A 56,934-nucleotide genomic window follows, 5' to 3' on the forward strand; every position below is an offset into this window, starting at 1 on the left:
AAGCAAGCCAAAGATCAAAATCGCGCCGATCAGGACGATAAGGGGCACGAAAGACGGATTGACATGGAGAAGATGCTGCAGTTTTCCCAGCGCGCCATGTCTGTTGTGCTCGAACTCTGCCACGGTCTCGGGACGCGTTGCGGCAGTCCCAGGTTCCTGGGCACTTTGGTTTGCGTCAGACATATCTCTCCCTTTTTTGTGGCCGGATGCAAAACCACAATGTCAGTTTACAGCAAGTTCAGATGTCCAGGCGAAAGGAATAGTGAGGCGTTTATAACGCCTCACGCCTTGGGTCAGTATCTAACCCCAGCAGAGCTTCAGGCCTTCGGCAACCGAGATAGATTCAACACCATCCACAGGTTGATCGGTGATAAGCGCGACGCCGGTGTCGTAGAAGTCTTTTCCCGGTGTGTTTTCAGGCTTCACGCCTTCCTCGGCCCATTTCTTGACAGCCTCTACGCCCAACGACGCCATCAAAAGAGGGTATTGCTGGCTTGTGGCTCCGATTACTCCGGCATCGACATTTTGGACACCGGGGCACCCGCCATCGACCGAAACGATCAGAACATCGTTTTCGCGGCCGATTGATTTCAGGGCTTCGTAAGCGCCAGCGGCCGCTGGCTCATTGATGGTGTGCACCACGTTGATCGTCGAATCCTTGGCCAGCAGGTTTTCCATCGCGCGGCGCCCGCCTTCTTCGTTGCCGTCCGTTACATCGCTGCCGACCAGACGCGCATCCGTTTCGTCACCGATGACATTGGGGTCGGCAAGCTCCACTCCGAAGCCATCCAGAAAGCCTTGGTTACGCAGAACATCCACTGTCGGCTGGCTGACGTTCAGATCAAGCGTCGCGATTTTCGCATCCGCTGCCGCATCGCCCATTGTGGCTTTGGCCCATTGTCCGATCAACAGACCGGCCCTGTAGTTGTCAGTCGCGAATGTCGCGTCCGCAGAATCGATCGGGCTCAGCGGTGTGTCCAATGCGATGACGAGAACACCAGCGTCACGCGCCTGCTGAACGGCAGGAACAATCGAACTTGTGTCAGACGCCGTCAGAAGAATTCCCTTTGCGCCGTCGAGAATGCAGGTTTCGATGGCCTGAACCTGGGTTTCGTGGTCGCCGTCGATTTTACCCGCGAAGGCCTTCAAGGTCATGCCAAGCTCTTCCGCTTTGGCGGTCGCGCCCTCTTTCATCTTAACAAAGAAGGGATTGGTATCTGTTTTTGTGATCAGGCAGACAGTTTCGCCAGCTGCCTGGACAGAGGCCGCCGCCATCGTCAGCGCGGTCGCGGATGCGGCAATCTTGAATAGATTTTTCATATTGTCCTCCCAGAAAATTATGTTGCCTCGCGCGGCGTACCAGCGGGGCTGTCCTTCATCCTCCAATGAAGGTCCTATTCAGGAAACTGTGATTCTGGTCTTGCTGTCAATAAATAAATAAAGTTTATTTATTAATTTGACCGAGCGTCTTTTCATAGGAAAATAAGGGGTTTATGTTCAGGTTTATGGAGAAGGACGCGCTCAAAATACTAACTGGCGGAGTAAGTCAAAGCGGCGTTCGCGATCACAATGAACGTCTGATTTTGACGGTTTTACAACGGCATGGACCTGCGGCCGGCGCCGAGGTTGCGCGATTGACAGGGCTCTCTCCTCAGACGGTATCGATCATTCTGCGCAAGCTGGAAAGGGATGAGATTCTCAAACGCGGAACGCCTTTGCGCGGTAAGGTCGGCAAGCCGTCGGTACCCATGGAGCTGAACCCGGAAGGTATCCTGTCGGTCGGAATGAAGATCGGACGACGCAGTGCCGACTTGCTTTTGATCGATTTCACGGGCAAGCCGCGCCGTCAGTTGTCCACGACCTATGACTATCCGTTGCCGGAGTCGGTTTTCGGTTTTCTGGAATCGGGTTTGGAAACGCTTCTTTCTCACGAACCACAGCGGCTTCGTGACCGCGTATGTGGCATAGGAATTGGCACCCCGTTCGAGCTTTGGAAATGGCATGACCTGTCCGGCATTGCCGCCAAGAAATTCAGGTCTTGGAAGAATGTAAACTTCTTCTCCGAGGTTGCCAGATTCAGCGATCTGCCGGTTTTTGTCGTCAACGACGCGACGGCGGCCTGCCACGCAGAGCACTTATATGGTCGTGGAGCAGAGTATCGAGACTATTTCTATTTTTTCATAGGCTCGATGATTGGCGGCGGCGTCGCGTTGAACGGCACGGTATTCGAAGGCAACCAGGGCAATGCCGGAGCCTTGGGCGCGATGCGTACAACAGGTCCTTTGGGGGAAAGCCAGCAACTGATCGATACCGCCTCGCTGTTTTTGCTGGAGGATCGGTTGATCGAAGCCGGAGTTGATCCGGGGCTTTTGTGGAAGAAGCCTCAAGATTGGAGCAGCATTGCACGATATGTCGAACCATGGCTTGGAGCGACCGCGCAGGAACTGGCCAAGGCGTCGCTTTCAATCTGTGCTGTCATCGACTTCGAGGCCATTTTCATCGACGGGGCGTTTCCGCCGGAGGTTCGGGAAGAACTGGTCTCAAGGGTGCGCCGTTACTTAGTCAACCAGGACAAGCGCGGTCTAATCCCTCCGGTCGTTGAGGCTGCGGCGGTCGGAGGAAACGCCCGCGGTATCGGCGCGGCAAGCAGCCCGATTTTCCGCCAGTTCCTGTTAGACACGAATGCGGGACTGTCCGGCATGTAGCGAGAGCACCTCGCTAGGCAACTTTCCGAGTAGGGAAGGCTGGAACGTGTATGCCTTGGAGCGGCTGTATGTCGGCGACATTAGAGTAAATCCCATGCAAGCGGCTCGACTGTGCGTTCGAGGCCCGCGATCGCAGCACTGCAAATCTAACGGTCTACGTGGCCGTGGTGCTCCCCCAACAAACTTGTCTTACAGTGTTTCCTTCTACTCCCCCGAATGAATCGCATTGTCAAACACCAGGACCAAAGCAAGCGTTGCAACTGACACACCAATGGTCGAACGCGCGGCAAAAAAGCAACCTATGCAAGATACACATGCACCATTCCCCGCAAGGGCAGGACTAAGGTCCGGATTTTATTGAGCTTCAGATTTCTGAAAGAGCAATGACACCAGCCCGAGTATGGCCGACACAACAATCAGCAGCAGGGACACAGCGTTAAGAACGGGTGTTGAACCCTGTTTAAGCTTGTCGAACATTGTAATCGTTAGCGGCGATTCCGAGCCAACCAGCATCAGTGTGGTATTAAAGTTCTCGAAGCTCATCAGCATGGCGACCACTGCGGAGGCCACAATTGCGGGCAGCAGGAAAGGAAGGGTGATCTGCCGGATCGCACCCCACTTGCTGGCCCCCAGATTCAATGCGGCCTCTTCCAGACTGGGGTCAAACTTTTGCAAGCGGGCCGAGATCACAAGGGTCGCAAATGTGGTGATGAACGAAAACTGCCCAAGGATCACCAGGATCAGGCCGGGTCTGAGGCCGTCGAACCAAAGGCCTGTTGCATCTTCCAGCGTGTTTGCCACCGAACTGGAGAAGACGAGGATCGAAATACCAAGGATCACGCCGGGAATGATCAGCGGTAGCAACATAAGCATGTAGAGGAGCGCTTTGCCCTTGAAGTGATGACGCACAAACAAGAACGCGTTGCAGGTGCCGACGAAAACGGAAAAACCGGCGACCCAAACCGCCACAAAGGCCGATGTCCCGATGGATCGCATGATTGATCGTTCGTTAAAAACACCGATGAACGGGGCTTCGTTGCCAAAGAACCATGCCAGCGTGAACCCCTCCCATGGCAACGATGGGAAAACGCTGTTGTTGAATGCAAAGGCGCAAACAACCGCCAGCGGCAGGGCAAGATAGATAAAGAAAACCGCGACATAGGCGCGATAACACAGCTTGGTGAATGTGGGTTGAGGAATGCTGGGTATCATGAGCGCCCCATCGTTTCAGAGAGCGACTGGCCCGACAGTTTCAGACCCAAGAAGACCACAAGTGACGACAGCCCCAACAGCAGAAAGCCGAATGCTGACCCCAACTCCCAATTAAATCGGGTGATGAACTGGGTGTAGATCATGCCGGTGAACCAAAGACTGTCTTTCCCACCCAGCAGGATCGGAGTCAGATAGTTGCCCAAGGACAGCATGAAGACGACGATGCAACCCGAAACGATGCCGGGCATGGCATGAGGGATCACGATCTCTCGCATGATCGAGATGCTTGTTCCGCCCAGATCGTAGCCTGCTTCGATCAGGCTGTCATCCAGACTGTCGAGCGTGGTGACGAGCGGAACAACCATGAACAGGATCGAGGTGTAAACAAGGCCCACCATGATGGCGGCATCGTTATACAGCATTTCAACCGGTCCGCTCGCCAGCCCCAGATATTGCAGGACGTTTGAAAACACGCCCGTTTCGCGCAGCAGGATCATCCAACCAAAGGTGCGCACCAGTTCCGAGACCCAAAACGGGATCATGCACATCAAAAACAGCGTTGTTTTGGTGCGTCCCTTGGTGAGCTTGGCGATGTAGTAAGCAATCGGAAATCCAAAGATCAGTGTCAAAGCCGTGGCCAGAACAGACATGATCGCGGTTCGCGCAAAAGTGCGCCAATAGAGCGGTTCGGTGAAGAACGCAGCGTAGTTGTCAAAACCTGTCTCGTACTCACGCGGGCCGATTTTTTCGCTGATGGATACGAAGAACAGCCCGACATGCGGCAGGATGATCAACACGGTCAACCACAGCAGGATCGGTGCCAACAGCAGATAGAACCCCAATCGGGAGGTATCGGATACCATGGGTTAATCCTCCGCCGCCGGATAACACCGTGCTTGCGCTGGCTGCCAGCGCGTACGCACCGCGTCGCCCTTTTGCAAAGAGGTGAAATCACCGGTTTGCGGCAGCGCGGCTTTCCAACTGACGCCGTCCGCTCCTTTCACAGTCACCATACTGTTGGCGCCGTTGAACAGAACATTCTCTACCGTGCCGGGGCTGATATTCGACGCTTCGTCGGCATCAGCACCGTTCGGCAGCAACTCAATGGCCTCGGGCCTTAAGAAGACCTGTACTTTCTGCCCGGCCCGCAGCTGTTCTTGCCCGGAAGCGACACGAATGTCTGAGCCGCCATCCGCCCTGAGCGTGAGCATCCTTTCATCGGTCGCAACAACCTGCGCAGATATCTTGTTGGCGTCTCCGACAAATCCAGCAACAAAGGCCGTGTCCGGCGCGTGATAAACGTCATAAGGTGTGCCAATTTGCTCGAACCGTCCATTGTTCATCACCGCGATGTTGTCGCTCATCACCAATGCCTCGGATTGGTCATGCGTGATATATACAAAAGTTGTGTTGAAGGCCGATTGCAGCGCCTTAAGCTCGACCTTCATATGCTCGCGCAGCTTCAAATCCAGCGCGCCCAGCGGTTCGTCCAGCAACAACACGTCCGGTTCCAGAACCATGCACCGGGCAATCGCAACGCGCTGTTTTTGCCCGCCGGACAGTTGATCGACCCGGCGCTCTGCCACATTCGGCAGCCCGACACGTTCAAGCACCTTTTCCACACGCGTTTTGATTTCAGATTTTGAGATGCCGCGCTGGCGCAACCCAAACCCTACATTGTCGCCGATATTCATCGTCGGAAAGAGCGCGAGGTGCTGAAAGACCATCGATACCGGGCGCTTGTTCGGAGGCACTCCGATCATGGACTGGCCCTTAATCAGCAGATCCCCAGCCGATGGGGTTTGAAAGCCTGCAATCATGCGCAACAAGGTCGTCTTGCCACATCCCGACGGGCCAAGGATGGAAAAGAATGAGCCTTGCGGCACGTCAAAGCTGACATGGTCGACGGCGCGGAATGTGTCGAAATCCTTGATCAGATCACGGCATTCAAGGTCAGGGGCGGTGCTTGTCAAAATGCAACCTCGCAAGATGCAAAAGGGCACCCGAAGGCGCCCCTTTTATCTGGTGTTTCAGCCCTAGTTGGCTGCGTTGATGCGGTCCAGCGTCGCGCCTTCAAGCGCCTCCAGGCCAGCGGGTACAGGTGGGTACCATTTGATGTTGTCAATCGCGGCCTGATCAAAGCTGCCCTGATAACGTGCTTTGAGGTCTGCATTTACGCCTGCATCGCCATCTACGGCTGCGGTGAAGTTACCAGCTGAGTTGGTAATCATCGCCGCGATATCGGGGCGCATCACAAAGTTGATCCAGTCATAAGCGGCATCATCGGCCCGACCACGCGCCGGCAGAACGAAGGTGTCGATCCAGCCCAATGCTCCCGCTTCTGGCGCGACAAATGTGATATCCGGATTGTCGGCATTCAGCTGCCAACCGCCGGTATCCCACGCCATCGATGCGATGACTTCGCCCGAGCGCAGGAGGTTTTTGATCTCGTCCCCGCCGCCCCAATAGGCTTTTACATTCGGTTTGCATTCCGTCAGCTTCGCTTCGACCTGATCCAGAATGCCCTGATACGCTTCGGTGTCACCATAAGCGGCAAAAGGATCGAGCCCCATGGAGTATGCAAAACCGATCAGCGTCGGGCGTTTGAGGCGGTAAGAGACCTTGCCGGCAACAGAGGCGTCACAGAGATCGGTATAATCGGTCACATTCCCGGCTTCCGCTGTGTTCACAACAAGACCACTGGTTCCCCAGACGTGCGGCAGGCCATAAACCTCACCATCAAAGGTGGTGTTTCCAGCCGTCGCGCTCAGCATCGATGGAATGAACAGCTCCGCATTTACACGTGACATATCGATGGGTTTGTAGATCCCAAATTCTTCCTGCGCGCTGGTAATCCTATCTTGGCTGGGCTGAGCCAAGTCAAACCCGCCACCGTTGGTCGCACGCAGTTTTGCGATCATTTCTTCATTGTTCGAGGTCGTCACTTCGACCGTGTGGCCCGTCTCAGCCTCGAACTTCGCAATGACATCTTCTGGCGCGTATCCACCCCAGGTCAACAATCTCAGCGTATCCGCCTGTGCCGTCGCCGCGGCGAGCGCGGACACTGCTACAAGTGACGTAAGTAATGAATATTTCATAGTTTTCTCCCTTGGTTGATCTGGCGATGCGAAGGTAGATATGCCTCTTTTTGTAACAACATTAAGTCAAACTGACCAATGGTGCTTGTCAATCGATTTAGACAGCATGGCGTGCAGACTTTCCGATTGCACAGGCGACTACAGAACCTCGCTGAATAACATACGCAGGTTTTCTTGCGTCAGCGGAACCGGATTGCCGCCACAGCTGGGGTCGCTCAGGGCTCCGGCCACCAGTCGGTCGATGTCGGGATCGGTTACCCCGAGTTCAGCGAGGCGTTTGGGAATGCCAAGGTCGGCGTTAAAGCGATCCACGAAAGAACAGAATCCGTCGAACCCGCCAGTGATACCAAGATAGCTTGCGCATGCATCAAACCTGTCACGAATGGCCGGGGCGTTGAGTTTCAGCACCGCGGGCATGCAAATGGCGTTGGTTGTGCCGTGGTGGGTATGGTGCATGGCGCCCACCGGGTGGCTTAGCGCGTGTATCGCTCCAAGCCCTTTCTGAAATGCGGTCGCCCCCATCATCGCCGCCGACATCATATGGGCACGAGCCTCCAGGTTGTCGGGTATTTCGTAGGCAATAGGCAGGTTTTCGATGACCAGACGCATACCCTCCAGCGCAATGCCCTGGCTCATCGGATGATAATGCGGAGACGAAAACGCCTCGACACAATGGGCAAAGGCATCAAGGCCAGTCCCGGTTGTGATCGCGGGCGGCATCCCAACCGTCAGCTCCGGGTCGCAGATGACAACTGAGGGAAGAACCTTGGGGTGGAAGATGATCTTCTTCTCGGCGGTTTCGGAGTTGGTGATGACGCTGGCGCGCCCCACCTCGGACCCCGTTCCGGCCGTTGTCGGTACGGCAATGTTGGGAAAGATCGCGTCGCTATCGGCACGGGTCCACCAATCGTCGATGTCTTCAAAATCCCAAACGGGACGGGTTTGCCCCGCCATAAAGGCAACCATCTTGCCCAGATCCAGCCCCGAGCCGCCGCCGAATGCGATGACCCCATCGTGGTTGCCCGATTTGAAGGCCTCGACACCGGCTGCGAGGTTTTTCTCGTTTGGATTCGGGTCCACCTCAGCGAAAAGGGCACAATCCAGGCCTTTCGCTTTTAGGATGCCCAGTGCTTGCGACGTAATGGGCAGATTTGCGAGGCCACGATCGGTAACCAGCAATGGCCTAGAGATTCCGGCAGATGCACAGGCATCCGCCAGTTCTTGGATGCGCCCGGCTCCAAAGCGGATGGCGGTGGGATAAGACCAGTTGGCAGTTGGGCTCATGATGTGACTTTCTTCAGGTGGTAGGACTTTGGGCGAGTTAGGTTGTGATAGCCGATGACGGACAGGCCGCCGCCGCGTCCAGTGTCTTTGCAACCGGTCCAGCACAAACCGGGATCCAGATAATCGGCCCGGTTCAAAAAGACGGTACCGGTTTCGATCTGGTCGCCGACGCGCGCTGCGCGTTCCGCGTCGCGAGTCCAGAGGCTGGCGGTCAGACCAAACGCGCTGTCATTCATCAGGCGGATGGCCTCTGCGTCATCCCTGACGGGCATGATGCCGACCACGGGACCAAAGCTTTCGTCGCGCATAACACGCATGTCGTGGGTGACATTGGTCAAGATTTGCGGGCTCAGATACGCGCCGCCATCATCCTCGGCAAACATGTCGATATGGGCTGTTGCCCCATCGGCGATGGCCTCAGCGATTTGCGCCCGAACTTCATCGGCAAATCGCTTATGCGCCATCGGGCCAAGCGTTGTGTCCGGGTCCAGCGGGTTGCCCAGTTTGTATCCTTTAACGATCGCCACGGCCTTGTCGACAAAGGTCTCGAACATGGTTTCATGCACATAAATCCGCTCGATCCCGCAACAGCACTGGCCCGCGTTGAACATCGCACCGTCGATCAGGGTATCAACCGCTGCGTCAAGATCGGCATCCTCCATGACATAGCCCGGGTCTTTGCCCCCAAGCTCAAGCCCGATGCCGGTAAAGGTGCCAGCGGCGGCACGCTCCATGGCCTTGCCACCCCCGACCGAGCCGGTGAAATTCACAAAGTCAAAAGCACGATCCGCAATTAGCGCCGAGGTGGTATCGTGATCCAGAAAGACATTCTGAAAAACATCCTTAGGCACGCCTGCATCGTGGAACGCCTGCGCCATCCGCTCGCCAACCAGCAGGGTTTGGGTTGCGTGTTTCAGCACCACGGTGTTTCCCGCGATCAGGGCGGGCGCGATGGTGTTGATTGCCGTCATATATGGATAATTCCATGGCGCGACGACAAAGACGACGCCATGCGGGATTCGTTTTATATAACGCTTAAAGGTATCGTCCTCGCCAACCTGGATATCCTCAAGGCTGTCTTGCGCAATGGCGGCCATGTGGCTGGCGCGTTCGTTAAAGCCGCCGAATTCACCGCCATAGCGGACCGGGCGGCCCATCATCTTTGCAAGCTCTGGCACAATGACGTCGTTCATCGCACCAACCGCAGCCACGCCCGCCATTACCAGATCAATGCGATCCTGCAAAGGGCGCGCGGCCCAATCCGCCTGTGCAGCCCGCGACCGTGCGACCGCATCTTTGGCGGCGTCGACAGACAGTGTGTCGCGGGCGGCGAAGACCGAGCCATCAATGGGGGAGATACAGGTCAGCATGCTCATGCTTTTTCAAAGCCTCTGGCAATTTCATAGTCGGTGACGACGCGGTTGAATTCTTCGATCTCCCATTCTGCGGCACGGGCGTAATGGGTCACGGTTTCTTCGCCAAAGGCTTCGCGCAACATCTGTGATCCCAAAAGCACCTCGCGCGCGTCACGCAGTGTGCGGGGAATATGGGCCGCAGCGTCATCGACATAGGCGTCGCCTTTGAACGGCTCAGGCAACGGCAGCTGCTCTTCGATCCCTTTCAGCCCCGCCGCCAACAGGGCAGCCTGTGCAAGATAGGGGTTCATGTCAGAGCCGGGTGTGCGGCATTCGATACGCACCGCTTTGGTTCCATCGCCGCAAAGGCGGAAGGCTGCGGTCCGATTGTCTACCGACCACACTGCCTGCGTCGGGGCGAAGGTACCCTTGGCAAAGCGCTTGTAGCTGTTGATATAGGGGGCGAGGAAGACTGTGATGTCGGACGCATATTTCAGCAACCCCGCCATGTAGTGATCCATCAATTTGGATTTTCCGAGCGGCGCGCCCGCGTCATAGAATGCATTGGTGCCATTCTTCCAAAGCGATTGATGCACATGCGCGGCCGAACCAACGCGATCATGGTGCCACTTCGGCAGGAACGACGCAGCAAAACCGGCTTGATGCGCGATCTCCTTGATCCCGTGCTTGGCAATTGTGTGGTGATCTGCGGTCGCCAAAGCATCCGAGTATTTGATGTTCAGCTCTTCCTGCCCGGCTTCCGCCTCGCCTTTTGAGCCTTCGACCGGAATGCCCATTGCGCGCAGATGGTTACGGATGGGCCGCATCACCGGCTCTTCTTTGGAGGTCTGGAAGATATGGTAGTCTTCGTTGTACCGGCTGATCGGTTTCAGATCGAAGCCGTTTTGCGCGATTTCATCATGGGTTCCCTGAAACAGGAAGAACTCCAGTTCGGTCGCCATCACTGGATCAAAGCCGAGCGCTTTTGCGCGGGCGATCTGCGCTTTGAGAACCTCGCGCGGCGCAAAGGGCACAGGCATATGGGTGTGGTGGTCAAGCACATCACAAAGGCACATTGCGGTTCCGTCCAGCCACGGCACGGGGCGCAAGGTCGACAGGTCGGGTTTCATGACATAGTCGCCATACCCCGCCTCCCACGAGGTTGAGGCATATCCATCCGGCGTGGCCATTTCGAGATCTGTGGCCAGCAGGTAGTTGCAGCAATGGGTTTCGTCCTCGGCAATGTCCAGGAAGGCCTCGGCGTGAAACCGCTTTCCCATCAGCCGTCCCTGCATGTCGACGATGCAGGTCAGGACCGTGTCGATCTCACCTGATGCGATCCGCGATTTGAGTTCTTCGAAGGTCAACATACGAAACCATTCCTTTTCGAAACGTACGCGCCCCGGGCACTGATCCGGGACGCGCTTGTTTGTTTACCCGTAGCGATAAGGCCGACCGGCTTTTTGCATGTCAGCATTATACTTGCGGAAAATTTCAACCACCTTGGCCTGCACCTCGCCTTCTGCTGCGATCTCATCCCAGAAGGCCACGGCGGCATTTTCGACCTGCGCCCATTCTTCGTCCGGGATTGATGTCAGCTCCATCTTGGTGCCGTTGACTCGCAGGTTGGCCTCGCCGCCCCAATACCACCACTGCCGATAGTAGTGTGACTGATCACAGCAGACGCGGAACAAGGTCTGCAGGTCCTCGGGCAGTTCGTTCCAGCGATCCATATTGGCAAAGAATGAGCCTGCCCATGCGCCCGAGATGTTATTGGTCAGGAAGTAGTTGGTCACATCGGCCCAACCCACTGTGTAGTCTTCGGTGATCCCAGACCAGGCAATGCCGTCAAGCTCGCCCGTCTGAACGGCAACCTCGATGTCTTCCCAGGGCAGCGTGACCGGCACAACGCCGAACTGGCTGAGGAAGCGCCCGGCGGTTGGGAAGGTAAAGACGCGCTTACCCTTGAGGTCATCTAGGCTGCGGATCGGGTCTTTGGTGGCAAAGTGGCAGGGGTCCCACGATCCTGCACTGATGTGCTTCACCCCAACGGCAGAGTACTGTTCGTCCCAGATTTCATTCAGACCGTACTGGTTGAACAGCACCGGAACATCCAGCGAATAGCGCGACGCGAATGGGAAATAACCCCCGAAAACAGTTACATCCGTTGGGGATGCCATTGAATCATCGTCAGACTGTACCGCATCGATCGTGCCTTGCTGCATGGCACGGAACAACTCGCCCGTAGGGACAAGCTGATCTGCATAGAACAGCTCGATCTGCATCCGGTCACCGGCGATCTTGTTGAACATCTCAATCGCGGGATCGATCACATGCGCCGCCAGCGCCGGGCCGGCATAGGTCTGCATCCGCCATTTAATTGTGGATTGGGCCAGCGCCGGTGTTGCCAGCGGGGCTGCCGCTGTGCCAACTGCGGTCGTTGTTAGGAACTTACGTCTTGTCGTCATGACTTCTCTCCTTGTTGATGAGCCTCGTGGACGAGGTCTTGATCTTAATTTCCGTAGACATACTCCGGCAGCCACAGGGCGATCTGCGGGAACACCATGATGATGGCGAGCGCGGTCACCATCACGCCGACAAAAGGGATGATCGAGCGGTAGATGTCCCGCAGCGTGATCTCAGGCGGGGCCATTGCACGCATCAAAAACAGATTATAGCCGAAAGGCGGGGTCATGTAGGCGATCTGCGTCGTGATGGTGTAAAGGACGCCATACCAAATCAGATCAAAGCCAAGAACGCCGACCAGCGGAACATAAAGCGGCGCGACGATAACCAGCATTGCTGTGTCATCCAGAAACGTGCCCATCAGAATAAAGCTGAGTTGCATCAGGATCAGAATAACCCAAGGAGACAAGCCCAACTGCTCGGTGAACAGGTTGTCTATGGCTTTCACCGCACCCAACCCGTCGAACACGGCGCCAAAGCCCAGTGCCGCAAGGATGATCCACATGAACATGCAGGAAATGACCAGAGTTTGCTTGGTGCAAGTATGAAAGACCGCCCATGTCATGCGCCGTTTCAGAATGGATGCCGCCAGTGCCGCCAGCGCGCCCAAAGCGGAGCTTTCGACAAGCGAGGTCCATCCGTTCACGAAAGGCACCATCATCGAGGCGAAGATCACCAAAGGCAGCACGCCCGCCCACAAAAGCCTGCGCTTTTCCTGTGGTGTGACATCGTCCAGATCGGTTGCCACTGGACCCAGCTCCGGATTCATTCGACAGCGCAGCCAGATATAGAGGACGAACATCGCCGCCATCATCAGCCCCGGGACAATCCCCGCAAGCCACAATTGGCCGACCGGCTGGCGCGCGATCATTGCATAAAGTACCAGCACGACCGAGGGTGGTACAAGGATGCCAAGCGAAGACCCCGCTTGAATGACCCCGGTCACCATCATCTTGTCATAGCCACGCCGCAACAGTTCTGGCAGGGCAATCGTCGCCCCGATCGCCATCCCGGCAACCGATAACCCATTCATAGCCGAAATCAGGACCATCAGCCCGATGGTCCCCATCGCCAACCCGCCATTCACATTTCCAAACCAGACATGGAACATGCGATACAGATCATCGGCGAGCCTGCTTTCGCTCAGCACATAGCCCATGAAGATGAACATCGGCAGGGTCAGAAGCGGGTACCACTTCATCAGCTTCATTGCGGCTGAGAACGGAATGTCCTGCCCGCCAGTTCCCCAAAGCGCCAGTGCCGCAATCGCCGCGATCGCACCGATCGCACCAAACACCCGTTGCCCGGCAAACAGCATCAGCATCATGGATGCGAACATGAAAAGCGCGATATGCTCCTGGCTCATGTCTTGGCCTCTTCGATGTCTCGGCCAAGCGCGCGTGCAATATCTTTGATCATTTCCGACAGCGCCTGCAGAAGCATCAGCGAAAGACCGGCGATCATGATGGCTTTGACCGGCCAGATGTAAGGACGCCAAGCGGTGGAGGAACGCTCCATTCGCCCAATGTCTTCACTGCCGGCCACCAGCCCTGAGAAGAACTCCAACGGTGCCGTGCCCCAGTAGCCCAGAGAATAGGCGGTCGAGCCCAGGGCGCCGTAGAGCAATACCCCAAGGTAGAAGATCAGAAACATCACCGTGATGGTATCGATGGTGGCTTTGCGGCGCAGCGACCAGTTCCCATAGAACAAGTCCATCCGCACATGCCCCCCGGAAAGCAAGGCATACGGCCCACCAAGCATATAGTAAGCAACCATCGCAAACTGCGCCATTTCGAGTGTCCAAAGAGACGGAAGGAAGAAAGTCTTCGAGATAGACGACCAGAGCAGAATGCCCATCAACACAAAGACGCCGTACATGACCACAAGACCAATAACCCGGCTTAATCCGTCGATGCCGCGCGAAAACGCCAGGAGGGTCTTCATACCTGCCCCCTTCCTCTGGAGAAGTTCTCCAAGGTGTTTTTGAGCCATGCACTTAGGTAGCTCGCGACAGCCTCTTGCTGGTTTGGTGTTTCGATCAGATCGTTGCGTATCTCGATCATCGCGCTGGGCAAATCATTTGCGGCCCCGTGCATGTCAAGCGTATGCGCCACACCATCGCTGGCTGCATAGGGTTCGTTCAGACGCACATCGAAGTCACCCCCCGCAGGCAGATTGGCCATCATGCCTTGTGCAAAATCTGCATCGCGCCCGTGCAAAACACCGATTTCAACATCGCGGGCGACCCCGTGAAAAACCGGCGTGAAACTGTGTACCGTAACCATCAGTTTCAGGGTTTTGCAATGCCTTGCAATCTGCCCGGCCAGCCCATCGGTGAATGGTTTATACACGCTCAGGACACGTGCCTCACGCGCTGCGGGCTCAAGGGAGTGGTTGCCGGGGATGTCAAAAACTTCGCTCCGCTCGGGAATTGCAGTTTCGGCCTCTGGCGGACGATTGCAGTCATAAACCAGCCGCGACACGGTGCCGTGGAAAAGCACCGATGCAAATTCCTTGTTCAGTGCCAGAGCAACGCCAAGCGCTCCGGGATCCCAGGCGATGTGGCTTGTTGCAACCTGCTCTGACAGTCCAAGCCTGTCCAACGCTTCAGGAATTTGGTGGGATGCATGTTCGCAAACAATCAGAACCTCTGGGGACGAAGACCCGGAAAGGACTTGGAATGGGGCATCAAAGCCCACCTGCCCCACGGTCGCATCTGATTCCGTACCAATCTCCATTGGGAAAAAGTTGACAATAATTTCCAACCTGTCAATATTTTTACGTACAAATCTTTTCAAGCCCGCCGTGCTTGTGCAAATTTTGACATCCACCACAGCAGGAATCCAAGGATGACCGTTTCGAACCAGCTCATGACGCATCGCGACGACATGACCCCGTCTGAACGGCAACTTGCCAACACATTGCTGGACGACTATCCGATCATTGGTCTGGGCAGTATTACAGAACTGGCACAGTCGGCATCCGTATCCACCACCACCGTCGCGCGTATGCTTCAGAAGATTGGTTTCGAAGGTTTCCCGCAGTTCCAGGCCGCTTTGCGGTCTGAGCTTAAAGAGATGATTTCCGACCCTGCCTCCAAGCGGAAACACCTGCAAAGCGGCTGGCCGGATGAGCACATTCTGAGCCGCTATTCCCGGCAAGCGATCGAAAACCAACATCGCACGCTCGATGAGGTCGATCCCAAGGACTTTGACAGACTCTGCAGCCTGTTGAGCGACCCCAATCGATCCATCTTTATTTCGGGCGGACGGATCACAGGCACCATTGCGCGCTTTCTGTTTCTGCATCTGCAGATGATCCGCCCCGGTGTCCGATTGGTCGCCGATGGTGGCGCATGGCCGCATGATCTGCTGGATGTCAAAAAAGGAGACGTGGTGATCGCCTTCGATGTCCGGCGATATGAGAACACAACACTGCAAATGACGCAGATGTACCATGCCAAAGAAGCTGAAATCGTGCTGTTTACTGATCAGTGGAGGTCCCCTATCCACCGGATCGCGGCGCTGACCTTCGCCGCGCGGATCGCGGTGCCATCCGCCTGGGACAGCTGCCTGCCCTTGTTGATGCTGCTGGAATGCACAGTCGCTGCAATGCAAGAGGCCATGTGGGACACAGTCAAAGACCGCACAGAAGCTCTGGAAACAGCGTTTGATCGGACCAAACTGTTCCGAAGGTTCACCTGACGCTCACCTTTGAACTTGCCACCTTACCAGCACTACATTGGCGGAGTCGTATGCCAATGCGGGTCATTCACTCGGAGACAATTCGACCGGAGAAGAGATACAAGGACATATTCATGCGCTAGTAGGTTTCAGAGGCCCAAAAGAATCGAAGCTTGGTGCGAGGGGAAGTATTTTCTGGTGCTGCGTGAGCCTGACTATCAAAAACCAAGGCTGCGTTGTCACGACGGCACAGACCTACGCCAAGCAGACAGAGCCTGATACGTTAACGAGTGCCACCTTCACATTCTTCATAAATGTGATGTAGGATGGAACACCTTTTGGCTGATCAAAGTTGCCAGCAACTACGGAGTGTTTCACCTTTCAGCCCTCTCGTGTTGGCCACATGGCAGGTAGGCAGGAGCAAGCGACTTCGTCGTTTAAACCTGCCCATCAGCCCTGATTTTCCACAGGTGGAATCGGATCAAACGAAACTGTCTGCGGGAGCATGAAATGGAGGCCCCGGGTTAGCTTATTGCGCAAAGGTCAATTTCGCCGAACGTTCAACAAGCATGTCAGGCGACACATAGTTTCGCCATTCACCGACAGCCAAATCTTTGATTTCAAGATATCCTTTTCTTCGTGGACGCACAGATTTTGCCATTTGCGCCTCAAAGGCCTTCCATCGACATCGACCGCTATTTGTTCGCCAATTGAGCGGAAACAGTGTCGGCGGGGACTATTGCCGGTATGAGGCAATACTCAACCTCAACCCGTCTGGAATACTTAAACCCCTATGACTCCACCGGATCTATAGCTTCTCCTTGCTCATAGTTCAGAATCATAATCTTATCGTTTTCCAGTCGGATATACAGGCGGAAGATGTGACGGACACGCTGGACTTGGCGTTGCAGGCGTCTTGCTGCGATCAGGTGCATGTCGTTCACAAGCCACGCCTGCTCAGCGACAATGGATCCAGTTACGTCTAAGGTGATCTGGCCGAGTGGCTGCAGGACAAAGGCATGAAGCACTCACGTGGTGCGCTGTACCACCCGCAAACCCAGGGCAAGATCGAACGCTGGCACCAAACCCTCAAGAACCGCATCCTGCTGAAAACTATTTCCTGCCCGGCGACCTCGAAGCTCAGATCACGGCGTTCGTCGCGCATTACAACCATCAGCGATACCAAGAGAGCATCAACAACGTCACACCCGCCGACGTCTACTTCGGCCGGGACAAAGCCATTCTCAAACAACGCGAAAGGATCAAACTCTCGCTTAGTTCAAGCCGACATTAATCCCAAAACCCTGACGACGGACAGCCTTACGAGACTGCCCCAACCGCGCTACGACCTTAGCCAAGAGCTGTTGCTCCGCAACAGGTGGTTTTTTCTGCCTACGGTACTTGGGAGCCTCGTCAGCAAAAATCACCGACTTGATGTATGAGGCCAATGGCATCGACCCGGCTTACCGTTCTAGTCGTTCGCGTTCGTCATCGGTCAGACGAAGTGAAAATGATGGTTTGCGTTTCGCAGGTTGTGGTTCCGGTTGGATCATGGTCTTGGCCCCCGCAAAGCTGGTACCTTCGAAGCTCCGGTTTCGAATGTTCTCAACCTATGAGTCAACTCAGGGTCGGATTGCAGATACCGTTCCCATTCCTCCAAATTTTCCAGTAAGTCATTGAGGTCAAAGTGTTCTAGGTAATTTTTTACCCAGTGCACCATCCCTATTCTCTCTCGTCGTTACAAGCATCAGAGCCGCGCGTGGTCTGGTCAGATTTCGTCTGAGTGTGCAGGTGCGCCCTCTATTCCGAGGGTGGCTCTGCCCCTGTGGCGCGGGCCAGAAAATCGATGCCCTGCCCCTTCCAGAAATGCAGCAAGTCAATGAATATCCAGTTCTCGGCCAGCTTGTCGCCCGCGCGGCGATAGATATCGATCACCCGGAATTCACCCGCTTTTTCAGAAGGCGGCATCCCCATGAACGGGGCCGAGGGCGTCGCCGTGAAATTGGGCCAGCCAAAGAACCCACCATAGTGACCTTCGGCCAGACGGCAGAGATGTTTGGTTTTCGACCGGTTGCTGAAGGCGGCGCGGAATGGGCCTGAATGCTGCTTGGCATAGCGTTCGATCGTGTAGGTCGCGCCGATCCCTTCGGGCCCCCACCAGATCATGTCCTGATGCCAGGTCCGGGCAAGCTCATCCTCGAGCGACAGCCCGCTGTCCCATTGACCCAGATCCGAGATCATCGCGTTGATCACCGCCAGGGTTCTGACGCCTTCCTGAACGGGCTGTTCCTCCAGCAGCAGGCCATCATGGGGCATCGGACCGGGCTGCACCAGATGCGCGGCTGTTTGCGGCCGGAACGGGTTCTGCCCGGCCTGTACCATCAGATGTGGTATGTCAAAATACATGGCCGTCTCGACAATTCGGTCGCTGTCGACCTTGTAAAAGGCGCAATAGCGCAGAAAGGCGAGCTTGCCGGTCGGGCTGATGTTCAGCCAGGGGTGGTCAAACAACCCCATCAGGTGCCCCATGGACACCACCCAGACATCCGGCCCGTCGCGCAGAGAGTTCTGCCCGGCAAACAGAATATCGACGCGGTTCCGCAGCTGCGTCATGCTGTTTTTCAGCGGTTGCCAGAACTGCCGCGCAACTTGTTCCGCACCGGTAATCTGGTTGAACGGATGGAATCCCCGCCAGACCAGTTCAGGTGCGCAGAATTGGGTCATGACATCCGGAAGATCGCGCTCGGCGGCGGATTCGAGTGCAGCATGGAACGCGGAGACAGTGTTTTTTTCGGTTTGAAAGCTCACGGTTTTTACCATTGTAATCAGGTCCTTAAGAGCTTCGATCAGCTCGGTGAATCAAGGATTTCAGGCATGATTGCATACGTATGCAAAAAAGTCTTGCCTGATTTGATACATGCGAATTACAGTTTTGCAAACGTATGCAAAACGATTCCTTGCAGGGGGTAGCATGGCGGAAATTCAATTGCGGAACGTCGGCAAGCGCTGGGGCAATTTTGTGGGGGTCCATAATTTCGACCTGACGATCGCCGATCGCGAGTTTCTGGTGCTGCTAGGCCCCTCGGGCTGTGGCAAGACCACCACGATGCGGATGATCGCGGGCCTTGAAGACGTGACCGAGGGCGACATCCTGATCGACGGCAACGTGGTCAACGATCTGGAGCCCAAGGATCGCGACGTGGCGATGGTGTTTCAGAGCTATGCGCTCTACCCGAACATGAATGTTTATGAAAACATCAGGTTCCCGCTGAAGGTGCGGGGCATCGACCCGTCCACCCATGACGAAAAGGTGCGCCGTGCCAGCGCGATGGTGGAACTGGATGAGTTTCTACACCGCAAGCCGGCCGAATTGTCGGGCGGTCAGCGTCAGCGGGTGGCCCTGGCCCGGGCAATCGTACGTGAGCCCAACGTGTTCCTGATGGACGAGCCGCTGTCAAACCTGGATGCCAAGCTGCGGGTCTCGACCCGCGCCCAGATCAAGAACCTCAGCCATGAGCTGGCCGTTACCACGATCTATGTGACCCACGATCAGATCGAAGCCATGACCCTGGCCGACCGCGTGGTTGTCATGAAACAAGGTGTCGTGCAGCAGGTTGGCAGTCCGACCGAAATTTATGACCGGCCCGCGAACACCTTTGTCGCCAGCTTCATCGGCTCTCCGGCAATGAACCTGATGGATGGCGAGGTCAGTGGCGGCATGTTCCGCGCCGAGCATGTCGAGATTCCGGTAAATGCAGCGGATGGGCCGATGACGCTGGGCTTTCGCGCCGAAGATGCGAGCGTCGCTGCAGGCCAAGGACAGATCACAGCTCCGATCTACACGCTGGAACTGTTGGGCGATGCCACCATGATTTCGGTGCGCGTTGGCGGTGCGCTGGTCTCAGTCAAGGCCGACAAATCCTTCCGCGCCGAGATTGGCGAGACGATCTCGTTCTCGGTGCCGCAAGAAATCTGTCACCTCTTCGAAGCTGGAAGCGGTGCGCGGATCGGGGAAGAACCCCACGAACAGCCCATACGGGCATAACACCGGTCCGGACGTCGACGACGGACCGATCCTGACAGGGAGAGATGCATGAAACTCAAGACAATCCTGATGGCAGGTGCCATGTCGCTGGCTGCAAGCGGTGCATGGGCAGCTTGTGCTTACGAAAACACTGTCGAGCTGAAGTCGCTGTCAGCCGGATTCGAAGCCTGGAAGGCTGTCACCGATGCTATGGCTGAATGTGGAAACTTCAACGCTTCGCTGGATCAGGAGTTCCGCGAGAAACAGCCTGAGGCGTTCGCCGCTGACCCGTCGCTTTATCAAATCGGTGGTGTATCAAACGCGACAGTGGTTCCGCTGCTGAATGCAGGTACAATCCGCCCGCTGGATGATCTTGTTGAAAAATATGGTCAGGACCTGCTGCCAAACCAATTGATCAAGGTCGATGGCAAGGTTATGGCAATTGCCTTCATGGTGAACGCGCAACACCTGATGTATCGCAACGATGTTCTGGCCGATCTGGGCATCGAAGAACCTAAGACTTATGCCGATGTTCTGGCCGCAGCTGCAAAGATCAAAGACGCAGGCGTCATGGACTACCCGATCGGAGGAACATTCAAGACCGGTTGGAACCTGGGTCAGGAATTCGTCAACATGTATCTGGGCGAAGGTGGCGCGTTCTTTGGCGACGGCAACATGCCCGCTATCAACAACGAACAAGGTGTGGCGGCGCTGGAAACGCTGAAGGCTATGACCGAGTACATGGATCCTGAGTATCTGGTCTCGGATTCCACCTATGTTCAGCAGCAATTCCAGCAGGGCAAGATCGCCATGGCTAACCTGTGGGCAAGCCGGGCTGCTGCGATGAATGATGAGGCCGAAAGCCAGGTTGTCGGAAAGGTCACTATGGCATCCGCTCCGATGGGCTCTTCGGTTCCGGCCACCACCGTTTGGTGGGACGGCATCGTACTAGCTTCGAACATGAGCGATGAAGAAGCTGAAGCTGCATTTCAGGTCGCGCTGGAAGGTATCGACGCAGAGGTGGTTGGCGCCAACAACGACACCGCCGTCTGGCTGAGCACGGCTTACACGCCGGGTGATCTGGCCGCAGGCGCTGCGGCCTCTGCCGAAGGCGGTGCCAAGGCCTATCCGGCCTCCGGCCCGATGGGCATTATGCACACCTCTCTGGGCAATGGTCTGGCCGATTACCTGACCGGTGCCAAAGACGCCCAGACCACGCTGGCCGATATCGAGGCGGACTACATCACTGCCGCCAAAGAAGCCGGCTTGATCAGCAACTGATCCTATTGCGGGAGGGCACGGCCCCTCCCGCATTTTCCCCTGAGAACCATGAGAAAGGCAGAGCCATGAATTTCCGGACATTTGCCGCCTTCGTCGGCCCCTCTGTCTTTATGATGCTTCTCTTTATCGCGTTCCCCTTGGTCAGCGTTTTTCAACAGAGTTTCTATGTCACGCAACCCGTCTATGAGACGGTTGAGAAAGAAACCTGTACGCCGGGTTTTCTGACCCAGACCTGTGTGACCGAGCAGGTGTCTCAACCTGTACTGGACGAGCATGGCGAGATCGTCACCAGGACCGAATATGTCGGGCTAGAAAGCTATCGCAACGTACTGGAACCCGAACGCGCGTGGCGTGCGATCAGCGACGGTCAATGGAGTGTCCTGTCCACGATCAATTTCTGGAAGGCGCTGCGGTTCACGCTGACTTTCACTTTGATCACGCTGCCGCTGGTCGTCGGGTGTGGTCTGGGTATTGCGGTGCTGATCAACAACGCAGCCAAGTCGATCCGGGGGCCCGTGATCTTTGTGTCGCTTTTGCCTTTCATCATCACACCAGTCATCGGTGTCTTGTCTATCAACTGGCTGTTCAGAGGTGACGGTATTCTGACCGCGCTGATGGAATGGTGGCTGAACCGTGATATTGCCCTGTTCGCACAAGCCTGGACCATTGAAGTTCTGATGATGCTCTACCGCGTCTGGCATGTGGCACCGTTTGCAGCCATCATCTTTTATGCGGGTCTCCAGACGGTTAATCAGGACAGTCTGGAAAGCGCCGTGATCGATGGGGCGACCCGCTGGCAGCGCATGAAATATATCGTCATCCCGCATCTTATGCCGCTGATTATCTTTGTGTCGATGATCCACCTGATGGACAGCTACCGGGTGTTCGAAGAGATTGTCGGCTTCTCAAGCCAGGGCTATGTCATCTCGCTGCAATGGCTGACCTTTGACTATCTGACGCCAGATCAGGCGGGCAACCGATCGATCAGCCGCGCCTCGGCCAGTTCGATGCTGACCATGATCGGTGTCGTCGTCCTGCTTATCTTCCCGCTACGCCGCACCTGGCGTGATCACAAAGGAGGTCACTGATATGTCCTCGCGCGCGCTTCGCCAGCCTTTCAGCCTGCGGCTGACCTCAAACATCTTCCTGTCGCTCTGGTGCCTGATCGCAGCCTTCCCGATCTTCTGGATCGTGGTGATGAGCTTTAAGTCACCGGTGGATGCCTTTGACAGCAACGCGTTGAATGTCATCTTTGGCCCGGCCACGCTGAGCGTAGGCAAAGGCCTGTCGCTGCTGGATATTCTTCTGGGCATTGCCGTCATATGGGCGACCATCCTGGCGGCGACTAAGACTCTGCCTTCTATGGTGAAATCCTATTCCAAACCGGGGCAGGAATGGTTTGGCTGGCTGATCGGCATTCTGGCGATGCTGGTGGGCTTTCTGCTGGTGTTCTTTGTGGTGCTGCCTGCGGTTCTGAACGTGCTCAACCCGCTGTTTGGTCCGCTGGGTCGGGATGTGCTGGGCCTGACGACCGAGCATTACAAGACCGTGTGGATTGATCGCGGCTTTTCGAACAACTTCAAGAACTCGCTGATCGTAACCGCCGGTGTTGTCACCGTGTCGCTGACGGTCGGAACGCTGGCGGGGTATGGCCTTGCTCGGTCGGGCTCGACCCTGGCGTTCTGGATTCTGATCGTCGCTCTGGTGTTCCGGGCCCTGCCGCATTCCGTTCTCGTGGCCGGTTACCTGCCGGTCTTCATCAACTCTGCCGAATGGCTGAGCCCCATTCTGGGCGAAAACGCCCCGACACTGTATGGCAAGCCCTTTGCCGTCATCGCGGTGCTGGTGGCGATCAACCAGCCATTTACCATTTGGATGCTGCGCTCGTTCTTCCAGAATATCCCGGCCGAACTGGACGAAGCCGCCCGTGTCGATGGCTGCAGCCATTTTCAGGCCTTCCGCCGGGTGATCATGCCGGTGATGTGGCCGGGGGTGATCACCACCGGGCTGTTCAGCTTCCTGCTGGCCTATAACGACTTTCTGGTCACGGCGCTGCTGCTGGATGCGCAGAACCAGACCATGGTGCCTGCCATCGTGGGCATGTTCAACCGCGAGACCACCACAACCGATCAGGTGGTCGCCGTGGCCGCCGCCGTCTCGATCACCGCGCCGCTGATCTTCCTTGTGCTGATCTTCCAGCGCCAGATTGTCAGCGGTCTGACCGCAGGGGCGGTCAAAGGCTGATGAGCAACCACGCCCGCCATAACGCCATGTCACGCCATCCGGCTCTGAACAGGATGCCGAGGGATTTTCTGAGCATCGGGGCCGCATGCCCCAACCTCACTCTCTCGCACCCTGAAAGGATAAAGACATGAAAGGTTCCCGTCCTGAACAAGCGGTTCTGACCCGCGAAACGGACCTGAGCAAAACCGAAGACACGCGCCGCGTTATTGAAACCATGGTGGATGGCCTGAATGACCACCGCATCGACGATATTGGCGAGTTCTTCTCGCAAGGTTTTCGTTGGATGGGCAATCAGGGCTGCGGTACAAAAACCGGACTGAAAGAGTTTCAGGACAACTGGCAGCGCCCGTTTCAGGCGGCGTTTTCCGACAAAACCTGTATCGATGAGGCCCGCCTTTACATGGGCGAATGGGCGGCAGCCTTTGGTCGGCAAGAGGCCACCCATTCGGGCGAGTTTCTGGGCATCGCCCCCACCGGCAAGCGGGTTGAGATTCGGTACATGGATTTCTGGAAAGTGGTCGACGACAAGATCGTCGACAACTGGGTGAATGTGGATTTCGCGCATGTGGCGGCGCAACTGGGCGTCGATCTGTTCAATGGCGAAGGCTGGGAAGCATTTGACCGGGGTGAAAAAGCACCACCCCGGCCCGAAAACTGAGGATTGGAACTATGACAATCGAGTATCTGAAACGTGGTAAATCTGATGCGGACCGGGCCGAGGACGACGCCAAGACCCGCGCCGTGGTCGAAGCCACGCTGAAAGACATCGAAACCCGTGGCGATGCCGCGGTGCGCGACCTGAGTGAGAAGTTCGACAACTACTCCCCCGCCTCGTTCCGCCTGAGCCAGCAAGAGATCGACGACCTGATCGGCCAGCTGACCGACCGGGAACTCGCTGATATCAAATTCGCGCAGGAACAGGTGCGCAACTTTGCGCAGGCGCAGCGCGACTCGATGCTGGATATCGAGGTCGAGACCCTGCCCGGCGTCATTCTGGGGCACAAGAATATCCCCGTGCAATCGGTGGGCTGCTATGTGCCCGGCGGCAAGTTCCCGATGGTGGCCTCGGCCCATATGTCAGTGGCCACAGCCTCGGTCGCGGGTGTGCCCCGCATCATCGCCTGCACACCGCCGTTTCAGGGCAAGCCGAACCCGGCGGTGATTGCAGCGATGCATCTGGGTGGCGCGCATGAGATTTACGTCATGGGCGGCATTCAGGCCATCGGCGCGATGGCGCTGGGGACCGAGACGATCGACCCCGTCCACATGCTGGTCGGCCCCGGCAACGCCTTTGTGGCTGAGGCCAAACGCCAGCTGTTCGGTCGCGTGGGCATCGATCTGTTCGCCGGCCCGACCGAGACCATGGTGATCGCGGACGAGACCGCCGCCGATGCCGAGCTGTGTGCCACTGACCTGCTGGGACAGGCCGAGCACGGCTATAACAGCCCCTGCGTTCTGCTGACCAATTCGCGCAAACTGGCCGCAGAGACCCTGGCCGAGGTCGACCGCCTGCTGGGCATCCTGCCGACCGCCGATACCGCCAAAGTCTCGTGGGCCGAATATGGCGAGGTCATCGTCTGCGACACCTATGACGAGATGTTGCAGGTCGCCGATGACATCGCCTCCGAGCATGTGCAGGTGATGACCGACCGGGATGACTGGTTCCTTGAAAACATGACCTGCTATGGCGCGCTGTTCCTTGGGCCGCGCACCAATGTCTCGAATGGCGACAAGGTGATTGGCACCAACCACACGTTGCCGACCAAAAAGGCTGGGCGCTATACTGGCGGGCTCTGGGTTGGGAAATACCTCAAAACACACAGCTATCAGAAGGTTCTGACCGATGAGGCGGCCACGCTGATCGGCGAATACGGCTCGCGCCTGTGTATGCTGGAAGGGTTTGTGGGCCATGCCGAGCAATGCAATGTTCGCGTCCGGCGCTATGGCGGGGTCAACGTTCCTTACGGTCAGGCTGCGCCCTATCGGGATGCGGCGGAATGAGCGACAGGCATACGCAGCATAAGGTCCTGATCGCACCGCTCAGGGCAGCGATGTATGACTTTTCAGAGCTCGGCGTCCGACAGGCGCTGGGTCAGCTTTGTGTGCCGGACGCCATCTTTCACCTGTGCCATCCTCTGGGCGACAGTACGGGCAGCGACGCGTTTTATGACTGCGCCTATCACGACCTGCTGACCGCCTGGCCGGATCTGGAGCGCCGGGATTATATCGTCATGGCCGGCCCCGATGAGTTCGGGGCCGATTGGGTCGGATGCGGCGGATATTATACCGGGACTTTCACCGGCCCCTGGCTGGATATCCCGCCCACGGGCCATCAGGTCACCATGCGGTTCCATGAATTCTTCCGGTTCGAAAACGGCAAGGTTGTCGAAATGCAGGCGCTTTGGGATATCCCCGAGGTGATGATGCAGGCCAACGCGTGGCCCATGGCCCCCAGCCTTGGGCGCGAGTGGCATATTCCGGGCCCGGCCACGCAGGACGGGTTTGTCCCCGGACCGTATGACGCGGCCAAGGGCCGTGAAACCTGCCAGCACATCATCGACATGTTGGAGTATCTCAAGAAACATCCGTCACAAGGTGGGCCCGAAGTGATGGAGATGGAGCGTTTCTGGCATCCCCGCATGAACTGGTACGGACCTGCGGGGATCGGCACCGGGCGCGGATATGCGGGGTTCCGCAACTGGCACCAGATTCCGTTTCTGAACGGGATGCCGGATCGCGGGCAATATGTGGATGAGATCACCTATCATTTCTTTGGCGATGGCGATTATGCGGCTGTCACCGGATGGCCCAACATGATCCAGACGGTCACCCATGACGGTTGGATGGGGATTGCGCCCTCGGGCAAGAAAATCACCCTGCGCAGTCTTGATTTCTGGCGGCTGGAAGGTGGAAAAATCCGCGAGAACTGGGTTCTGGTCGATCTTCTGGACGCCTATCGGCAACTGGGTGTGGATGTCTTTGCGCGTCTGCGGGAATTCAACAAGGCCCGAACCCTGAGCCGCATTGATATACCGGATGGAATGAGCTGATGACCGACCTGCCCCGCACCCCTTCGTTTTCCCTGACCGGCAAAACCGCGCTTGTGACCGGCGCGTCCTCGGGCATCGGGCAGGGCTGCGCCGTGGCGCTGGCCGAGGCAGGCGCGCATGTGGTCTGCGCGGCGCGCGGTGTCGAGCGCCTGAATGAGACGGTCGCCGCGCTGCAGGCGCAAGGCTGGTCGGCAGAGGCACACGTGGTTGATCAGGGAGATCTGGACGCGCTGCGGCAACTGTTTGACGGTCGCACTTTTGAGGTCGTCGTGAACTCTGCCGGGACCGCGCGCCACAGCCCGGCGGTCGAGACAACGCCCGAAGATTTCGATGCGGTGACGGACGTCAACCTGCGGTCGGCCTATTTCCTGTCGGCCTATGCGGCCAAGGCACTGATGGCGGCGGGCAAGCGGGGCTCGATCATTCATATCTCCAGCCAGATGGGCCATGTGGGCGGGGTGGACCGGGCGCTGTATTGCGCAACCAAACACGGGCTTGAAGGCATGGTCAAAGCCATGGCGATCGAGTGGGGCAAACAGGGCATTCGGATCAATACGGTCTGCCCGACCTTCATCCGCACACCTCTGACGCAGGTCACCTTCGACAATCCTGAACGCGCCGCCTGGATCATGGACAAGATCAAGCTGGACCGCATTGGCGAGGTCGAAGACATCATGGGCGCAGTGCGATATCTCGCCTCGGACGCTTCGGCGCTGGTGACCGGTACCTCGATGCTGATTGACGGCGGGTGGACGGCGGACTGATGGCAGAGAAAGTCACCTCTCTTCAGGTTGCACATCTGGCGGGTGTCAGCCAATCCGCCGTCAGCCGGGTGTTCACCCCCGGCGCGTCGGTCAGCAAGAAGACCGAAGAGAAAGTGCGCAAAGCCGCCACGGAGCTGGGTTATCGCCCCAATGTCCTGGCCCGTGCGATGGTATCGGGCAAAAGCCGCATCATCGGGCTGGTAGTCGGCTATCTGGACAATTACTTCTATCCTGAAGCGCTAGAAAAGCTGTCAAACGGGCTGCAGGAGCATGGCTATCACGTTCTGATATTCATGGCGTCCCGCTCGGCCGGGAATATTGATGACGTGATGGAGGAAATCCTCGACTATCAGGTCGATGGCGTTGTGCTGGCCTCGGTTCCCATGTCCTCGGATATCGCGATGCGGTGTCAGCAGGCCGGGGTGCCGGTGGTTCTGTTCAACCGCAGTCAGGACATCGAAGGCATCACGTCGGTCACCTCGGACAACTATGTCGGCGGTCGCAAAGTGGCCGAGTTTTTGCTGGCCGGCGGGCATGAGCGGATCGGCTATATCTCGGGCTGGCAGGGCGCGTCGACGCAAAGGGATCGTGAGGCCGGCTTCCGCGCCGCGCTGTCCAAAGCGGGGCGCGAGGTGTTTGCGGCCCAGGATGGCATGTTCCACACCGAAAACGCCCGGCAGGCCGCGCGACAGATGTTTGACGTCGACCCGGCGCATCGCCCCGATGCGGTGTTTGTGGCCAATGACCATATGGCGTTTGCGGTGATGGATGTCATCCGGTTCGAGCTGGGGCTGAGGATACCCGAAGACGTCTCGGTCATCGGCTATGACGATGTTCCGCCCGCCGCATGGCCAGCCTATAACCTGACAACAATCCGCCAGCGCGCCAATCTGATGGTTGCAGAAACCATCGGGGCTCTGTTGGATCACATTCAAAACCCCGGCGCAGCCAAACCACGTAAGGTGGCTATTGATGGTCCACTTGTGGTGCGCACCTCGACCCGGCTGCCCAAGGGGTGGAGCCCACAAAGGACAGAGACATGAAAGGCTTCGATCCGAAATTCCGGGATTTTCCGGACTACATCATCGGCATCACCAAAGAGATCTGGGAAGATCGCGGCATCGCGACCCTGCATGACTATTACGCGCCAGAGATCGTCGTTCGGATGCCGGGCAGTGTTTCGACCGGCAATCAGGGGGTGATCGGTGCCACCATGGCAACACTGGCCGAGTTCCCCGACCGGACCCTGTTGGGCGAAGATGTCATCTGGTCCGGCACGCCCGAAGACGGGATGCTGTCGAGCCACCGGATATTGTCGACCGCCACCCATCTTGGCGATGGCGTGTTCGGCAAGGCCACGGGCACCAGGCTGAGATACCGCATTCTGGCCGATTGCCATGCCCGCAACAACGCGATCGATGACGAATGGCTGATCCGCGACAACGGTGCCATCATCCGTCAGATGGGATGGGAGCCGATGGATTTTGCGCGTGACCTGATCGCGCGCGAGGGCGGGTCAGAGCAATGTGTCAAACCGCTGACCCCGGCCAATGACAGGCCCGGTCCCTATAGGGGCACAGGCAATGACAATGAATGGGGTCAGCGTCACGCCAATCTTCTGACGCGCCTCCTGGGCGCTGACATGGGCGCGGTCGAACGCGACTATGACCGGGCGGTGCAATCGGAATATCCCGGCGGCGCAACCGGGCACGGGTGGGACCCGGTGGACCGCTTCTGGATGTCGCTGCGCGCCGCGATGCCAAGCGCAACCTTCACGATCCACCATCAGATCGGCCGGAGCGATCCGAACATGCCGCCACGCTCGGCCATCCGCTGGAGCCTGCACGGCAAGCATGACGGCTGGGGCGCTTTTGGCGTGCCCACCGGGGCCGAGCTGTATGTGCTGGGCATCAGCCACGCGGAATGGGGTGAGCTGATTGGTGGAGACATAAAACTGCGACGCGAATGGACTCTGTTCGATGAAACAGCGGTCTGGAAACAACTGGTCCTGGCGACCGGGGACCTCTGATGGTTGGAACACCGCCCCCCTTGGATGCCAGCGAACGAACCCGACGGCTGCATGGTCACCGGGCCTCGTTGCGGGCAAGACGGCTGAACAACCGCCCTCCGGGTGCATGAGGGTCATTCCTTTTGCACCATTTCAAAGAACGGAGATCAAAACATGAGCACTATCCAGGACCGCATCGTCCGCTATGGTGAGTTGAAGCCCTGCAAAACGGCGTTTATCGACGCGCATACACCGGGGTCGGACCAGAAAGAGAACTTTACCATCATCGGTGGCGGCGTGTCGGAAAGCCCCGACCAGCATGTGCATATCACCGACAAGATCGGCTTTAACATCGGTGCCGCAGGGCAGCCGCCGAAATGCCGTAACTCGCTGCACAGCCATACCACGGCCGAGGTGTTCTTTGTCGCCAAGGGCCGCTGGCGGTTCTTCTGGGGGCGCTATGGCACTGCGGGCGAATTCATCGCCGAAGAAGGCGATATCTTCAACATCCCCACCGGTATCTTTCGCGGCTTCGAAAATGTCGGTCAGGATTACGGGATGATCATGTCGATCCTGGGTGGCGACGATGCAGGCGGTGGTGTCACCTGGGCCCCTCAGGTGATCGAGGATGCACAGGCGCACGGCCTGATGCTGGGCGACAACGGCGTGCTTTATGACAGCAAGAAAGGTCAGGGCCTGCCCCACAACGTGCGCCCGATGCCACTGCTGACCGAAGAGGAGCTGAAGGCCTACCCCGAAGTTCCGGTCGAAGATGTCGTTGGTAGATACGTCGCGCGTTATTGGGACCTGATGGCGCTGTCCGCCACCAAACCGGCAAAAGTGATTGGCGAAGATGCCATGATCAAGGACAAGCCCGGGTTTGATGTTGATTTCCTCGGGCGTGGGTCATGCATTTCTGAGCCTGTGGCGGCAGACAAACCCGTCGTCTTGATGCCGGCAAGCGGCCACTGGCACGTTGGCATTGACGGGCACGAGGCCAAACTCTCGGTCGGTGATACCGCGTTGGTCCTGCCCGGTGAGCAATATTGCGTGGAGCCTTCGATGACTGGTCAGGCGGGCCTCTATCGCATCACCGCAACCGACGACCCGGCAGGAGCAACCTGGACAGGATGACCGCAAACCCCGACGACACCCATGCCATCTACGAGCGGCGGGCGGCCGAATATGACCGGCGCCGCTCGAAAGCCCTGTTCGAGGCGCGCTGGCTGGCGCGCTTCACCGCCAGTCTGCGACCGGGGGATCACGTTCTGGATCTGGGCTGCGGCACCGGCGATCCGATCGCGCGCTGGTTCATGGCCGAAGGGTTCAGGGTCACCGGGGTCGATTTCTCTCAGGCGATGCTGACCCTTGCGCGCCAGCGGTGGCCCGACGGCGATTGGCGGCAGGCCGATATGCGGGATTTCGAGCTGCAAGAGCAGTTCGACGGCATCATCGCCTGGAACAGTTTCTTTCACCTGACCGCCGCGGATCAGAAAGACTGTATCGCCCGCATGGCGCGGCATTTGCGGACAGACGGAATGCTGATGGTCACGGTCGGCCACAGCGCCGGCGAGACCACCGGAACGGTTGAAGGAGAGACCGTTTACCACGCTTCGCTCTCACCGGCGAGCTATGCGGCTTGTCTGGAACAGAACGGGCTGCGCATGACCGGGTTTCTGGCCGAAGACCCCGAAACCCAAAGCCACACGATTCTGATGGCACGTAAAATTCAAGGAGAGCCCGATGACCATTAAGACCACACATGTCGGGTCCCTGCCCCGCACGCAGGAAGTTGTGGATTTCATTTTCGCCCGTGAGAATGGCGAGCCCTATGATGCCGCCGCCGCTGACGCCTGCATGACCGATGCCGTGTCCGAGACGGTGCGCAAACAGGTCGACGCCGGGGTCGATATCGTCAGCGATGGCGAGACCTCGAAGATTTCTTATGCCACCTATGTCAAGGACCGATACACCGGGTTTTCGGGCGACAGCCCACGCAACGCGCCCGCCGATCTGAAGATGTTTCCCAGCTTTCTCGAACGTCTGGCCAGCGGCGGCGGAACCCCTCAATATGCAAGGCCGATGTGTACCGGAGAGGTGCGGTCCAAAGGTCAGGGTGAGCTGGAAAAGGACATCGCCAACCTCAAGACCGCAATGGCACAACATGGGGCAGAGCGGGGGTTTATGAACGCTGCATCGCCGGGTGTGATTTCCCTGTTTCTGCAGAACGATTTCTATTCCACGCGTGAGGCTTATCTGGCCGCGCTGGCCGACGCCATGAAGCAGGAATACGAAACCATCGTGGCGGCGGGGCTGGATCTGCAGCTGGATTGCCCCGACCTGGCGCTATCGCGTCATATGCTGTTCACGGACCTGTCGGACGACGCGTTCGTCAAGATCGCCGACATGCATGTCGAGGCGTTGAACCATGCGCTGGAAAACGTGCCGCAGGACCGCGTCCGGGTACATATCTGCTGGGGCAACTATGAGGGTCCGCATTGCTGTGACATTGCCATGGACAAGGTGTTTTCGACTTTGATGGCGACCAAATCCCGCTATGTGCTTTTTGAAACATCGAACCCGCGCCATGCTCATGAATGGACGGTGTTCCGTGATCGCAAAGCCGAGATTCCCGACGACAAGGTCCTGATCCCCGGTGTCGTCGATACCACCACCAACTTCATCGAGCATCGTGACCTTGTGGCCCAACGGATCGAACGGTTTGCCGGGATCGTCGGCACCGACCGGGTGATCGCCGGCAGCGATTGCGGCTTTGGCACCTTTGCAGGCTTTGGCGCCGTCGATCCGCAGATTGCGTATGCCAAACTGGCCGCGCTGTCTGAGGGGGCAAGGTTGGTCTCTGCATGACGCCCCTGATCTTCTTGCCGGGCATGATGTGCGATGCCCGCCTCTTTGGGCCCCAAATCGAAGCATTGTCGTGCAGGATGCCTGTCTCAACCTTTCCGCTGTGCTACCACGACAGCGTTCAGGACATGGCGGCAGATATTCTGGACAACGCCCCGCCCCGCTTTGCTCTGGCGGGCCTGTCGATGGGCGGCATTGTCGCGATGGAGGTGGTGCGTCAGGCCCCCGAACGCATCTCGCGGCTGGCGCTGCTTGACACAAATCCGCTGGCCGAAAAGCCCGAGGTGAAAGACCGGCGCGGGCCTCAGATGGCGGCGGCGCGCGCAGGACGTCTGAGGCAGGTGATGCGGGACGAGATGAAGCCCAACTATCTGGCCGACGGACCGCGCCATGGGGCCATTCTGGACCTGTGCATGGCGATGGCCACGGATATCGGCACGGAGGTTTTCATCAATCAGTCCGTCGCGCTGATGAACCGCCCCGACCAGCGCGCGACCCTGCAGGGTTTTGACGGCAAAGCGCTGGTCCTATGCGGGCGCGAAGACGTGTTGTGCCCGGTCGAGAGGCATCAGTTGATGCATGACCTTCTGCCCAACAGCACGCTTGAGATCATAGAAGGCGCCGGCCATCTGCCGACGCTGGAAAAACCAAATGAAACCACCGCGGCCCTGATCCGCTGGCTGGAGGACACATGACACCATCCCTTTTGTCCTTGCTTCGCAAGGTTGACACACCCACGGTTTGCAACGCTATCGAAGTGGCGCACGGCAAGCGCGGGTTTGACAGATTTACGCGCGGCACCATGCTGTGTTCCGCCCCGCACGAGCCCGCGATTGTCGGCTATGCCCGCACCGCCAAAATCGCGGCCGTCAACCCGCCGACTGAATCGCCTGACGTCATCAAGGCCCGGCGCATGGCCTACTACAAATACATGGCCGACGCCCCCGGTCCCTGTGTCACCGTGATCGAGGATATGGACTATCCGGATTGCATTGGTGCCTATTGGGGCGAGATCAACACTTCAGTCCACAAAGGGCTTGGCGTATCGGGTGTGGTGACCAACGGGGTCATGCGCGATCTCGGGGACCTGCCCGAGGGATTCCCCGTTGTGGCCGGTTCTGTTGGCCCCAGCCACGGGTTCGTCCACATCCGCGAGATCGATACGCAGGTGTCTGTTTTTGGCCTCACAGTTCATCCCGGCGACCTGATTCACGCCGACCGCCATGGCGCGCTGGTCATTCCCGAGGATGTCATCGACCAGCTGGAGGCCGCGATCCAGAAACTGCTGTCCACAGAACGCATTATCCTGGACGCCGCCCGTGCGCCCGGGTTTGACTTTGACACCTTCGAGACCGCCTGGGCGGCCTTCGAAAGAGCCAGAATCTGAACACCCCAGGGGCGTGTATGCACACGCCCCTTTTGGGCCGAGTCAAGAGATTGAAAACGCTAAACAATACCACAACAGAGGTGACATCGTAGGGCGCGTCCGCAAATTGACCTGAACCGTTCCGGTGCGCTCTGCTCCGATGAATCGCGGACGCAAGGACCGTGGTGTTTTGACTGGTAGAATAAGGCATGCTTTCTATCTCGCTGCGCGCCCGGAGACACGACAGAAAACACGTCTCATTCGGCCATATCAAGACCGAGATTACATTGCGGAACAACGCGTTGACCCGAAATCAAACACCCTGAAATGGCGTTCGGGATCACCTATCCAACCCGTGAAACCGTCATACTTGCTTTAAGAAACGCTCAAATATATGACAAGTTCTCGTAATACTTATGCCCTTATTGCAATGCATACATGAACAACCCCGCCGAGTTGTTTGCTGGTGAGTTTTTAACGAGGGGGTATTTCGGCGGGATTAGGGGTGAGAGCGGTTTCGCACGCCAAGACTACTGAAATCAGCTCTCCCCCGCCTTGGTCAAGCGCAACCCGATCACCCACCTCGCAGACGTTGCATCAGATACACCTCGGCCCCTGGCGGGATCGGTTCTGACAGGCCGCTGGCAATGATACGCCCGTTGACCGCAACAGAGACACCTGCGTCAATCGGGGCCTGCAGCTGCGGGTATGCGGCGACTAAGGCACGCAGCACGTCGCCCGTTGTTTCAGCCTCGACCGCAACCACCTGCTTGTCCCCGGTCAAAGATCGGAGGCCGGACCAGAGGTGGACCTCAACCATTGTCCTTAAGCGCCGCCAGGATGCGCGGCGGAGACATGGGCAGTTGCCGCATGCGGACACCCGCCGCGTTCGAGACCGCGTTGGCGATGGCAGCGAGGGGTGGCACGATGCCGGTTTCGCCCACACCACGCACACCAAACGGGTGGCCGGGGTTGGGCACTTCGACAATCACCGTATCGATCATCGGCAAATCGCTGGCGACCGGGATGCGATAGTCGAGGAAGATCGAGTTCTTAAGGCGGCCATCCTCACCATAGATGTATTCCTCGTTCAACGCCCAGCCGATACCTTGTGCGGCACCGCCCTGATACTGTCCCTCGACATAGGCCGGGTGGATCGCCTTGCCGGCGTCCTGAATGACCGTATAGCGGGTGACGCTGGTTTTGCCGGTTTCAGGATCGACCTCGGCGTCAACGATATGAGTGCCAAAGGACACACCTGCACCTTCGGGGGTGGCCTCGAAATGGCCCGAGATCGGGCCTCCGGTTGCGCCCATATTGACGGTGATGTCGGCCAGCGGCATCGGGTCGAAATCGCCTGCATTGGGGCCCGAGGGCACCGCGCAGCCGTTTTCCCATTTCACCGCATCAACCGGGATGCCCCATTTGGCCGCAGCGCGTTCGCAGAGCTTCTCGACCGCATGTTTGGCGGCCTTGATCGTCGCCAGCCCGCTGGCATAGGTCACGCGGCTGCCATGAGAGACATCGTTGTAACCCAAGGTCGCGGTATCGGCGACGGTCACCCGGATGTTCTCGTATGGAATGCCCAAAACCTCTGCCGCCATCAGCGCCATCGACGCGCGCGAGCCGCCGATATCGGGCGTACCGACCATTAGCTGGGCCGACCCGTCTTCGGACAACGCTAGCGAGACTGAGGTTTCGCCACCGTGATTGAACCAGAAGCCACAGGAAATGCCCCGTCCCTGGCCCGGTTTCAGCGGGGCCAAGTAATGCGGATGCGCCTTGGCGGCTTCAAGCGTTTCAACCAGACCGATCTGCTCATAGGTCGGGCCATAACTGGCTTTGGTCCCCTCATGCGCAGCGTTTTTAAGGCGTACATCGACGGGGTCGAGCTCCAGCCGGTTGCACAGCTCATCCAGCACAGATTCTACCGCAAACGCCCCCATCGGGGCGCCTGGCGCGCGATAGGCGGCCTGTTTTGGGCGGTTGGCGATCACGTCATAGCCGACCTGTCGCACATTGGTCAGGTTATAAGGGGCAAAGGCACACATCGCGGTCATATCACCCGGCGCACCGGGAAAAGCGCCCCCCTGCAGGCGAAAGATGCCCTGCGCGGCAGTGATGGTGCCGTCTTTTTTCATGCCGATCTTGATATCCATAGATGCCGATGAGGTCGGGCCGGTGGCGCGGAACACTTCGGACCGGCTCATGACGATCTTGACCGGACGATTGGCCTTGCGGCTCAGCGCCAGCGCAACCGGTTCGATGAACACGGTTGTCTTGCCACCAAAACCGCCGCCGATTTCGGATGCTGTCACGCGCAGCTGCGCGGTTTCAATCCCCAAGAGTGCGGCACAGGTCTTTTGCGCAATCCAGTGGCCCTGGGTGGTACACCACAGCTCGCCCTTGCCGTCACCGCCCAGCGTGGCAAGGCAGGCATGAGGCTCGATATAGCCCTGATGGGTCGCCTCGGTGACAAAGCTGTCCTCAACCACCAGATCAGCCTCGGCAAAGCCCGCCTCGACATCGCCATGGCCGCTTTCGTGATAGCGCACGACGTTGGGATGCAGGCCTTCGGGGACGGAATAATCCGCAGCCCCTTCGCGGATCACCGGCGCGTCAGGGGCCATGGCCTTGTCCACATCGGTGACGTGGGGCAAAATCTCGTACTCGACCTCAATCAACTTGAGCGCATCGCGCGCGGCCAGTGCGGATGTGGCGGCCACGGCAGCCACCGCATGCCCGTCATAGAGCGCTTTTTCGCCCGCCATGACGTTTTCCAGCACGTTCCAGAATTCACCCTCGAGACCGGGTTTGAACGGCACCTCGGCGAAATCGGCGCGGGTGACGACAGCTTTGACATCCTTCAGCGCCTCGGCCCTGGAGGTGTCGATCTTCACGATCCGCGCATGGGCATGGGGCGAGCGCAGGATGGCGCCGTGCAACATGCCGGGCGCATAGGCATCGGCCCCGAATTTGGCGCGACCTGTGACCTTGTCCAGACCATCGGGCCGGTCGGGCCGCGTGCCAACAAATTTGAAACCGGATTTGCGATCATCAAGCGCCATTACGAAGCCTCCCGCAGTTCAGCCGCCGTATCCATCACGGCGCGAATGATTTTGTCATACCCGGTGCAGCGACAGAGGTTTCCCGCGAGCCAATAGCGCGCCTCTTCCTCGGTCGGGCTTGGGTTCTTCTCAAGCAACGATTTGGCAGCAACCAGAACGCCGGGGGTGCAGACGCCGCATTGCAGGGCCGCATGTTCGATGAAGTTTTTCTGCAAGGGGTGTAAGATGTCCCCATCAGCAATCCCTTCGACGGTTTCGATCTGCTTACCTTCGGCCTCAACCCCCAGCATCAGGCAGGAACAGACCAGACGGCCATCAACGGTCACCGAACAGGCCCCGCAATCGCCGGTACCGCATCCCTCTTTGGCGCCGGTCAGGTTCAGCTTGTCACGCAGACAGTCCAGCAGGGTTTCGCGCGGGTCGCATAGATATTCGACAGCGTCGCCGTTCACTGTGGTGGATACATGGAACTTGCTCATGGCTTATTCTCCCTTCGCGCGGGCATAGGCGATTTTGGCGGCACGCTTTGCCAGTACGCCCGCAACTTCGGTGCGGAACGCAATGGTACCGCGTTTGTCGTCGATCGGGCTGCAGGCGGCCGAGGCCGCAGTGGCCAACGCCTCCAGCGCGGCATCATCCAGCGTGGTGCCGATGATGGCGCGGGCTGCGTCTTCGACCAGCAGCACGGTCGGGGCTACTGCCCCCAACGAGACACGCGCCTCGGTGATCGTGTCGCCATCCAGGCGCAGGTTCACACCTGCGCCGACCACGGCGATGTCCATTTCGGTGCGCGGGATGAAGCGCAAATAGGCATCCCCGCCATTCTCACCCCGGGCCGGGATATTGATGGCCGAGATCAGCTCTCCCTTTGTCAGTGAGGTTTTGCCGGGTCCAACCGGAATATCTTCGACCGCAACGTCACGCGTGCGATTGGGGCCGGTCACCGTCACCGTTACCCCGGCGGCAATCATGGCCGGGACGGAATCCGCCGCAGGCGAGCCATTGCACAGGTTGCCGGTCAGCGTCGCGCGGCCCTGCACTTGCGTCGAGCCAATCAGGTCCATCGCCTCGACCACACCGGGCCAGTCGCGGCTGAGATCCGGATGCTCGGTCATTTCGGCCCCAGTCACGGCGACGCCCAGCGTCCAGCTGCCATCGTCCTTGCGGGTGATGTCGCTGACGCCGTCGATCTTCTTGATGTCGATCAGCGTATCGGGCGTCACCAGATCCGAGCGCAACTGCACCAATACATCGGTCCCGCCGGCCAGAAATCGGGTGATACCCGTTGCGTCGACTGCCAGCGCCGAAGCTTCGGCAAAGCTGGCAGGGCTGTGATAGTTCATGAGGTTACCTCGCGCCTGTTGAGCAGGTTTCACTGGGGTTCGCATGGACGTTAGTGCAGCCTTTTGCCCGCGTCCATGGCGGGAACGACCTATTCCTTACTTCGGGATGTCGTTTCTTGAGAAGCTTAGCCAACAATTGGCATTTTCTTTGAAGACTTACGAAGCGGATCAAAGACACAAGAACGTGAGAGTTGAAGTAAAATCCAACGTCAGCCTCGAGAAAAGACAGCGCCGCAGCCCATATTCTCAAACTAATGAGACGCCACGTCTCATACTGACGTTACGTTACCAGCTAAAATCGAGTTCTCAATGTGCACAAAAATTTTGCAACAAAACAATCGTTTAGTTTTGCGAGTGACCTCTGTCGTCACAATTGGGCCGTAAGTCGGGTAACAAACAAAGATTTATTCCTAGTTTTAGCCATATTGCCCCTGTCTTTAGCCGCAGCACTTTAAGAACTGATCGGGACAAACAAAAAATGAGCATGTGGTCTTTTCTCACAAAACCGTTTCGCGGAAAAAAAGTTCAGATCTGCATTCCCGGAGATTGCGATAACCCTGCAGAGGCCGAGCAAAAAGACCGCACAAAACGATCAACAGCGGTCGTTGTCGAACTGCACAACGTTAAGTGTGAACACAAAGTTGAGCCTATCACTAGGCCTACACTCCCCGCGCGCCGCGCATCTTGATCTATCTGAGAATTGAATCGGAATACACGAAATGAAAACAACCATCTTCACCGCCGCTTTCGTTGTGGCGGCCAACTTCGCTATAGCTGAAGAACAACAAATCTTTACATGTGTATCGGATGTTGATGGTCAGGAAGTCATTGCCCAGCGCCCTATAGAAAGTGACAAGGGGAGTGTCGTCTTTCACAAAGCGACTGGAGATGCGACCGTTCTGCTTGGGCTGGACGGCCTGACCTTTTTGCACATTGACGGCACGGACGTTTGGACGCTTGCCCTACATTTTCCAAAGATGACATATGAGCTTTCCGCAAAAGGGTCAGAGCTCTTCGAGGATCACGGCACATGCACAGAATCCAAAAGTTGACCGTTTCTTATCTGTTGTCAGTTCAGTCCTCAGCAAACGCCCCCAACCTGTTGCCGCCGCTCAACTCATTCGAACCGATATCCCCTGAGCATTTGACCCCCTCGCGCTCACACGTGATCGGCGGCAACAGGCTGATATGCAACTAACTTCTGTCGCTGTCTGGCGACAACTGACGCGGCGCTAAAGATCGATCTCGATCACACCGTCAGGCTCGGCGGCGCGGCTTTGGCATAAGATCATCGCGCCAGCGCGCTGCTTGTTGGACAGAACAAAATCGCGGTGCTCGACATCCCCCGATATCACGCCGCATTTGCAGACCCCGCAGATGCCATCGGCGCATTTCACATCCACATGAATACCGGCCTCGTTCAGCACCTGCGCCGCGTCTTTGTCAGCGGGCACCACCAACTCGCGGTCTGAGCGCGCCAGTTTGAGTGTAAAGGCATGGTTTTCATACTCTGGCTGTTCAGGAACCGAGAAATACTCCAGATGCCGCGCGTCCTCTGGAAAGCCCTGTGCCTCGGCGGCGTGCAGGACACCCTCCATGTACCGGTCGGGTCCGCAGGTGTAGACATGCCAGCCGTCCTGATAACCCGATAGCAGCGCGTCCAGATCGGCGCGGGTGCCTTCATCTGAGAAATGGTAATGTACGCGATCCGCCCATGGCATCGCGGCGAGGTCCTGAACATATCCTGCCCCGTTGCGGGTGCTGGCAGAGTAATGCAGTTCGAAGTCCCTGCCCAGCGCATGCAAACGATGGGCAAAGGCGATCATCGGGGTGATCCCGATGCCGCCGCCCATCAGGAATGTCTTTGTCGCACTCTCCTCAAGGTCGAAATGGTTGATGGGTTTCGAGATGAAAACCTTGCGCCCCTCGTGAAAGATACGGTGCAATAGGGCCGAGCCGCCGCGCCCCTCATCCTCGCGCAGGACACCGATCTGATAGGTGCTGCGGTCAGACGGGTCGCCCGACATCGAATACTGGCGCAGGAATTCCGGCGCGACCAGCACGTCCAGATGCGCGCCTGCGGTCCACTTGGGCAACGGCGCGCCGTCGAGCGACGCAAACTCACACTTGGTCACATCCGCCGTCATCTTGTCGACCTTGGTCAACGCGACCCGCATCACCGGCGCATCACCGGCCATCTGATAGCGGTGGATGACCGACATATCCCCGGCGGCAACGCGGGCCTTGTATTCCTCGGCCCCGACCATGGCCTCATACGCGGCAATGCCTGCCTCGCGGTCCATAGCAAAGGGATAAGGCCACGGATGGGGTGCCAAATGGGCCGGGTAGACCGCCAGCGTCTGGTCCTCGTATCGCAGGCCCAGATCGGTTTGCAGGTCGCGACGATTCAACGGGCGGGTCGAGGGACGGTAGGCCCCATCCTGCTGCAACTCGATATCCCACCACCATTTCTTGGTGTCGTTCAGGCCCCCGTTGCCGACGGCATCGTCGAGCCGTGCCAACGCTGGCGCCGCCGACGGGATATTCATCGCAGCCCAGCGGAATGGGCGTTCCTTGAAGATACCTTCGAGGTTCCAGGGGCAGGTTTTCATGCACCGGCCACACATTGCGCCGCCTTCGGTGGTGATCCGGTAAGTGGCGCATTTCTGGCTGTCGGATTTCCAGATTTCATAGCCGTTGAACATCAGTTTCGGCCCGGCTGTGATCGCGCCCGACGGGCATTCGCGCGCGCATTTGTTGCAGCTTTCGCAAAACGTCTGCAGGCCGAAATCGATGGGCTTGTCATGGGCCATCGGCATGTCGGTGGTCACCGCACCCGATTTCAGGCGCGGACCCAGATAGGGATTCAGGATCACCTCACCGATGCGTGACACCTCGCCCAGCCCACTGAGCAACAGGAGTGGCGGTTGCAGCACCTCGCCATCCATCACGGTGTGCGCGCGGGCCTTATAGCCAAGGTTGCGGATTTGCTGGGCGATCACCCCACCCAGCAGCGAAAACCGCAAATAGGCGCGCATAGACTGGGCGACGCTGATCCAGTCATCACCGGATGCGCCCTCCATGGTCTCATACCCCTGATCGATGATCATGCTGATGGCCTGATCATGAGGCGGTTCAATCTCGGCCCCGGTGGCGTCATGGGAATACCAGGCCCAGTCCGGGCACCGGCTGAGCCCGACCGCATCGACGCCCAGAAAATAGCTGGCCGCTTTGACATTGGCGGCATTGCGGTCGGCATCTGTGGGCCTGGGCACGTCGGCACTTTCGCCGTCCTGCAGCAGGACAAACGCCCCCAATGCCCGCCGCTGCGCCGAGCTTGGGGCGGATTTACGGACGTATTTTCCGCCCTTTGCGCCGTCTTGCAGCGCCTTGCCCATGTCACCAAACTGGGCGCGGGCAAACATGTCTGCCCGTTTGGGCACACGGGCCACGTTGGCCTCATCAATATAGGTCGTCGGCTTTTCGACACGACGCAGTTTCTCGAACGGATGTGCCCCGTCTTGGTACTGCCGATTGGCAAACGGATCGCGGTTCAGAGCGTTTTTTGAAAACCCCGCGCCCAGCCACCACGCCGGGCCTTGGGTCTTGAACCATGGTTGCTGATCCATCGGAGCCAGTGGCTGATCGTGCGCAATCTCCATCTCTGTCGTCACCGCAGCCAGACCAAAACGCCGCCCCAGCCATGGCGCCACCAACGTGCCATCTTCGACCGAGACCAACCCCGCGGCGACGGCAAGTTTGTTCAGATCAACCTCGGACGTTGTCGCGGTATGGGCGCGCGCGTCATAGCCCAACAGACGGATATAATTCGCCAGCACCACCGCATTCTCGGTTGCCAGCAGGCAGGCGCGGTGATCCTGCGCGTCGATGATCCAGTCTGCGCCCGGCTCGTCCGGTTTGGGGTCACGGTGGTGTTCATAGAGGAACACAATCGCGTGGCGATGCCCGGCAATCGAGCCCGGTGTCGCCTCCATGCTTTCCTTGAGATCGGCCATAATCAGATCGATGCCCGACGCCAGCGTTTTGGTCTGCCGGGTCCGCAGTGCATGGGCCAGCCGGTCGATATCCGGGTTCCGCCTTGGCGTATCCAACAGCGCCTCAGGCACCAGCGGGCCACATCCGATCATCGAGGCGTCGTTGAAATATCCAAACGCTTTCAGATGATTGGCCCGCTCTTCCGGGTCCGCGGGAATCCCGGCGACCGACGGGTTTACGAACCCATCCCGGATCGCATCCATCATCGCCTGAAACTCTCCCATCGCATTGACGATGCTGTACGGGCGCTCGGGCCGGTGAAAGCTGAGCAGCCTCATCGGCGCTATCGCAGACAAATCCGGCAGTGCGGCCTGCCGCGCCAGCCGCTCAAGCGGATAGCCCCCCATGTGAACGGGTCGGTTCTTGTCCGAGAAAAAACGGATTCCCATATGCGCCTCCTGCAGGTCTTCGTCCTCTACAGGGCGGTGGACAGCAAAACCATTCATGAATAGTCATACATGGTATGAACAAAATCGATTTTACTGAGCTGGACGGCAAGGTCCTGCGCATCTTTCTGACCATTCTCGAGGAAAGCTCGGTCTCGAAAGCCGCTGACCGCCTGGGGGTCACGCAATCCGCGACCAGCCACACATTGGCCAAGCTGCGGCAGGTGTTGGGGGACCCACTGTTTGTGCGATCCGGGCAAGGGCTGACCCCAACCGAGCGCGCCCTGTCGCTGAAAGAGCCGGTGCAGAAGGTTCTGGATGGCCTGCGCGCGCTGACCGAAGAGCGGCCATTCGATCCGCAGGCCGAAGATATCGAGGTTCAGATCGCCGCAAACGACATGCCGCGCGAGCTGATCTTTCCAGACCTGCTGCGTCGCGCACGGGCCGAAGGCGTGCGCCTGCGGCTGAGTTTCATTCCGTCAGGCGTGCCCGACCCCGACCTTTTGCGCAGCGACCGGTGCCAGTTGATGCTGACCCCGTTGCCACCCGACGGGCCGGACATTTTCCAAAAGCACCTGATCACCAGCCCGTTGATGATCTACTACGACGCAGACCGACGTGACCCGCCTGACAGCTGGGCGTCGTACTGCGATACTGAACATGTCGAGGTGCGGTTTGCCGAGGGCCGCAATGCCCGCGCGGTGATGCGAGGTGTGGATCAGACCCGTATCAGGCCCGCCACCGTGACGCTTCCGCATTTCAACGCGATCCCGTCTTTTGTGAAAGGCAGCGACCTGATCTCGACCGATACCGCGCTGATGAAAGAGGGCCCGTTATCCACGCTGGATTGCGCGCCCCTGCCCTTTGCCTGCGACACGGTGTCAATCTACATGGTCTGGCACCAACGCTCGTCCAATGACCCGGCACATCGCTGGCTGCGCCGCCGGATCGAAGCCGTCGCGACCCAGCTTCAGGCCTGAGAGATAAGCCAGTCGCGCATCAGCGCCACCAAGGCCGGCTGGCGCGGCTTCTTGGGGGTCACAACAAAGAACCCCAGACCGTCCCGCAAGGCTTCGGTCAGAGGCTGCACCAACTGTCCCGAGGCCAGTTCGGCCGAGACAAGCGGCAAACTGGCCAGCGCAATCCCCTGTCCCGCAATCGCGGCGTCAATGGCGAGGCCCGTCTGGTTAAAGCTCATCATGCGCGGTTTGCCCGTCACACCTGCACGTTCGAGGAACAGCGGCCAGAGCCCATGAGAATCGCTGAGCAAGACATGTTGCAGCAGATCTGCAGGCGTCGAGATCAGCGCGGCCAGTTCAGGGCTGCAGACAACGATGAATTCGGACCCAAAGAGCGGACGCGCATCAACATCGGGCGCAAAGCGTGCCCGGCTTTGCCGCACCGCCAGATCGATGCCGTCGTTCCGAAAGTCGGCCAGCTGTTCCCGGGCATCAACCTGCACCGAGATATCGGGATGTTTCGCCGTAAAGTCGTTGAGCCGCGGCACCAGCCATTTCGAGGCGAAACTGGGCGGCACTGAAATCGCGATCTTGCGTTCACCCGATAGGTCCTCAACAGCTTCTTCGATCAAATGAAACGCCCGGCGCAAAGGCGGTTGAAGACGGCGGCCCGCGTCTGTCAGGCGCAACCCGCGCGGCAGGCGATCGAATAACATCTGTCCCAACCGCGCCTCAAGCCCTCTGACCTGCTGGGCCACGGCCCCCTGAGTTACGCCAAGCTCTTGCGCGGCGAGGCGAAAATTCAAGTGACGTGCAGAGGCTTCGAATGCGCGCAGCGCGTTCAGCGGGGGCAGAGCAGTCATGGGATCACACAGTAGATTTTCTACAGCATAGTAGCAGCAGAACTGATTGGTCAAACCTCTTCGTCAGGCACATCTTGAGTGCAGATCAAAACGGAGAGAGATCATGGCTGAAAAAGTTGCGCTGATTACTGCAGGCGGCAGCGGAATGGGCGCGGATGCAGCGCGGCGTCTGGCTGCGGATGGCTTCAAGGTTGGCATCCTGTCCTCATCGGGCAAGGGCGAAGCGCTGGCGCAGGAGCTTGGCGGGGTTGGTGTCACCGGCTCGAACCAGTCGACGGACGACCTGCAGAAACTGGTGGATGCAGCGATGGCGCATTGGGGTCGCGTTGATGTGCTGGTCAATTCCGCCGGTCACGGCCCCCGCGCGCCCGTGCTGGAGCTCAGCGATGAGGACTGGCATCAGGGCATGGAGGTCTATTTCCTGAACGCCGTGCGCCCCACCCGGCTGGTCACGCCGATCATGCAGGCGCAGGGTGGCGGTGCCATCATCAACATCTCAACCTTTGCCGCCTTCGAGCCTGACTCAGTCTTCCCGACATCTGGCGTGTTCCGCGCAGGGCTTGCGGCCTTTACCAAGCTGTTCTCGGACAAATACGCCGCCGACAACATCCGCATGAACAACGTTCTGCCCGGTTTCATTGACAGCCTGCCCGAGAAGGAAGAGTTCCGCGCACGCATCCCGATGGGGCGTTATGGGCGCAGCTATGACGAGATCGCCTCGGTCGTTGCCATGCTGGCCTCGGACGGCGGCGGTTACATCACCGGTCAGAATATCCGCGTGGACGGTGGCATCACGCGATCGGTCTGATCGCTCAGCGCCGTGCCCTAATAAGATGGGTCAGCGCCGCGCCGGTTTCGAAATAGACGCGGCGCAGGCCAGCCCAGCGCTCGCGATAGGTTGGGCCAGCCGGCACCGGCAGCAGCGACGGGTCGTCCTGCAACAGGCTGGCCGCCATTTGCCGCCCGAACACCGTTCCGGGCCCGATGCCGCGACCGGAAAATCCATGTGCCGACAGGGCACCGGGGCCAAGGTCGGTGATCTTAGGAATATGGTCCGAGGTCATTGCAATCCGCCCGTGCCACCCTTCGACCAACGGCTGGTCAGACAGCTGCGGGTAGAGTTCCGCCAGTTTGCGCCGCACCCATGCAGTATGGGTCAAGCGCCCCGGACGCCCCAGATCGCCCATCCCTCCGATGATCAAACGCCCGCTCTGATCCGTGCGGAATGAGGTCATGATCAGACCGGTGTCCCAACACCCTTCGCCAGCAGGCAGGATACCAGCGCGCAGATTGTCGGACAGGGGGCCTGTGGCGTATTGAAAGTAGTACACCGGCACATAGGCGGGCGCGGTCTCGGGCAGACCCGCATGATAGGCGTTGGTGGCCTGCAGAACCTTGCCTGCACGCACGGTCCCGCCAGGCGTGGTCAGAATCCATAAGCCATTGTGGTGGTGCATCGACTGCACCGGGCTCTGCTCGCAGACCTGTGCCCCGGCAGCGCGTGCCGCGCGCGCCAACCCATGCACATAGGCCAAAGGCTGTATCGTCCCGGCGCGCAGGTCCAGCAACGCTCCATGAAACGCTGAGCTGCCCGTGCGCTGGCGCGTGGCGTCGGCAGACAGCACCTCAACAGGTGCGCCTAAGGCGCGCAACTGAGCCTGCCGTTTGTGAAGGTCCCGCAGACCCGCGGCTGAATGGGCGCAATGCAAGGTTCCGTTCCGGGTCGGCTCGCACTCGATCTTATGTTCGTCAATCAGGCGGAAAACATCCGAAGGGGCCGCGGCCAGCAGATCGATCAGACGGGTCCCCGCGTCGCGACCCAGATGGTGGCAAATCTCATCGGGGGGCAACCACAACCCCGCATTCACCAGCCCAACGTTGCGACCCGATCCGCCGTGGCCAATAGTCTTGGCCTCAAGCAGGCAGACCGAGGCCCCCGCCTGCGCCGCGTGCAGAGCAGCCGAACAGCCGGTATAGCCGCCGCCGATGATCGCCAGATCCATCGTCACATCCCCGCTCAGCCGCTCCGTTTCGACGCGTTCGCAGCTGGTAGTCTGCCAAAGGCTGTGATCGGGGTTCTGCACCATGGACCTCTGTTCAATTTTTCGGATCATTAGCCCGGTCTCAGCCGGTTGCAAGCGCTCTTTGATCGTCGCGCCCCATGGCGATCAGCAGCGGCTGATCCCGTTGCCGCGCCATGAATGAGGCCTTGTCGGTCATCCCGCGCCACTGCGCCAGCACCAGCGATTGCGCGACCGCGCCGCCCAGCGTAGCCCCCGGGCCGGTCACGATAAATAGGTCAGGCGCAAACTCTCGCGCAGCGGTCTGTATGGCGTGGGTAAAATCATACGTCTCGGTCACCTGATGACCCAGCGTATAGTCCCGCAAGGCGGCGGCATCCGTTGCTCCGGGCCACCAGATTTTGCCGCGCCCGTCGATCAGCGGGCGGTCCGGCTGGCCGAACAGGTCCGAGCCCAGCTGCGCACGCCCTTGGGCGGCGACAGGGGCCTGCAGGCCCGTGTGAAAGGCGGCGTGATTGGCCAACCGCATTGGGAACCGGTCCTGCAGCACCGGCTGCGAGACCTCAAACGCGCCCAGCCCCTCTTCGTTCCCTGCCAGAACCAGCATGCCCCCCAGATCAATGGACAACGCCAGATCGTGCCCGTCCATCGCGTCGATGCGGGCCACATCGGCCAGCAAGTCTGCCTTGCGCGCGGGATCGTTCTGCCATGCCTCCTCCATGAAGGGATAAACCAGTTGCCCGCCAATCAAATGCTGCTGCATCAGCGTGCCCATGGTGTTAACGACGCGAAAGCCGTTTTCGGCGCTCACCGCCCCTGCGGCGGCCAGCGCGATGTACCATCCCATCGAGTTGCCAGTGACGGCCACCACCTCGATATCATCAGCCAGCGCCTGCGCATCCGCGAGAGAGCCCGCATAGATCAGCGGCGACGCAACATCCCCGCGTGAATATTTCGAGACCGAGAACCGCCCGGCCCCGTCCAGCTTACTCACAGTTTCCTGGCCCATCGCGGTCCGCTGGGCATCGAACGCGCGGAACAGGTCTGACCGGTCCGCATGGTGGCGGTGCAGATACCCCAGTTCCGGCTTGTTATAAGTCCCCCGACCGGGGCAGATCACGACGGCAGTGCGGGTCATTTTTTGGCTCCGGTCAAAGACAAGGCGGCGGCGACAATACCGTCTTTCGAGGGCAGTGGCGCGGCATAGGCAGGGCCGGTTGCGATAAAGCAGTCTTCGGCGGCAACGCGCGCGGTGTGCGTTTTGCTGTTGTTCTCCTTGAAGAAGGTCATAAGCCCCTCGGACTGGCTGCCGGTCTGGCGGCATTCGTCGACGATCAGCACGTTCTTGCAGCCTTTGGTCGCCTTCAGCAGTGCCTCAGCAGGCAGAGGAGCCAGCCAGCGCAGGTCGATGATACGGGTGCGCACACCCGCAGCCTCAAGCTCGGGCAGGGCCTGGTGCGACATATAGTGCCCGTTGCCATAGGTGACGATGGCCAGATCAGTGCCTTTGCCCTGCACACCGACCTCGCCCAGCGCGATCTTTTGATCTGGCGAGGGATAGCTAGTCATCCAGCCCGCATCCTGCGCGGCATGCAGATCGCGCATGGGGTAAAGGGCGATAGGCTCAAGGAACACCACAAGACGCTGTTCCTCGCGCGCCAGACGCACGCATTCACGCATCATCCGGGCGGCATCTGCCCCGGTCGACGGGCAGGCGATGATAATGCCCGGAATGTCCCGCAACACGGCCAGTGAGTTATCATTGTGGAAATGCCCGCCGAATCCTTTCTGATAGCCAAGCCCGGCAATGCGCAGCACCATCGGGTTGGTGAACTGGCCGTTCGAAAAAAACGGCAGCGTTGCGGCCTCGCCCCGGATCTGATCTTCGGCATTGTGGAGATAGGCGAGAAACTGGATTTCCGGGATCGGAACAAAGCCGTTATGGCCCATGCCAATAGCCAGCCCCAGAATGGATTGTTCGTCCAAAAGCGTATCGATCACCCGGTCCGGGCCAAAGCGTTGTTGCAGCTTTTGCGTAACGCCATAGACACCGCCCTTGCGGCCCACATCCTCGCCCATGCAGACAAGTTCGGAATGTTCCAGCATCAGATCGGTCAGCGCCCAATTGATCAGGCGGCTCATAGGCTGCGGGTCATCCATTGCGCGCATGTCGCCCCCGAACGCACCGGCGCGCGCCTCGGCACTGGGGCCGTTGGTGGGTTTGCAGGCACGTTTGGGCGGGATCAGGCTGGCCGCGACCTCGGCGGCATTGGCCAGATGCGGACGGGTCGCCGCCTCGGCCGCGATCCGATCTGTCCGAGCACAGGTGTCGGTGTAAATCCGCAGCGCCTGATCCGGCGACAACGCCCCGGCCTGATCCAGCAGGCGCACAGTATGCAAAAGCGGGTCGTTGGCCTCGTCGCCTTCAACCTCAGATTTGCTGAGATAGGTGGTCGGCACATCCGCTCCCGCATGCCCATAAAGGCGCACGGTTTTCAGGTGCAGGAATGCAGGCTTGCGCCGTTTGCGGACATAGTCTGCGGCCTCTTTCGCAACCGCGAAGGTCTCAAAAATATCCAGCCCGTTGGCCTGAAAATATTTGATGCCTGGGCGATGCTCCATCGAAGCCTGGATCCAGCCTTTGGGCGTTTTCACCGAGATACCGATGCCATTGTCTTCGCAGACAAAAAGCAAAGGCAGCGGCGTCGACTGCACGCTGGTCCAGCCCGCCGTGTTGATCGCGCCCTGCGCCGTCGAATGGTTCGCGGATGCATCCCCAAACGAACACATGGCGATCCCGTCGGCCGGCAGGGTGCGATGTTCGGGATCATGCCGCCGCGCCGCACCCAGACTGTAGGCGGCCCCAATCGCCTTGGGCAGATGGCTGGCAATGGTCGAGGTCTGTGGCGGGATCATCAACGCCTTCGACCCCAGCACCTTGTGCCGCCCGCCCGAAGTTGGATCCTCTTTCGAGCAGGCAAAGCTGAGCAGCATATCCCAGGCAATCTGCTGCCCCGGCACCTGCTCGGCGCGGGCGATCTGAAAGGCCGCATCGCGATAGTGCAGAAAGGCGATATCGGTCGGGCGCAGAGCGTGGGCGACTGCGGCCATGCCCTCGTGCCCGGATGAGCCGATGGTATAGAACCCCTGCCCCGCCTTCTGCATGGCACGGCTGGTGCGATCCAGCGCCCGGCTGAGCACCTGCGCCTGATACAGCGACACGGCCTCGTCATTGCGCAGGCCCGGCACAGGTGGCGCACCGTCGGGAAGCGCGCCATCTGCAACGCGGGTCAGGAAATTCTCGTGAACGATCTGGGCGCGGTCCATGGCAGGGCCTTTTGTTTGGTTCTGACTTTAGATTGCCGCAACAGCGCGGGTGATGCGGGCAAGCCCTTCGGTCAGGCTGCTGGTCGCATAGGCGAAGGACAGGCGTAGATGACCGGGCATCCCGAAGGCGCGGCCCGGCACCAGCGCCACGCCCGCCTCTTCGAGCAGGTAGTGGCAGAATTCGTGGTCAACCGGCATCTTTTCCGGGGTCTTTGGAAAGGCATAAAAAGCCCCGTCGGGCACCGCGCAGCAAAGCCCGGCTGCGTTCAGCCCATCCACAACCAGATCGCGACGGGTGCGCAGCTCGGTCAGGCGCTCGGCCAGCAGGTCCTGCGGCCCGGTGATGGCTTCAAGCGCGGCGGCCTGCGCGATGGAACACGCGCCGGATGTGATTTGGCCTTGCACGGCCACCATGGCCTTGATCAACTCAGCCGGGCCGATACCCCAGCCGATCCGCCAGCCGGTCATCGAATACGCCTTGGACACCCCGTTCACGATCAGCGCGCGATTGACCAGCGCTGGCACCGCCTGAACCAGAGAGGTAAACGGCACATACGCGAGATGCTGGTATATCTCATCCGATATCACCCAGACGCGGGGGTGTTTTTCCAGCACCCGACCGAGCGCCTGCAGTTCATCTTTGGAATAGATCGCGCCGGTTGGGTTCGACGGCGTGTTGAGCAACAGCCAGCGTGTGCGGGGTGTGATGGCAGCCTCAAGCTGTGCGGGCGTCAGCTTGAAATCCTGTTCGGCGGGACAGTCCAGCACGACCGGCACCCCGCCTGCCAGCTTTACCATATCGGCATAGCTGGTCCAGAATGGCGCGGCAGTGATAACCTCGTCGCCGGGGTTGAGCGTTGCCATGAAAGCCGCCGACAACACCTGCTTTGCCCCTGTTGACACAATCACATTGGCAGGTTCGGCCCCGGCTTGCGCCGCGATAGCAGCCCGCAGCGCCGAGGTCCCGGCGGTGGCCGGATAGCGGGTCTGCCCCTCAAGCGCGGCGCGATGTGCGGCTGCGACCACATGTGCAGGCGTTGGAAAATCCGGCTCACCTGTGCTGAGGGCTACAATGTCTGCACCCTGCGCCCGCAAACGCGCCGCACGTTCCGAAATCTGCACGATCTCGGACAGGTCGATACCGTCAAGCCGTTGGGCGCACTCCAGCGCGCCCGGACTGGTCTGTAGGGTCATGACACATGCTCCGCCTTTTGGATGGCCCACCCCATCTATCCCGCTGGCAAAGGCAGAATGCCAGTGATATTGCAGTCAAAAGGTATGAGGATTTGTCATATGATTGCGCCGCGCCGGTTTCTGCCCACCATCTCATCCCTGCTGGCGCTGGAGGCTGTGGACCGGCTGGGCAGCGCCTCGGCTGCGGCCGAAGAATTGTCGCTGACGCAAAGCGCAATCAGCCGCCAACTCAAGACGATGGAAGAGCAGCTGGGCGTTACGCTGATCCAGCGCAGCCAGATGCGCCTGCAGCTTACGCCCGCCGCGCGGGAATATGTATCCGTTATCCGGTCAGCCCTGCAGCACCTGGCGCAGGCCTCGCTGAAACTGACGGCCAATCCAACCGGCGGCGTGCTGAATCTATCGATCCTGCCGGCTTTTGGCATGCACTGGCTGGCCCCGAGACTGCAGGATTTTGCCCGCCGACATCCAGAGGTGACAGTAAACCTGAACACGCGGCTCAGGCCGTATGATTTCGAGACCGGTTCTTTTGACGCGGCCATTCACTTTGGGCGACGCAACTGGGCCAGAGTAAACTATCTGCCCCTGATGCGCGAAGAAGTTCTGCCGGTCTGCGCTCCCGGATTGCTGCCGCCTGAGGCTGAGCGAGCAGACTGGCTGCAAACGGCCCCCCTGCTCCACCTGGATACGCGACCCGATGCGTGGGAGCGTTGGTTCGCAGCCCAGGGTCAGCCCACCGGCGGAACGCGCGGAATGCTGTTCGACCAGTTTTCGACCATGATCCCGGCCACCGCGCACGGGCTTGGGGTGGCATTGATCCCGAGCTATCTGGTGGCCGACGATCTGCAGAGCGGCCGTCTTGTGCTGGCCTGGGACGGACCGCCCGTAAGCCTCGGTGACTATTTCCTGGTCTGGCCGCATCGACGGGCCGCGTCCGAGCCGCTGAAATCCTTCCTGCGGTGGCTTGAAGGGCAGCTGCCCGAAGCCCCCGATCCATAGCGCAGCGGGCGCGGTGTCTCAGAACTTGCCGTTGTCGTTCTTCCACTCACTGCGCGGCGCGATCTTTTCAAGGGTATCCCAACGCTCGGCGATCAGACCATCGGCAACACGGAAGAGATCGTAAAAGGAGGTGTGGACGCCTTCGAAGTAACCCTCGCACACAGTTAGAACAAAATCCCCCTCGGCGAGCACCCGGTGCAGATGACGATAGTCGACCGCACGCCGCCCGGCGTCATCCGGGGTCAGGGCGGTTTGTAGCTGAGCGATGTCGTCGCCAAAACGAGGGTTGTGTTCGATAAACGCTCCGGGATCGAGGTGGGCGACAATCTGATCGATATCAGCGCCGATCAACACATCTTGGACAAAGGCGGAGACAAAGGCGCGGTTGTCCTCGGTCGGCGCAGTCGGATCCGCTGCGGTCACCCCATCGACCATGGAATGCCCCGACGGGTTCGGCCCCTGCCGGGGCTGAATGTTGTCCCAATGCTCAACCGCCTGACCGTTTTCGAACCGAAACACCTCGAACCCGATATTGCGGCGCGAGAAATCGTATTCGGTATGTGCAAAGACATAGTCGCCGTCCTCAAAGGCACGGACAATATTCACACGCGGCGCGGTTTCGGACAGACGTTTGAACAGAACGGCCAGCCCCTCGCTGCCTTCCTGCGTTTGCGGGTTATGCTGGATGTATCTGACTTCGTTAACAACCGAGACAGCCCCGGGATCGCCGGTTTCGATGCTCTTGAGCAAAGCGCAAATCTGATCTTTTTTCGAGACTGCCATCGTTCTCTCCGCCAACGGGTCACCTGCATATGGGTCCAAGATGGCAGGCATCCCGACCCGCTGCAACGGTACGGAAAACGGCTCATAAAAGGCGCGGTCGACAAGCTGCGCGGCCTTCGGCCTTGCGTCCTGCGCCCGCGCCTGCCCGGCCCAACGTGAGGAGGCATTCCGACAGGAATGATGACGAAGGGCGGGAGAGCTCTGCTTGCCGCTCAAACGTCCAGCGAACGGGCGATCAGTTCCTTCATCACCTCATTTGTACCGCCATAGATCATTTGCACCCGCGCATCCGCATAGAGGCGGGCGATCGGGTATTCGGTCATGAACCCGTAGCCGCCAAACAACTGCAGGCATTCATGCATAACCTCGTTCTGCACCTCTGACCCCCAGTATTTGACCATCGATGCGGTGGCCGCATCCAGCTCACCCATCTCAAGCCTGGCGATACAATCATTGACAAAACTGCGCAGGACTTCGGCTTTGGTCTTGCATTCCGCCAGCTTGAAACGCGTGTTCTGAAAGTCCATGACGCGCTGCCCGAACGCCTTGCGCTCCTGCACATATTTCACTGTCTCGGAAATGGCGAAGTCAATCGCGCCCAACGCCATGATCCCGATGGTCAGCCGCTCCCAGGGCAGCTGCTTCATCAACTGATAAAACCCCTGCCCCTCTTCCGGACCCAGCAGATTTGTCATTGGCACGGCGACGTCTTCAAAGAACAGCTCGGCCGTATCATTGCCCTTCATCCCGAGCTTTTCGAGAGGGCGCCCCCGGCGGAACCCTGCAGCGTCACCAGTCTCGACCGCGATCAGCGACACCCCTTTTGCACCCAGTGCCTTGTCAGTTTTGGCAGCTACGATCACCAGATCAGCCGACTGCCCGTTAGTAATGAAAATCTTTGACCCGTTCAGCCGGTAGGAATTGCCATGCCTGAGCGCCGACGTCTTGATCGCCTGCACATCGGACCCAGTCCCGGGTTCAGTCATCGCCAAGGCACCGACCATCTCGCCCGAGGCGAGTTTGGGCAGCCATCGCTGTTTTTGGTCTTCGCTGCCATAGGCGGTGATATAGTGGATCACAATGGACTGAATACCGTACCCCCACCCGACATCACCGCGCGAGGATTGTTCATAGAGCGTGACCGCATCGAACCCCACTCCGCCGCCAACGCCGCCATAGCTTTCGTCAGTCGAACCAGCCATCAGACCCGCCGCGCCCGCCTTGCGCCAGAAGTCACGGTCAACAATTCCGTTTCCAGCCCAACGCTCGACATTCGGGACCAGCTCATCCTCCATGAACCGGCCTGCCATCTCGGCAAACATCTTGTGCTCCTCTGTGACCCAGGCAGCGGTCTTGGAAAAAAGCGGCATCTGCAACTCCCCGTCTTGAGATAGCAACAGGTTATCGCCGCGTGCGCGTCCATCCAATCCGGGTGACGCAGCGTCCTGTTTCAACACTACGCAACGTTGTCAGGGGGGCCGCCGAGGGCGCACGACACCCGTCAGACAATGCACGCGATCCTGATCCGACGTTATCCATCGCGCCCTGGCTCGTTCGGGTCGCTCGAGAACACCGCAATCTTGTTGCCCTGAGGGTCACGCAGATAGCAGACATAGAACCGCGGACCATATGACGCGCGAAAGCCCGGCGGGCCTTCGTCAGACCCTCCTGCGGCAAGTGCCGCGGCGTGCAGATCGCGAACCTGCTGCTGATTTCGCGCCTGAAAGGCCACCATGGTTCCGTTTCCGGCCGTGGCCGCCGCTCCGTCAAAAGGCGATTTGACGTAGAACTCGGGCATAAGGGCTGTCTGACCCGGCTTTGCCGGCAACGCATAGCTCAGGTCGCCGTGATATCTTTCCAACTGGTAGCCAAGCGCCAACAGCACCGCCGAATAAAACCGCTCGGCGCGCTCGATATCGTCGACCCCAACAGTCACATAGGCAATCATGCGATCCACGTCCTTCCCGTAGCCTCGTTTACGGGATGGGTTTATCACTTTCCTGAAAAATCGGCGAAAAAACGTTCACACCGCTGAACCGCCCTGCACATCGGCACGTAGCCATCCGGTCTTACGAGAGCGCCTTTTCCAGCAACACCTGCGCTGCTTCTTTCGCCTCTTGCGCCGCATCGCGCTTTTTCAGCAAAACAGCGGCAACAATCGCCCCTTCTGTCAGTAGCGACAGCTGGCAGGCCAATTTCTTGGGATCAGCGACCCCTGCCCTGCGCGCAAGCTCGGTAAAATGTTCGAGCATAACGCGTTTATGCTCGGCCGCTTGCGCATGGATGGGATGATCCCCGTCCTGATACTCAGCCCCCGCCTTGACGAAGGTGCAGCCGCGAAAATCGTCCTGCTGAAACCAATCTTCAAGAGCGTCAAAACACGCGATCAGCTGATCGGCGGGTGCGTCCGCAAGTTCTTCGGTCCGGCGCAGGAACCAGTTGCGAAAGTTTTCATCCCTCAGCCGCAAAGCGGCCAGTATCAGCTCTTCTTTGGTGCGGAAATGCTTATACATTGAGGTTTTGGATACTCCGGTTTCCGCCACCAGCTTGTCCATTCCCGTGGCATGGAATCCATCGCGGCAAAAGACTTGCAGCGCTTTGCGCACCAGCTCATCCCGTTTATTTGGCCGCATCGCATGCCTCCTGCGTGTACTGATCAGTACATATTATCAACGACTGTGATTTGCAATGACCTCCTCCAAAACCCCTTATTTTAAAGCATCTCTACGACAGAAGCCTTACTCACCAAGGAAGCTCGAAGAATTTTGACTTGAAAAGGTTTACAGATCGGTACATGTTCTAATCAAAGTTTACCGATCAGTACACCCAAAGAGCTGCCCATGCGAAACCGTTCCAGACCCTTCTCGTCTCAATACATCCCCTTCCTTCTGACCGTAGCGCTTCTGGCCGTGTCTCTGACCTGAAAGGTTCAACATGCCGTTCGCCTAATATGAACTGACCTTTACCCCCGCGGTTCGGGCGCATCAGGATCGGATGAGATCAGCTGCGCCCTATGCCAACTTCATCGACGGCGGTCCGCGACAGGGGCACCAGATCGACGGCGCCGAGAAAACCTGTATTCAAATGCGGGACGTGTTTTACCAATCGAACGTGTCAGAGACCGGCTGGCACTATGTGTAGTAGCGCGGCAGACCGTTGGGGTTCTGAATGCGTTGGGGCAGCAGTTGGCCCGGCTGCAGGCCTGGAATGAGTAGCCGAAGCAGGCACTCGCGAAACTTAATTGATACATCGGCGCAAGCCACCCCCCCCCTGCACAGGATGGCCCGTAGCGCGCGCTGCGGGGTTGCCCTTTAGGCGCAGCTTTGCTTTGTCTCTTCTGACCATACCGGTGCGCAAAGCCGCAAAGGTGACGGGCCGGACAAGCAAGAGGATCACGAAATGGCAAAAGTTGCATTCCTTGGCCTGGGCGTCATGGGTTATCCCATGGCCGGGCATCTGCAGGCTGCGGGGCATGACGTGACCGTCTATAACCGCACTACGGCCAAGGCCGAAGCCTGGGTCGAACAGCATGGCGGCGCAATGGCAACAACCCCCGAACAGGCCGCGCAGGGCGCAGAATTTGTCATGGCCTGCGTCGGCAATGATGACGATCTGCGCATGGTCTGCACGGGCGAGGGCGGTGCATTTGCAAGCATGTCCGACGGGGCGGTCTTTGTTGATCACACCACCGTTTCGGCACAGGTAACGCGCGAACTATACGCGGCAGCAAACGCGCAAGGCATCTCGTTCGTCGATGCCCCGATTTCGGGCGGTCAGGCGGGGGCCGAGAATGGCGTCCTGTCCATCATGTGCGGCGGCGATCTGGCCGCCTATGACAAGGCCGAACCGGTGATGCAGGTCTATTCGAAAATCTGCCGCCGCATCGGCGACAGCGGCGCGGGCCAGATGACCAAGATGTGCAACCAGATCGCCATCGCAGGTGTGGTTCAGGGCCTCAGCGAAGCGCTGCATTTTGCCGAAAAGGCAGGTCTCGACGGCAAAGCAGTGGTGGATGTGATCAGTCAGGGCGCGGCGGGCAGTTGGCAGATGGCCAACCGCTATGAAACCATGCTGGACGATCATTTCGACCACGGGTTTGCGGTGGACTGGATGCGCAAGGATTTGGGCATCTGCCTACAGGAGGCTAACGAAAACGGCGCATCCCTGCCCGTCACCGCGCTGGTCGATCAGTTTTACAAGGACGTGCAGAAACTGGGTGGCGGGCGCTGGGACACCTCGTCGCTGATCAAACGGCTGCGCGCGCTGGACTAGGGCGCGCATCAACGGAGGGGTGACATGACCGAGTTTTGGACACAGGCCCTGCGCACGCATTGGGGCTTTGAGGCAAAGCTGTCGCGACTGGATGGCGAATATGACCTCAACTTTCTGGCGCAAGCGACCAATGGCCAGGACTATGTGCTGAAGGTGATGCGCGCAGGCTGCGATGCCGGGCTGGTGGACCTGCAGATCAAAGCGCTTGAACATATCGCCGCAGAGGCACCCGGACTGCCGTTTCCCAAGGTGCTTGCC

General features: G+C 58.8%; 51 protein-coding genes and 2 pseudogenes (2 of these 53 cut by a window edge). 25 read left to right on the forward strand and 28 right to left on the reverse strand.

What is annotated here, in order from left to right:
- Both ACR0I7_RS13125 and ACR0I7_RS13130 read right to left on the reverse strand, forming a co-directional pair.
- Positions 1-183, reverse strand: the start of a protein-coding gene (locus ACR0I7_RS13125) for an ABC transporter permease (RefSeq protein ID WP_480511717.1). 888 nt of this gene lie to the left of the window's left edge; the window shows 183 of its 1,071 coding nt (coding positions 1-183); the start codon lies at positions 181-183; the stop codon falls past the left edge of the window.
- A 117-nt stretch (positions 184-300) separates the two neighbouring features.
- Positions 301-1,320 carry a substrate-binding domain-containing protein gene (locus ACR0I7_RS13130; protein WP_480511719.1) on the reverse strand — a complete coding sequence of 340 codons (1,020 nt, stop codon included), beginning with the start codon at positions 1,318-1,320 and terminating at the stop codon, positions 301-303.
- A 185-nt stretch (positions 1,321-1,505) separates the two neighbouring features.
- Here ACR0I7_RS13130 and ACR0I7_RS13135 point away from each other — a divergent pair, with 185 nt between their 5' ends.
- Positions 1,506-2,705, forward strand: a complete 1,200-nt coding sequence (locus ACR0I7_RS13135; protein WP_480511721.1) for an ROK family transcriptional regulator — start codon at positions 1,506-1,508, stop codon at positions 2,703-2,705.
- A gap of 354 nt (positions 2,706-3,059) precedes the next feature.
- Here ACR0I7_RS13135 and ACR0I7_RS13140 read toward each other — a convergent pair whose 3' ends face one another.
- The 11 genes from ACR0I7_RS13140 to ACR0I7_RS13190 form a co-directional block, all read right to left on the reverse strand.
- A complete protein-coding gene (locus tag ACR0I7_RS13140) occupies positions 3,060-3,917 on the reverse strand; it encodes an ABC transporter permease (RefSeq protein WP_480511723.1) in 858 nt (285 codons plus the stop codon).
- Complete coding sequence (locus tag ACR0I7_RS13145) at positions 3,914-4,780, reverse strand: ABC transporter permease (protein ID WP_480511725.1); 867 nt, start codon at positions 4,778-4,780, stop codon at positions 3,914-3,916. The genes ACR0I7_RS13140 and ACR0I7_RS13145 overlap by 4 nt, the downstream gene beginning before the upstream one ends.
- 3 nt (positions 4,781-4,783) lie before the next feature.
- A complete protein-coding gene (locus ACR0I7_RS13150) occupies positions 4,784-5,890 on the reverse strand; it encodes an ABC transporter ATP-binding protein (RefSeq protein ID WP_480511726.1) in 1,107 nt (368 codons plus the stop codon).
- A gap of 63 nt (positions 5,891-5,953) precedes the next feature.
- Entirely contained in the window at positions 5,954-7,015 is a 1,062-nt protein-coding gene (locus tag ACR0I7_RS13155) for an extracellular solute-binding protein (RefSeq protein ID WP_480511728.1), read from the reverse strand.
- 138 nt (positions 7,016-7,153) lie between these two features.
- On the reverse strand, positions 7,154-8,299 hold the full coding sequence (locus tag ACR0I7_RS13160) for an iron-containing alcohol dehydrogenase (RefSeq protein ID WP_480511730.1): 1,146 nt from the start codon (positions 8,297-8,299) through the stop codon (positions 7,154-7,156).
- Complete coding sequence (locus tag ACR0I7_RS13165) at positions 8,296-9,675, reverse strand: aldehyde dehydrogenase family protein (protein WP_480511731.1); 1,380 nt, start codon at positions 9,673-9,675, stop codon at positions 8,296-8,298. The genes ACR0I7_RS13160 and ACR0I7_RS13165 overlap by 4 nt, the downstream gene beginning before the upstream one ends.
- Positions 9,672-11,024 carry a glutamine synthetase family protein gene (locus ACR0I7_RS13170; RefSeq protein ID WP_480511733.1) on the reverse strand — a complete coding sequence of 451 codons (1,353 nt, stop codon included), beginning with the start codon at positions 11,022-11,024 and terminating at the stop codon, positions 9,672-9,674. Before ACR0I7_RS13170 ends, ACR0I7_RS13165 begins: the two co-directional genes overlap by 4 nt.
- Positions 11,025-11,087: 63 nt before the next feature.
- On the reverse strand, positions 11,088-12,122 hold the full coding sequence (locus ACR0I7_RS13175) for a TRAP transporter substrate-binding protein (RefSeq protein ID WP_480511735.1): 1,035 nt from the start codon (positions 12,120-12,122) through the stop codon (positions 11,088-11,090).
- A gap of 44 nt (positions 12,123-12,166) precedes the next feature.
- The gene (locus ACR0I7_RS13180; RefSeq protein WP_480511737.1) at positions 12,167-13,486 is read right to left on the reverse strand and encodes a TRAP transporter large permease; all 1,320 of its coding nucleotides are present in this window, start codon (positions 13,484-13,486) and stop codon (positions 12,167-12,169) included.
- A complete protein-coding gene (locus ACR0I7_RS13185) occupies positions 13,483-14,064 on the reverse strand; it encodes a TRAP transporter small permease subunit (protein ID WP_480511739.1) in 582 nt (193 codons plus the stop codon). The genes ACR0I7_RS13180 and ACR0I7_RS13185 overlap by 4 nt, the downstream gene beginning before the upstream one ends.
- The gene (locus ACR0I7_RS13190) at positions 14,061-14,858 is read right to left on the reverse strand and encodes an N-formylglutamate amidohydrolase (protein WP_480511740.1); all 798 of its coding nucleotides are present in this window, start codon (positions 14,856-14,858) and stop codon (positions 14,061-14,063) included. The genes ACR0I7_RS13185 and ACR0I7_RS13190 overlap by 4 nt, the downstream gene beginning before the upstream one ends.
- 111 nt (positions 14,859-14,969) lie before the next feature.
- On the opposite strand from ACR0I7_RS13190, the gene ACR0I7_RS13195 reads away from it, so the two are divergent.
- Both ACR0I7_RS13195 and ACR0I7_RS13200 read left to right on the forward strand, forming a co-directional pair.
- Complete coding sequence (locus ACR0I7_RS13195; protein ID WP_480511742.1) at positions 14,970-15,824, forward strand: MurR/RpiR family transcriptional regulator; 855 nt, start codon at positions 14,970-14,972, stop codon at positions 15,822-15,824.
- Between the two features lie 845 nt (positions 15,825-16,669).
- Positions 16,670-17,097 (forward strand): annotated as a pseudogene (locus tag ACR0I7_RS13200) (integrase core domain-containing protein); the annotation flags it as partial.
- A 506-nt stretch (positions 17,098-17,603) separates the two neighbouring features.
- Here ACR0I7_RS13200 and ACR0I7_RS13205 read toward each other — a convergent pair.
- A complete protein-coding gene (locus ACR0I7_RS13205; protein WP_480511744.1) occupies positions 17,604-18,623 on the reverse strand; it encodes an ester cyclase in 1,020 nt (339 codons plus the stop codon).
- Between the two features lie 151 nt (positions 18,624-18,774).
- Between ACR0I7_RS13205 and ACR0I7_RS13210 the strand changes: the two genes are divergently transcribed.
- From ACR0I7_RS13210 to ACR0I7_RS13280, 15 genes are all read left to right on the forward strand, one after another.
- On the forward strand, positions 18,775-19,848 hold the full coding sequence (locus ACR0I7_RS13210; RefSeq protein WP_480511746.1) for an ABC transporter ATP-binding protein: 1,074 nt from the start codon (positions 18,775-18,777) through the stop codon (positions 19,846-19,848).
- Between the two features lie 48 nt (positions 19,849-19,896).
- Complete coding sequence (locus ACR0I7_RS13215) at positions 19,897-21,108, forward strand: ABC transporter substrate-binding protein (protein WP_480511748.1); 1,212 nt, start codon at positions 19,897-19,899, stop codon at positions 21,106-21,108.
- A 65-nt stretch (positions 21,109-21,173) separates the two neighbouring features.
- Positions 21,174-22,196 carry a carbohydrate ABC transporter permease gene (locus tag ACR0I7_RS13220; protein WP_480511750.1) on the forward strand — a complete coding sequence of 341 codons (1,023 nt, stop codon included), beginning with the start codon at positions 21,174-21,176 and terminating at the stop codon, positions 22,194-22,196.
- 1 nt (position 22,197) lies between these two features.
- Entirely contained in the window at positions 22,198-23,352 is a 1,155-nt protein-coding gene (locus ACR0I7_RS13225; RefSeq protein ID WP_480511752.1) for a carbohydrate ABC transporter permease, read from the forward strand.
- Positions 23,353-23,479: 127 nt separating this feature from the next.
- On the forward strand, positions 23,480-24,010 hold the full coding sequence (locus ACR0I7_RS13230; RefSeq protein WP_480511754.1) for an ester cyclase: 531 nt from the start codon (positions 23,480-23,482) through the stop codon (positions 24,008-24,010).
- Positions 24,011-24,021: 11 nt separating this feature from the next.
- On the forward strand, positions 24,022-25,353 hold the full coding sequence (gene hisD, locus ACR0I7_RS13235) for a histidinol dehydrogenase (RefSeq protein ID WP_480511756.1): 1,332 nt from the start codon (positions 24,022-24,024) through the stop codon (positions 25,351-25,353).
- On the forward strand, positions 25,350-26,402 hold the full coding sequence (locus ACR0I7_RS13240) for an ester cyclase (RefSeq protein WP_480511758.1): 1,053 nt from the start codon (positions 25,350-25,352) through the stop codon (positions 26,400-26,402). Before hisD ends, ACR0I7_RS13240 begins: the two co-directional genes overlap by 4 nt.
- On the forward strand, positions 26,402-27,166 hold the full coding sequence (locus ACR0I7_RS13245) for an SDR family NAD(P)-dependent oxidoreductase (protein WP_480511760.1): 765 nt from the start codon (positions 26,402-26,404) through the stop codon (positions 27,164-27,166). The genes ACR0I7_RS13240 and ACR0I7_RS13245 overlap by 1 nt, the downstream gene beginning before the upstream one ends.
- Positions 27,166-28,209 carry a LacI family DNA-binding transcriptional regulator gene (locus ACR0I7_RS13250; protein WP_480511762.1) on the forward strand — a complete coding sequence of 348 codons (1,044 nt, stop codon included), beginning with the start codon at positions 27,166-27,168 and terminating at the stop codon, positions 28,207-28,209. Before ACR0I7_RS13245 ends, ACR0I7_RS13250 begins: the two co-directional genes overlap by 1 nt.
- Complete coding sequence (locus tag ACR0I7_RS13255; RefSeq protein WP_480511764.1) at positions 28,206-29,195, forward strand: nuclear transport factor 2 family protein; 990 nt, start codon at positions 28,206-28,208, stop codon at positions 29,193-29,195. The genes ACR0I7_RS13250 and ACR0I7_RS13255 overlap by 4 nt, the downstream gene beginning before the upstream one ends.
- Positions 29,196-29,348: 153 nt before the next feature.
- A complete protein-coding gene (locus ACR0I7_RS13260; RefSeq protein WP_480511766.1) occupies positions 29,349-30,308 on the forward strand; it encodes a cupin domain-containing protein in 960 nt (319 codons plus the stop codon).
- The gene (locus tag ACR0I7_RS13265) at positions 30,305-30,928 is read left to right on the forward strand and encodes a class I SAM-dependent methyltransferase (RefSeq protein WP_480511768.1); all 624 of its coding nucleotides are present in this window, start codon (positions 30,305-30,307) and stop codon (positions 30,926-30,928) included. The genes ACR0I7_RS13260 and ACR0I7_RS13265 overlap by 4 nt, the downstream gene beginning before the upstream one ends.
- Positions 30,918-32,042, forward strand: a complete 1,125-nt coding sequence (locus ACR0I7_RS13270) for a cobalamin-independent methionine synthase II family protein (RefSeq protein ID WP_480511770.1) — start codon at positions 30,918-30,920, stop codon at positions 32,040-32,042. Before ACR0I7_RS13265 ends, ACR0I7_RS13270 begins: the two co-directional genes overlap by 11 nt.
- On the forward strand, positions 32,039-32,734 hold the full coding sequence (locus ACR0I7_RS13275) for an alpha/beta fold hydrolase (RefSeq protein WP_480511772.1): 696 nt from the start codon (positions 32,039-32,041) through the stop codon (positions 32,732-32,734). The genes ACR0I7_RS13270 and ACR0I7_RS13275 overlap by 4 nt, the downstream gene beginning before the upstream one ends.
- Positions 32,731-33,426 (forward strand): RraA family protein, encoded by a 696-nt coding sequence (locus ACR0I7_RS13280; protein WP_480511774.1) that lies wholly within the window; start codon positions 32,731-32,733, stop codon positions 33,424-33,426. Before ACR0I7_RS13275 ends, ACR0I7_RS13280 begins: the two co-directional genes overlap by 4 nt.
- A gap of 553 nt (positions 33,427-33,979) precedes the next feature.
- Here the strand turns inward: ACR0I7_RS13280 and ACR0I7_RS13285 are convergent.
- The 4 genes from ACR0I7_RS13285 to ACR0I7_RS13300 are packed head-to-tail and all read right to left on the reverse strand — an operon-like array spanning position 33,980 to position 37,816.
- Positions 33,980-34,189 carry a MoaD/ThiS family protein gene (locus ACR0I7_RS13285; RefSeq protein WP_480511775.1) on the reverse strand — a complete coding sequence of 70 codons (210 nt, stop codon included), beginning with the start codon at positions 34,187-34,189 and terminating at the stop codon, positions 33,980-33,982.
- Between the two features lie 28 nt (positions 34,190-34,217).
- The gene (locus tag ACR0I7_RS13290) at positions 34,218-36,473 is read right to left on the reverse strand and encodes a xanthine dehydrogenase family protein molybdopterin-binding subunit (RefSeq protein WP_480511777.1); all 2,256 of its coding nucleotides are present in this window, start codon (positions 36,471-36,473) and stop codon (positions 34,218-34,220) included.
- On the reverse strand, positions 36,473-36,952 hold the full coding sequence (locus tag ACR0I7_RS13295) for a (2Fe-2S)-binding protein (protein ID WP_480511779.1): 480 nt from the start codon (positions 36,950-36,952) through the stop codon (positions 36,473-36,475). Before ACR0I7_RS13295 ends, ACR0I7_RS13290 begins: the two co-directional genes overlap by 1 nt.
- Positions 36,953-36,955: 3 nt before the next feature.
- On the reverse strand, positions 36,956-37,816 hold the full coding sequence (locus ACR0I7_RS13300) for an FAD binding domain-containing protein (protein ID WP_480511781.1): 861 nt from the start codon (positions 37,814-37,816) through the stop codon (positions 36,956-36,958).
- Positions 37,817-38,535: 719 nt separating this feature from the next.
- On the opposite strand from ACR0I7_RS13300, the gene ACR0I7_RS13305 reads away from it, so the two are divergent.
- Complete coding sequence (locus tag ACR0I7_RS13305) at positions 38,536-38,868, forward strand: hypothetical protein (RefSeq protein ID WP_480511783.1); 333 nt, start codon at positions 38,536-38,538, stop codon at positions 38,866-38,868.
- A 180-nt stretch (positions 38,869-39,048) separates the two neighbouring features.
- On the opposite strand, the gene ACR0I7_RS13310 is transcribed toward ACR0I7_RS13305, so the two are convergent.
- Positions 39,049-42,261 carry a reductive dehalogenase gene (locus ACR0I7_RS13310; protein WP_480511785.1) on the reverse strand — a complete coding sequence of 1,071 codons (3,213 nt, stop codon included), beginning with the start codon at positions 42,259-42,261 and terminating at the stop codon, positions 39,049-39,051.
- A gap of 74 nt (positions 42,262-42,335) precedes the next feature.
- Between ACR0I7_RS13310 and ACR0I7_RS13315 the strand changes: the two genes are divergently transcribed.
- Positions 42,336-43,238 carry a LysR family transcriptional regulator gene (locus tag ACR0I7_RS13315; RefSeq protein ID WP_480511787.1) on the forward strand — a complete coding sequence of 301 codons (903 nt, stop codon included), beginning with the start codon at positions 42,336-42,338 and terminating at the stop codon, positions 43,236-43,238.
- Here the strand turns inward: ACR0I7_RS13315 and ACR0I7_RS13320 are convergent.
- On the reverse strand, positions 43,229-44,080 hold the full coding sequence (locus ACR0I7_RS13320) for a LysR substrate-binding domain-containing protein (protein WP_480511789.1): 852 nt from the start codon (positions 44,078-44,080) through the stop codon (positions 43,229-43,231). The two genes, ACR0I7_RS13315 and ACR0I7_RS13320, sit on opposite strands and share 10 nt — an antisense overlap.
- Before the next feature lie 103 nt (positions 44,081-44,183).
- Here ACR0I7_RS13320 and ACR0I7_RS13325 point away from each other — a divergent pair, with 103 nt between their 5' ends.
- Entirely contained in the window at positions 44,184-44,888 is a 705-nt protein-coding gene (locus ACR0I7_RS13325; protein ID WP_480511791.1) for an SDR family oxidoreductase, read from the forward strand.
- 4 nt (positions 44,889-44,892) lie between these two features.
- On the opposite strand, the gene ACR0I7_RS13330 is transcribed toward ACR0I7_RS13325, so the two are convergent.
- From ACR0I7_RS13330 to ACR0I7_RS13345, 4 genes are read right to left on the reverse strand one after another with little or no spacing between them, the layout of a single operon-like run.
- Positions 44,893-46,167, reverse strand: coding sequence for an NAD(P)/FAD-dependent oxidoreductase (locus tag ACR0I7_RS13330; protein ID WP_480511827.1), 1,275 nt, complete (start codon positions 46,165-46,167; stop codon positions 44,893-44,895).
- Between the two features lie 37 nt (positions 46,168-46,204).
- Positions 46,205-47,239: an ACP S-malonyltransferase gene (locus tag ACR0I7_RS13335; RefSeq protein WP_480511793.1), complete on the reverse strand. Its 1,035-nt coding sequence runs from the start codon at positions 47,237-47,239 to the stop codon at positions 46,205-46,207.
- On the reverse strand, positions 47,236-49,428 hold the full coding sequence (locus tag ACR0I7_RS13340) for a dehydrogenase E1 component subunit alpha/beta (RefSeq protein WP_480511795.1): 2,193 nt from the start codon (positions 49,426-49,428) through the stop codon (positions 47,236-47,238). Before ACR0I7_RS13340 ends, ACR0I7_RS13335 begins: the two co-directional genes overlap by 4 nt.
- A gap of 27 nt (positions 49,429-49,455) precedes the next feature.
- A complete protein-coding gene (locus ACR0I7_RS13345) occupies positions 49,456-50,622 on the reverse strand; it encodes a pyridoxal phosphate-dependent aminotransferase (RefSeq protein WP_480511797.1) in 1,167 nt (388 codons plus the stop codon).
- A 99-nt stretch (positions 50,623-50,721) separates the two neighbouring features.
- Between ACR0I7_RS13345 and ACR0I7_RS13350 the strand changes: the two genes are divergently transcribed.
- The gene (locus ACR0I7_RS13350) at positions 50,722-51,621 is read left to right on the forward strand and encodes a LysR family transcriptional regulator (RefSeq protein WP_480511799.1); all 900 of its coding nucleotides are present in this window, start codon (positions 50,722-50,724) and stop codon (positions 51,619-51,621) included.
- An 18-nt stretch (positions 51,622-51,639) separates the two neighbouring features.
- On the opposite strand, the gene ACR0I7_RS13355 is transcribed toward ACR0I7_RS13350, so the two are convergent.
- The 4 genes from ACR0I7_RS13355 to ACR0I7_RS13370 all read right to left on the reverse strand — a co-directional run bounded on the left by ACR0I7_RS13355 (position 51,640) and on the right by ACR0I7_RS13370 (position 55,037).
- A complete protein-coding gene (locus ACR0I7_RS13355) occupies positions 51,640-52,404 on the reverse strand; it encodes a nuclear transport factor 2 family protein (RefSeq protein WP_480511801.1) in 765 nt (254 codons plus the stop codon).
- Positions 52,405-52,616: 212 nt separating this feature from the next.
- On the reverse strand, positions 52,617-53,774 hold the full coding sequence (locus tag ACR0I7_RS13360) for an acyl-CoA dehydrogenase family protein (RefSeq protein WP_480511803.1): 1,158 nt from the start codon (positions 53,772-53,774) through the stop codon (positions 52,617-52,619).
- Between the two features lie 161 nt (positions 53,775-53,935).
- Positions 53,936-54,352, reverse strand: coding sequence for a VOC family protein (locus ACR0I7_RS13365; protein WP_480511805.1), 417 nt, complete (start codon positions 54,350-54,352; stop codon positions 53,936-53,938).
- A 121-nt stretch (positions 54,353-54,473) separates the two neighbouring features.
- A complete protein-coding gene (locus tag ACR0I7_RS13370) occupies positions 54,474-55,037 on the reverse strand; it encodes a TetR/AcrR family transcriptional regulator (RefSeq protein WP_480511807.1) in 564 nt (187 codons plus the stop codon).
- 361 nt (positions 55,038-55,398) lie between these two features.
- On the opposite strand from ACR0I7_RS13370, the gene ACR0I7_RS13375 reads away from it, so the two are divergent.
- The 3 genes and pseudogenes from ACR0I7_RS13375 to ACR0I7_RS13385 form a co-directional block, all read left to right on the forward strand.
- Entirely contained in the window at positions 55,399-55,545 is a 147-nt protein-coding gene (locus ACR0I7_RS13375) for a hypothetical protein (RefSeq protein ID WP_480511808.1), read from the forward strand.
- Positions 55,546-55,800: 255 nt separating this feature from the next.
- Positions 55,801-56,676, forward strand: a pseudogene (locus ACR0I7_RS13380) (NAD(P)-dependent oxidoreductase); the annotation flags it as partial.
- A gap of 24 nt (positions 56,677-56,700) precedes the next feature.
- Positions 56,701-56,934, forward strand: partial view of an aminotransferase class III-fold pyridoxal phosphate-dependent enzyme gene (locus ACR0I7_RS13385; RefSeq protein ID WP_480511810.1) — the 5' end (the start) only. The gene runs 2,829 nt beyond the window's last position; the window shows 234 of its 3,063 coding nt (coding positions 1-234); it begins with the start codon at positions 56,701-56,703; its stop codon lies beyond the right edge, outside the window.

This window comes from Ruegeria sp. AM1 (assembly GCF_056540745.1).

What these genes read in the sequence shown, in the direction of transcription:
- ACR0I7_RS13295 (WP_480511779.1), bottom strand. Translation starts at nt 36,952, where the DNA reads ATGAGCAAGTTCCATGTATCCACCACAGTGAACGGCGACGCTGTCGAA.
- ACR0I7_RS13205 (WP_480511744.1), bottom strand. Translation starts at nt 18,623, where the DNA reads ATGGTAAAAACCGTGAGCTTTCAAACCGAAAAAAACACTGTCTCCGCG.
- ACR0I7_RS13140 (WP_480511723.1), bottom strand. Translation starts at nt 3,917, where the DNA reads ATGATACCCAGCATTCCTCAACCCACATTCACCAAGCTGTGTTATCGC.
- ACR0I7_RS13255 (WP_480511764.1), top strand. Translation starts at nt 28,206, where the DNA reads ATGAAAGGCTTCGATCCGAAATTCCGGGATTTTCCGGACTACATCATC.
- ACR0I7_RS13250 (WP_480511762.1), top strand. Translation starts at nt 27,166, where the DNA reads ATGGCAGAGAAAGTCACCTCTCTTCAGGTTGCACATCTGGCGGGTGTC.
- ACR0I7_RS13355 (WP_480511801.1), bottom strand. Translation starts at nt 52,404, where the DNA reads ATGGCAGTCTCGAAAAAAGATCAGATTTGCGCTTTGCTCAAGAGCATC.
- ACR0I7_RS13270 (WP_480511770.1), top strand. Translation starts at nt 30,918, where the DNA reads ATGACCATTAAGACCACACATGTCGGGTCCCTGCCCCGCACGCAGGAA.
- ACR0I7_RS13155 (WP_480511728.1), bottom strand. Translation starts at nt 7,015, where the DNA reads ATGAAATATTCATTACTTACGTCACTTGTAGCAGTGTCCGCGCTCGCC.
- ACR0I7_RS13290 (WP_480511777.1), bottom strand. Translation starts at nt 36,473, where the DNA reads ATGGCGCTTGATGATCGCAAATCCGGTTTCAAATTTGTTGGCACGCGG.
- ACR0I7_RS13315 (WP_480511787.1), top strand. Translation starts at nt 42,336, where the DNA reads ATGAACAAAATCGATTTTACTGAGCTGGACGGCAAGGTCCTGCGCATC.
- ACR0I7_RS13350 (WP_480511799.1), top strand. Translation starts at nt 50,722, where the DNA reads ATGATTGCGCCGCGCCGGTTTCTGCCCACCATCTCATCCCTGCTGGCG.
- ACR0I7_RS13170 (WP_480511733.1), bottom strand. Translation starts at nt 11,024, where the DNA reads ATGTTGACCTTCGAAGAACTCAAATCGCGGATCGCATCAGGTGAGATC.
- ACR0I7_RS13185 (WP_480511739.1), bottom strand. Translation starts at nt 14,064, where the DNA reads ATGAAGACCCTCCTGGCGTTTTCGCGCGGCATCGACGGATTAAGCCGG.
- ACR0I7_RS13240 (WP_480511758.1), top strand. Translation starts at nt 25,350, where the DNA reads ATGAGCGACAGGCATACGCAGCATAAGGTCCTGATCGCACCGCTCAGG.
- ACR0I7_RS13305 (WP_480511783.1), top strand. Translation starts at nt 38,536, where the DNA reads ATGAAAACAACCATCTTCACCGCCGCTTTCGTTGTGGCGGCCAACTTC.
- ACR0I7_RS13165 (WP_480511731.1), bottom strand. Translation starts at nt 9,675, where the DNA reads ATGAGCATGCTGACCTGTATCTCCCCCATTGATGGCTCGGTCTTCGCC.
- ACR0I7_RS13360 (WP_480511803.1), bottom strand. Translation starts at nt 53,774, where the DNA reads ATGCCGCTTTTTTCCAAGACCGCTGCCTGGGTCACAGAGGAGCACAAG.
- ACR0I7_RS13180 (WP_480511737.1), bottom strand. Translation starts at nt 13,486, where the DNA reads ATGAGCCAGGAGCATATCGCGCTTTTCATGTTCGCATCCATGATGCTG.
- ACR0I7_RS13275 (WP_480511772.1), top strand. Translation starts at nt 32,039, where the DNA reads ATGACGCCCCTGATCTTCTTGCCGGGCATGATGTGCGATGCCCGCCTC.
- ACR0I7_RS13190 (WP_480511740.1), bottom strand. Translation starts at nt 14,858, where the DNA reads ATGGAGATTGGTACGGAATCAGATGCGACCGTGGGGCAGGTGGGCTTT.
- ACR0I7_RS13195 (WP_480511742.1), top strand. Translation starts at nt 14,970, where the DNA reads ATGACCGTTTCGAACCAGCTCATGACGCATCGCGACGACATGACCCCG.
- ACR0I7_RS13325 (WP_480511791.1), top strand. Translation starts at nt 44,184, where the DNA reads ATGGCTGAAAAAGTTGCGCTGATTACTGCAGGCGGCAGCGGAATGGGC.
- ACR0I7_RS13130 (WP_480511719.1), bottom strand. Translation starts at nt 1,320, where the DNA reads ATGAAAAATCTATTCAAGATTGCCGCATCCGCGACCGCGCTGACGATG.
- ACR0I7_RS13215 (WP_480511748.1), top strand. Translation starts at nt 19,897, where the DNA reads ATGAAACTCAAGACAATCCTGATGGCAGGTGCCATGTCGCTGGCTGCA.
- ACR0I7_RS13175 (WP_480511735.1), bottom strand. Translation starts at nt 12,122, where the DNA reads ATGACGACAAGACGTAAGTTCCTAACAACGACCGCAGTTGGCACAGCG.
- ACR0I7_RS13370 (WP_480511807.1), bottom strand. Translation starts at nt 55,037, where the DNA reads ATGCGGCCAAATAAACGGGATGAGCTGGTGCGCAAAGCGCTGCAAGTC.
- ACR0I7_RS13225 (WP_480511752.1), top strand. Translation starts at nt 22,198, where the DNA reads ATGTCCTCGCGCGCGCTTCGCCAGCCTTTCAGCCTGCGGCTGACCTCA.
- ACR0I7_RS13340 (WP_480511795.1), bottom strand. Translation starts at nt 49,428, where the DNA reads ATGGACCGCGCCCAGATCGTTCACGAGAATTTCCTGACCCGCGTTGCA.
- ACR0I7_RS13230 (WP_480511754.1), top strand. Translation starts at nt 23,480, where the DNA reads ATGAAAGGTTCCCGTCCTGAACAAGCGGTTCTGACCCGCGAAACGGAC.
- ACR0I7_RS13135 (WP_480511721.1), top strand. Translation starts at nt 1,506, where the DNA reads ATGGAGAAGGACGCGCTCAAAATACTAACTGGCGGAGTAAGTCAAAGC.
- hisD (WP_480511756.1), top strand. Translation starts at nt 24,022, where the DNA reads ATGACAATCGAGTATCTGAAACGTGGTAAATCTGATGCGGACCGGGCC.
- ACR0I7_RS13220 (WP_480511750.1), top strand. Translation starts at nt 21,174, where the DNA reads ATGAATTTCCGGACATTTGCCGCCTTCGTCGGCCCCTCTGTCTTTATG.
- ACR0I7_RS13265 (WP_480511768.1), top strand. Translation starts at nt 30,305, where the DNA reads ATGACCGCAAACCCCGACGACACCCATGCCATCTACGAGCGGCGGGCG.
- ACR0I7_RS13345 (WP_480511797.1), bottom strand. Translation starts at nt 50,622, where the DNA reads ATGACCCTACAGACCAGTCCGGGCGCGCTGGAGTGCGCCCAACGGCTT.
- ACR0I7_RS13245 (WP_480511760.1), top strand. Translation starts at nt 26,402, where the DNA reads ATGACCGACCTGCCCCGCACCCCTTCGTTTTCCCTGACCGGCAAAACC.
- ACR0I7_RS13320 (WP_480511789.1), bottom strand. Translation starts at nt 44,080, where the DNA reads ATGACTGCTCTGCCCCCGCTGAACGCGCTGCGCGCATTCGAAGCCTCT.
- ACR0I7_RS13160 (WP_480511730.1), bottom strand. Translation starts at nt 8,299, where the DNA reads ATGAGCCCAACTGCCAACTGGTCTTATCCCACCGCCATCCGCTTTGGA.
- ACR0I7_RS13330 (WP_480511827.1), bottom strand. Translation starts at nt 46,167, where the DNA reads ATGGTGCAGAACCCCGATCACAGCCTTTGGCAGACTACCAGCTGCGAA.
- ACR0I7_RS13145 (WP_480511725.1), bottom strand. Translation starts at nt 4,780, where the DNA reads ATGGTATCCGATACCTCCCGATTGGGGTTCTATCTGCTGTTGGCACCG.
- ACR0I7_RS13280 (WP_480511774.1), top strand. Translation starts at nt 32,731, where the DNA reads ATGACACCATCCCTTTTGTCCTTGCTTCGCAAGGTTGACACACCCACG.
- ACR0I7_RS13260 (WP_480511766.1), top strand. Translation starts at nt 29,349, where the DNA reads ATGAGCACTATCCAGGACCGCATCGTCCGCTATGGTGAGTTGAAGCCC.
- ACR0I7_RS13375 (WP_480511808.1), top strand. Translation starts at nt 55,399, where the DNA reads ATGAGATCAGCTGCGCCCTATGCCAACTTCATCGACGGCGGTCCGCGA.
- ACR0I7_RS13210 (WP_480511746.1), top strand. Translation starts at nt 18,775, where the DNA reads ATGGCGGAAATTCAATTGCGGAACGTCGGCAAGCGCTGGGGCAATTTT.
- ACR0I7_RS13335 (WP_480511793.1), bottom strand. Translation starts at nt 47,239, where the DNA reads ATGACCCGCACTGCCGTCGTGATCTGCCCCGGTCGGGGGACTTATAAC.
- ACR0I7_RS13365 (WP_480511805.1), bottom strand. Translation starts at nt 54,352, where the DNA reads ATGATTGCCTATGTGACTGTTGGGGTCGACGATATCGAGCGCGCCGAG.
- ACR0I7_RS13310 (WP_480511785.1), bottom strand. Translation starts at nt 42,261, where the DNA reads ATGGGAATCCGTTTTTTCTCGGACAAGAACCGACCCGTTCACATGGGG.
- ACR0I7_RS13300 (WP_480511781.1), bottom strand. Translation starts at nt 37,816, where the DNA reads ATGAACTATCACAGCCCTGCCAGCTTTGCCGAAGCTTCGGCGCTGGCA.